Below are 56130 nucleotides of genomic sequence, written 5' to 3'. Positions count from 1 at the left end.
CTGGCGCACGAGTTGGCTCACCACCGCGGCGGCGATCTGCTGGTCAATGTGCTGGTGCAGCCGTTGTTCGCACTGCACTGGTTCAATCCGCTGTGCCGCTTCGGCTGGCTCGCGCTGCGGCGCGATCAGGAGGCGGCTTGCGATGCGCGGGTCATGGCCCGCCGCACCGCGCAGGAACGCGCCGCCTATGCCGCGCTCATCGCCCGCTTTGCCGCTGCGCCGGGCGCTATCAGCAATGCCGCTCTCACCGCGCCGATGGCGTGTCCGGTGTTGGGCGAGAAATCGATCATTCACCGCTTGAGGAGTCTTGCCATGTCTGACCTGTCCCCCCGCCGCCGTCTGGCTGGCCGTGCGCTCCTTGGCGCTGGTCTGCTCGCCCTGCCGCTGACCGCTTCGATCAGCTATGCGGCCAGCGAAAGCCGCCTCGAAGCGCCAGAGCCCCCTGCGCCTCCGGCTCCGCCCGCGCCGCCCTCTGCGCCTGACGCGCCCGAACCGCCGGAAGCGCCCGAGGCACCTTCGATCCTGCTGATCAATGCCGATGCCCCCGAGGGCGAGGGCGGATCGCACGTCACCGAACGCGTCTGGCGCGATGCCGACGGCAAGGAGCGCCGCATCAAGATCGTCACCCGCGGCGGAACCGACGTTGAGAGCATTGAACGCCAGCTCGAAGCCATCGAGGGCGCCGACGCAGCCGATCGCGAAGCCATGCTGGCCGACATGCGCGCCAGCCTTGCCGAGGCCGACCGTGTCCTTGCCGACCTGCCGAACATCATCAGCAGCGCGATGGCCGAGGCCGAAGTCGCCCGCGCATCGGCGCCGCGGGTGATCGTCAAGCACGAGTGCGATGGCGGCACCGAAGAAGTGACCGAAACCACCACCAAGGATGGCATGCAGATCATCAAGATCTGTCAGCGCCGGATCATGGCATCAGCCCGGCAGGGTCTTGAGGAAGCGCGCGCCGAAATCGCCCGCGACAAGGACATTCCCGAAGACACCCGCAAGCAGCTGCTGCGCACGCTCGACGGGCAGATTGCCCGGTGGAGCGATAAAGAGGGCTGATCGGGACGGCTGATCGCGAGCAGGGCGCGCGGGCGGGGGGCTTTACTTCCCGCTCGCCGCCATCTTGGGCCGCGCCGGATAAGCGCAGCCGCGCCCCAGGCCCCAGCCTTTCAGGAAGGCGCGCCGCACCATCCCTGCCGTATAGGCCGCGCGCATTTCACGGTCATTGCTGGCCGCGCCGGTCACCTCGCGCAGGATGCCGCGAAACGGCAGGATCGATCCGACCACAGCCTGACCGATGCGGCCTTCGCTGATCCGGTCGCGGCTATCGCCCTCGGCAATGTCGTAATCCGCGCCCAGCACGCTATCGAGAGCGGCTATCTCCGCAACGATCGCGGGGCACTTGCCGAGACCCTTGGTCGCATAGGGATCAGTCGCTGCTGCGGCCAGCACGGGCGGAACATCGCGCGCGTCGATGTTGAGATCGCGCAGCGGGGTCTTGGCGACTTCGGTGGCGTCAGGTTCGGGCATGGCCTGGGCATGGGCGGCTGTCCCGGCAGTGCACGCGATAGCGAAAATGGCGGCAAGCAGGGTCGGGCGCTTCATGTCTGTCAGGCTCTTTCAAAGAAAACGTCGCAGGCGGCATCATTTGGGCTGTCGAGCCCCAACCGCAGCGCCGCCATTCGCTGGCGGCTGGTGCCGTGGGTGAAGCCTTCGGGATTGATCGCCTGTCCGGCATTGCGCTGGAGCGTATCGTCACCAATCGCGCTTGCGGCCTTGAGGCCCTCCTCAAGATCACCCGGTTCGATAAGGTCGCGGTTCTTGCCTGCCCATAACCCAGCATAGCAATCTGCTTGAAGCTCCATCGCCACTTGTAGCTGGTTGGCGGCGGCGGGGTTGCGCTGCTGCGCGGCGCGCACCTGATTGGCGAGGCCGGTGATGTTCTGGATGTGATGGCCATATTCATGCGCGATCACGTAAAGCCGCGCGAAATCGCCGCCGGTGCCTGACATCTGCGCGAGCTGATCGTAGAAACCGGTGTCGATATAGATGCCCTTGTCGGCAGGGCAGTAGAACGGCCCCACAGCCGAACTCGCGCTGCCGCAGCCTTCGGTCCGCACCACGCCGCTGCGAAAGAGATTGAGGAACGGCTGTTCGAACGGGCGTCCGGCGCGTGCGAAGCTTGCCTGCCATGTCGCATCCAGACTGGTGAGGGCATTGCAGGCCTCGGTCGCGTATTCGCTGCTGGTGCAGACCTCCTGCTCGCTGAGCTCCCGCCCGCCGCCGGCGCCGCCGCCTTGGGGCGCACCTACCTGCTGCTGCACGCCTTCGACCACGCCGATGGTCTGCATCGGGTCGAGCCCGAACACCAACGCGCCGATCAGCGCGATCACCAGCGTGCCGCAGCCGACTCCGCCTGCGCGGCCCATGCCTCCGCCGCCGCCGCCATCATTGCTCGAACGGACATTGATCCGCGACGTATCGAACGGCCCCAACCGCATGCAAAATTCTCCCTCGCCCCTGTTGCACTAGCAATTTGCTGGACAGCCGCGATGCGCACGGCAAAAGCGAACGCCAATAGGCGATACGTGCAGGAGATGCGGCGAATGCTCAAGGACCGGCGTGCTCTCGTCACCGGCTCGACGTCAGGCATCGGTCTGGCAATCGCCCGCGCACTGGCGGCCGAAGGGGCCGAGGTGATTCTCAACGGGCTGGGCGATCCCGATGCCATCGCCTCGCTGTGCGAGGAACTGGGCGCGAGCTACAATGGCGCGAACCTGATGGACGCGGGTGCCATTGCAGCGATGATGGACGCGGTCGGCCCCGTCGACATTCTGGTCAATAATGCCGGAATGCAGCACGTTGCCCCGGTCGAGGAATTCCCGCCGGAAAAGTGGGACGCGATCCTTGCGCTCAACCTCACGGCGGCCTTCCACACCACGCGGCTTGCTGTGCCGGGGATGAAGGCGAAGGGCTGGGGGCGGATCATCAACACTGCCAGCGCGCATTCGCTGGTCGCCTCGCCCTTCAAGAGCGCTTACGTCGCGGCCAAGCACGGGCTGGCGGGCTTCACCAAGACCATTGCACTCGAAGTGGCGACCCACGGGATCACCGTGAACTGCATCTCGCCCGGCTATGTCTGGACCCCGCTGGTGGAGAACCAGATCCCCGACACCATGGCCGCGCGCGGCATGACGCGCGAGCAGGTGATGAACGACGTGCTGCTCGCCAAGCAGCCGACCAAGAGCTTTGTCCTGCCCGAGGATGTCGCAGCGATGGCGCTGTTCCTGTGTGGCGACGCGGCGCGCGGGATCACCGGAGCGAACTATTCTATCGACGGGGGATGGACCGCCGAATGATCCCGCGCCGGCTATCCCTGCTGACGCTGCTGCTGGCGAGCCTGCTGCTGACCGCGTGCACCCGCGCGCCGGTCGCAAGCGTGCCGGTGGTCGACCGTTCCGAAGTCGCGGCGCGGCTTTCGGCGGATATCGCCGCGCTGTCTGCCGACGAGATGATGGGTCGCAAGCCCGGCACCCAGGGCGCGCGCGCCAGCATCGACTACATCGAAAAGCGCATGGGCGAAGTCGGGCTCGTCTCGGGCACCAACGATCCGGGTTCCTATTGGCGGCTGCCGGTCGATCTGCTGGCGACCGAGCCGGAGACCGAGCAGCTCACATTGGGGCAGGGGCGCAAGCGGGTGATGGTGCCCGCCAGCGATGCGGCAGTTTTCACGCAGCGGCGCCGTGCGCTGGCCTTCGGCGGACCGGGAACGGGCGTGCCGGTGGTTTTCGTCGGCTATGGTGACGGTTCCGTGCTGGGCGATGCGCTGGCCGGGGCGGTGGCGGTGATGCTCGCCGATCCGGGCCGCGATGCCGCCCGCCGCGATGCCCTGTTCCGGCAGCGCGCCACGGCTGTGCTGACGGTTCTTCCCGATGCCGATGCACTGGCCGAACTGCGCCGCGCCGAAGACCGCCCCAAGTTGCAGCTTGCAGCCGACCAGCAGGATAATCTGGGCGCCTACATCACCGACAAGGCCTTTGGCGAAGTCATCGGGGTGCGGCGCTGGAAGGGGCTCAAGGCCGAGGCCGAGGAAGCTTCCTTTGCGCCGCTCGAACTCAACCTTTCGGTGAGCCTTGAGGCAACGGCCGACCGGCGCGAATTTCCCAGCCAGAATGTTATCGGCATGATCCCCGGCAGCACGCCCGGATCAGGTGCAGTGCTGCTGCTGGCGCACTGGGATCATCTGGGTGAATGCGGCGCGCATGATGATGCCGACCGGGTCTGCAACGGCGCGGCCGACAATGCGAGCGGCATTGCGATGATGCTGGAACTCGGGCGGAGGTTGAAGGCAGGCGCGCCGCTGGGCCGGGACATCTATTTCCTCGCCACCACTGCGGAAGAGCCGGGGCTGCTCGGTATCCGGTCCTTCGTCAGGAACCCGCCGCTGCCGCTGGCGAGCATCGCGGCCGCCTTCAACCTCGACATGATGGCGGTTGCGCCGGAAGGCAGCCCGGTCGGCTTCATCGGCCGCGGGCGCGATGCGGCGCTCGATGCGGCAGTGCTGGATGCCGTGTCCCGCAGCGGCCGGCAGATCGGCGATCAGGCGCTGGCGGACAGTTTCCTCCAGCGACAGGATGGCTGGGCGTTGGTGCAGGCGGGGGTGCCGACAGTGCTGTTGTCCAGCACCTACGGATCGCACGGCGTGCTCGATCCGTTCCTCGCCACCCGCTACCATCAGCCGTCCGACGAGGCCGATCAGGTCGAGCTTGGCGGAGCGATCGATGATCTGCTGCTGCACGAGGGCCTGATCCGCCAGATTGCCGATCCCGCGCGCTATCCGCCGCGCGCCGAGGGCGGCCCCTAGCGCGAAGCGCAAACCGCGGTTACATGGGCCGCCACGAATCTCCCGTAGCGGAGAACCCTCTCTCAGCTGTCAGAAAGTGGCGCACATGGATATCCCGCTCGGCCTTACCTTCGATGACGTGTTGCTCCGCCCCGCGGAAAGCAGCGTGCTGCCGAGCATGGCCGACACATCGACCAAGCTGACGCGCGACATCAGCCTGAACATTCCGGTGCTGTCCTCGGCGATGGACACCGTGACCGAGGCTGACATGGCGATTGCCATGGCGCAGCTGGGCGGCATCGGCGTGCTGCACCGCAATCTTGATATCGACGCGCAATGCGCCGCAGTGCGCGCCGTGAAGCGTTACGAAAGCGGGATGGTGGTCAATCCGATCACCATCCACCCCGATGCGACTCTGGGCGAAGCGCAGACTTTGATGCAGCTTCACCGGATCAGCGGCATCCCCGTGGTGGATGCGGCGGGCCGGCTGTGCGGCATCCTCACCAACCGCGATGTGCGCTTTGCCGAAAACCCGATGCAGCCAGTGCGCGAGCTGATGACGACCGAGAACCTTGCCACCGTGCCGCTCGGCACCGGGCAGGAAGAAGCGCGCCGTCTGCTTCACGCCCGCCGGATCGAGAAGCTGCTGGTGGTTGACGATGCCTTCCATTGCATCGGTCTCATCACGGTCAAGGATATCGAGAAGGCGGTCAATTACCCCCACGCGACCAAGGACAGCACCGGACGCCTGCGCGTTGCGGCAGCGACGACGGTGGGCGATGCAGGCTTCGCGCGCACCGAAGCGCTGGTCGATGCCGAGGTTGACGTGATCGTGATCGACACCGCGCACGGCCACAATATCGAAGTCGCCCGCGCGGTCGAACGCGTGAAGAAGCTCTCCAATGCGGTGCAGGTGGTGGCAGGCAATGTCGCCACCGCCGAGGCGACCCGCGCGCTGGTCGATGCCGGAGCCGATGCGGTCAAGGTCGGGATCGGGCCGGGCTCGATCTGCACCACCCGCGTGGTCGCAGGCGTTGGCGTGCCGCAGCTCACCGCGATCATGGAAAGCGCAGCCGAAGCGGCCAAGTCCGGCGTGCCGGTGATCGCCGACGGCGGCCTGCGCACCAGCGGCGATGCAGCCAAGGCGCTTGCCGCCGGTGCATCATCGGTGATGATCGGATCGATGCTGGCAGGCACCACTGAAAGCCCGGGCGAAGTGTTCCTCTATCAGGGCCGCAGCTACAAGGCGTACCGCGGCATGGGCTCGGTCGGCGCGATGGCGCGCGGCTCGGCCGACCGGTATTTCCAGCAAGACGTCAGCGCGATGAAGCTGGTGCCCGAGGGGATCGAGGGGCAGGTGCCGTTCAAGGGCCCGGCTTCCGATGTCGTCCATCAGCTTGTCGGCGGGATCAAGGCGGCGATGGGCTATACCGGCTCGCGCACGATCACCGATTTGCAGGAACGCGCGAAGTTCGTTCGCATCACCAATGCCGGCCTTTCCGAAAGCCACGTGCATGATGTGGCCATCACCCGAGAGGCACCCAATTATCCCACACGTTAAGGCCGTGGCATGACCCCTTCAGCACGGGTCCAGGCCGCCATCGATCTGCTCGACACGATCATTGCTTCGGCGCGCGGCAAGGGCGCGCCTGCCGACCGGATCATCGCCGACTATTTCCGCGCCCGCCGCTATGCCGGATCGAAGGACCGGCGCGCGGTGCGCGATCTCGTCTATCACGCAATCCGCCTGTGCGGCCCTGTGCCCGCCAGCGGCCGCGCCGCGATGCTGGCGGTGGCAGGGCAGGACGAGTCGATTGCCGCGCTGTTCGATGGATCGCCCCACGGCCCTGCGCCGCGCGGCGAGAACGAGGAGGCTGCCAGCACCGGCCTTGCCCCCAAATGGCTCGCATCGGCCTTGCGCAACTCGGGCCTTGGGGGGCGCGAGATTGCCGCGCTGCTGGCGCGCGCGCCGCTCGATGTGCGGGTCAATGCGCTCAAGGCCGACCGTGCGGGGCTGGAGCTGCCCGAAGCGGGCGAGCCGCTGGCCTCTGCGCAGGGCCTGCGCTTCGAATCCGGCACGCAGGTCGAGCAGTGGGAGGCCTATGCAGAAGGGTTGATCGAGGTGCAGGACCTCGGCAGCCAGCTGATCGTCGAGGCGCTGCCGGTTTCGGCTGGGGATACGATTATCGACCTGTGCGCAGGCGGCGGCGGCAAGACGCTGGCACTCGCCGCGCGGCTGGGTAACGCGGCGAGCATCATTGCTGCGGACACCGACAAGCGCCGTCTCGGCAACCTTGCGCCGCGTGCCGCGCGCGCCGGGGCGGCGGTGGATCATACCGTGCTGCTCGATCCGGGCCGCGAAATGCGCACGCTCCACCCCTGGGTCGTCAAGGCGGACCACGTGCTGGTCGATGCGCCCTGTTCGGGCAGCGGTACCTGGCGGCGGAGCCCGGAGGGGCGCTGGCGGCTCGACCCTGCCGAACTCGCGCGCCTCAATGCGTTGCAGGACCATGTGCTCGATATTGCCGCGCATCTCGTCCGCTCCGGCGGGACGATCGCGTTCGTCACCTGCTCGGTGCTGGATGCCGAGGGACCGGACCGGATCGGAGCATTTCTTGAACGGCATCCGGGCTGGTCGAGCGAGGCTCTGGCGCTCCCGCTGGGTCGGCCACGCGGGGCGGGAACCCGCCTCGATCCGCTCCACGACGGCACGGATGGTTTTTTCATCGCGTGCCTGCGTTCACCATGATAGCATCCAGTGCTATGACCCAGCCATCCGGTTCCCGGTCTCAAGCACTGAAGGAGCTTCTGATGCGTTTTGCGCCTGCTGCTGCCGCCCTTTCGCTGTGTCTGGCCATGACGGCCAGTATATCGAGCGCAGGTGACACCGGCGCGCCCGATCCGCGCGCGGCAGCGCTGATCGCTCAGGGGCAGGCATCGCTGGCAGCGGGCGAATCGCAGGCCGCGATTGACGCGTTCGAAGCCGCGCTGGCAGTCGATCCGGGTTACACGCCGATCTTCATCGACCTTGCCGAGGCTTCGCGCCAGCAGGGCCTGCAAGGCAAGGCGATCCGCTATTACCGCGAGGCGCTGGAGCGTGATCCGGGCAACTTCGCCGCGATTTCTGGCGAGGGTGCCGCGCTGGTGGAGAAGGGCGCTCTGGAGAAAGCCAAGCGCAACCTGGCAAAGCTGCAATCGCTGTGCGGTGACAATTGCCCTGAAACGGTCGCGTTGCAGACCTCCATCGCGCGCGGAGTTCCGGCGCGGTTGGCGGTCGAAAGCAAGGGCGATTCGACCGCGTCGAACTGAGGTTTTAAGCCCATCGCCTCTCGCGATAGAGCTTGCTGTCGATTTAGCTCAAGAAACAACTAGAATCAGGGGCGTTGATGATTGACTGGCCTGAAAGTCCAACGCGCGATGATCTGATCGCATTGGGTGCATACCGGCGCTTTACGGCGGTCGAGGCTGCGACTATCGCAGATGATGTGGTCGCCGCCTTCCCCGACCTTGCCGAACGCATCACGATTTTTGGCTGCGACTGGCTGGGCCGCGTGTTTGCCGCTGACAGTGGGCGGGGGGGCGAGGTGCTGATGCTGGAACCCGGCACGGCCGAAGCGCTGCAAATCCCGTGTGATGCCGGGGCCTTCGACGATCACGAGCTACTTCAATTGGCCGAGCCTGCACTGGCGCTTAGCTTTTATCGCGATTGGCGCGAGGCGGGCGGGGCTGCGCCTGGGCCGGGGCAGTGCATCGGCTACCGCAAGCCCCTGTTCCTCGGCGGAGTGGATGACCTCGAAAACCTCGAGCTGAGCGACATGGAGGTCTACTGGTCGATCCTCTCCCAAGTTATCTCCCAATTGAGATCGCGTAGCGCCTAAATGAACCGTTTGAACTCTGCCAGCACTGCCTCGTAAACCGCCCGTTTGAAGGGTATGATCACCTCGGGCAGCGTCGCGGGCTCTACCCAGCGCCATTCGTTGAATTCGGCCGGGTCGTGGGCTTCGAGATTGATGTCCGCATCCTCGCCCAGAAAGCGGCCGAGGAACCAGTGCTGTTCCTGCCCGCGATATTTGCCCTTCCACACCTTGCCGACCAGTTCGGGCGGCAGGTCGTAGAGCAGGGGCTTGGAGGCAGGCGCAATCACCTCGACCAGATGCGCGCCAATGCCGGTTTCTTCTTCCAGTTCGCGCAGGGCGGCGGTGCGCGTGTCTTCGCCCTTGTCGATCCCGCCCTGCGGCATCTGCCAGAAGCCGTGCGCGGTCGGATCGATGCGCTGGCCGACGAAGACGAGGCCCTCGGCGTTGACCAGCATGAAACCGGCGCAGCGGCGATAGGGGAGGTGATCGAAGCTCACGCGGGGTTCTCCAGCATGAAGCGCATCGCTGCCATGATGCGTTCAAGGTCGCGTTGCGTGCTCGGCACCGCGCCGCGCAGGTTGGTGAAGGAGTGCGTTACGCCGCGCATCTCGATGAACACGCAATCGCGCCCGGCATCGACCAGTGCCCTGGCATAGGCGCGGCCCGAATCGCGGATCGGATCGAGGCTGGCGGTGACGACGATGGTGGGCGGGGCGGCGGAGTGGTCGCCCAGGATCGGGAAGCCGCGCGGGTCGCTGCGGTCTGCGCCGTAGGCTGCGTCGAAGAAGCCCATCGTGTCGGCGGTCAGCAGGAAGCCTTCGGAGAATGCCGCCATGCTCGCCGAACCGTTGGCATCAGCGACCAGCGGGAAGATCGGCACTTGCAGCACCACCGGCACGGCAGCGGGGTTCGCACCCAGCAATTGCCCGACGACCACGGTGGCATTGCCGCCCGCGCTGTCACCGATGGTGATGATGCCGTTTGCGGTCCGGCCCAGTTCAGCCGGGCTGCCAGCCACCCACCGCGTCGCCGCCTCGCAATCGAGGATCGCGGCGGGGAAGGGGGCCTCGGGCGCGAGGGCATAGTGGACGGCGACCAGCGGCAGGTCGATCAGCGCGGCGATTTCGGTGCACATCGCATGGTGCGTGTCGAGATCGCCGATCACGAAGCCGCCGCCATGGTAGAACATCACCACCGGCGAGGCCGCGTCGCGGGTCTCGCGCGCGTCGTAGAGCCTCAGCGGAATGTCGCCTGCCGGACCGGGGCAGGCAAGGTCGCGGATTACCGGCAGCGCGCGGGCCGGGCGGTCGGCGATGCCGTGCATCTTGATGTAGGAATCGCGCGCCTCTTCAAGCGTCATGTCGACCAGCTTCGGCCCGTTCACCTGCGCCATCATGTCGAGGAACGCCTTCATGTCGGGGCGGATAAAGGGCGCGTCGGTCATCGTGGTTCTCTCCCGTGTCTTTGCCGCGTGCGATAGGCGAGGGTGGCCCAAACTTCCAAGCGCATTTCCACTCGCTTGATCGCGGGAGGCGCGCTAGCCAGTGAACATATGGACAATCTGACACATAGCCTTGTCGGCGCGGTGCTGGGGCAGGCGGGGCTGAAGCGCACCACCGGCCTCGCCATGCCGGCGCTGATCATCGGCGCGAACCTGCCCGATGTGGATGCGGCATGCTTCTTCTGGCTGCACGGCACCGAGCATCTCGCCTTCCGCAGAGGCATCACCCACGGACCGCCAGCGCTGGTATTGTTGCCTTTGGTGCTGGCGGGGCTGCTGTGGGCCTTCGACCGGTGGCAGACGCGGCGCGGAACGCGGCCCGAGGGACGGCTGCCGGTGCGGTTTGGCTGGCTCTATGCGATGGCGTTTGTCGGGTGTCTGAGCCACCCGTTCTTCGACTGGCTCAACGTCTACGGCATCCGCTTGTTGGAGCCATTTTCCTCGCAATGGTTCTACGGCGATACGCTGTTCATCATCGACCCTTGGCTTTGGGCGCTGCTGATTGCGAGCGTGTGGTGGTCGCGTCGGCGGGAGAAGGCGGGGGCGGAGTGGGCGCGTGCGGGGCAGGTCGGGGTGGCGGCGGTGCTGGCTTACATCGGGGTGAACGGATGGATCAGCGCACAGCAGGAAGGCGAGGGGCGCCTGATCGCGCAAATGGAATTTGGCAAGGTAAGGGTAAGTGGCGATAATCTCGAGACGCAGACGACGGCGAAGGTAATTGCTAGCCCGATGCCTTTGCAGTTTTGGGAGCGCGAGGTGCTCGTCGGATCGGAAGGAATTTGGCTCAAGGAGGAGTGCTACAGCTACGACGATTGCTATGCGCGTGCAGTGTCAGAAAACATCTGCGCGCTTCCCAATTTGGCCGCCGCGCGCCGCACCAACTCCCAGCTCGACGCCTTCCTGTTCTGGTCGCGCGCGCCCTTTGCGACCCGCGCGGCTGATGGCTCGGTAGTGCTGCGCGATGCGCGCTTCACCGATCCGCGCGTGGAGGACAGGTTCAGCCTCGCGCTGCCCGATGTGAAGTGTGAGGAACTGCCTTAATTCGTCATCCTGAACTTGTTTCAGGATCCATTCCTCATCCCACACCGCGTTTGCAATTGCGCGATGGATGCTGAAACAAGTTCAGCATGACGGCGTTGTTGGGGAAACGCGAACTCAGAGAAACCAATGACCCAAATCGTATGGCTCCGCCGAGACCTGCGCCTTGCCGACAATCCTGCGCTCTATCACGCGGCCAAGGCGGGCCCGGTCGTTGCGCTCTACGTCCTCGACGACGAGAGCCCGAAGCACCACGCCTATGGCGGCGCATCGCGCTGGTGGCTGCATCATTCGCTGAAGAGCCTCGGCAAGAGCCTCGAAGCCAAGGGCAGCAAGCTGATCCTGCGGCGCGGGGATGCGGTGGAGGTGTTGACCAGCCTTGCGGCAGAGGTCGGCGCGGCAACCATCCACGCTAACAACCACTACGAACCGTGGTGGCTCAATGCCGAACGCAAGCTGGCAAAGTCGCTCGACCTGCAACTTCACCACGGCAACTACCTGATGCCGCCGGGCAGCATCACCAGCGGCACCGGCGGGCAGTACAAGATCTACACCCCGTTCAGCCGCGCTGTCCGCGCCGCATTCCCGCCGCGCGATGAATTGCCTGCGCCCGAACGGCTCGATGCGCCTGCAAGCTGGCCCGCATCCGATGCCCTCGCGTCATGGAACCTGCTCCCCACCAAGCCCGATTGGTCGGCCGGGATGCGCGACTTCTGGCGAGTCGGCGAAGACGCCGCCCACGCGCGCCTCGCCGCGTGGGAAGCGGACGTTGACGGTTATGACGACAAGCGCAACCTGCCGAGTGTCGACAAGGTCTCGCGCCTCTCGCCTCACCTCCATTTCGGCGAGATTTCGCCGGTGCAAATCTGGCACGCGCTAAAGCATCACCAATCCAAGGGCTGGGAAACCTACGAAGGCGAGCTGATCTGGCGCGACTACTCGCAGAACGCGATCCTGCAATTCCCCGCCTACGCTTCAAAAAACTACCGCGAGGATTTCGACCGCTTCCCGTGGCGCGATCCCGCGAATGACCCTGCCGCCGCGCGCGACCTGAAGGCATGGCAGGAGGGCCGCACCGGCTACCCGATCGTCGATGCCGGGATGCGCCAGCTGTGGCAGACCGGCTGGATGCACAACCGCGTGCGCATGATCACCGCCAGCTTCCTCATCAAGCATCTGCTGATCGACTGGCGCGAGGGCGAAAAGTGGTTCTGGGATACGCTGTGCGATGCCGACTATGCGTCGAACGCCACCAACTGGCAGTGGACCGCGGGGACGGGGGTGGACAGCAACATGTTCAGCCGGATCATGGCGCCGCTCAGCCAGTCCGAGAAGTTCGATGCGGCGCGCTATATTCGCACCTATGTGCCCGAACTGGCGCGAATGGAGGAGCCTTACATCCACGATCCCGAGGAATTCGGGCGCAGGCCCACAGGCTACCCGCGCAAGATTATTCCCCACCGCGAAGCGCGCGAGCGGGCGCTGGCGGCGCTGAAAATGATCAAGCAGGGATAGGGGCTTGCCCGCCAGCCCCGCGCGCGCCTAAACCTCCCGCAACGAAAAGACGAGAGGGTGATATCATGGGCTTGAAGAACGGCATGCTGGCGGGTGCGGCACTGGCCCTGACCTTGGTCATGCCGCTGGGCGGGATTGCGCCGCTCCACGCGCAGACCGCGAAAGATGCTCCCGCGCTGGCGGTTCCGCCGCAATATCCCGAAACGCCTGCCGCCCGGCTCACTCAGCCCCCGGCGCGCGACATGGCCGATCTGCAGGTGCTGTTCTGGACAGATGAGCAGCGCAGTCAGCGGTTCCGCGAAATGGAGCAATGGTTTGCTGGCCACGAAGTGCCCGCCGCCAAGTCGGCGCGCGCGCTGCCCAAGGGCGCACCGCTTAGCCCTGCCTTGCAGACCGAGATCGCCGCGCTGATGCAGTCGAGCAAGACCGCCGGTGTGATGGTGCTCGTCGATGGCAAGGTCGTGCACGAGGAATATGGCCTCGGCCTGGGGCCGAAGGATCGCTGGACCAGCTTTTCGGTTGCCAAGAGCTTCACCTCCACGCTGCTCGGCGCGGCGGTGAAGGACGGGTTCATCGCCAGCCTTGATGATCCGGTGACCAAGTATATCCCGGGCCTCAAGGGTTCGGCCTACGAAGGCGTGACCGTCCGCCAGCTCGCCACCATGACCAGCGGGGTCAAATGGGACGAAAACTACACCGACCCGAACAGCGACGTCGCGCAGATGAACCGCTTCGTGGTCGAATACGGCGCGGAAGCGATCGTCGCGCAGATGAAGGCGCTCCCGCGAGAGGCGGAGCCGGGGGTCAAGTGGGTCTACAAGACCGGCGAGACCAACCTCATCGGTGTGCTGGTCGAGAACGCGGTGGGCCAGCCGCTGGCCGAATATGCCAAGGACAAGATCGTCGATCCGGCGGGCTTTGAAGGCGACCTGTTCTGGATGGTTGATCCGCGCGGTGGGAACATCGGCGGGTGCTGCCTGTCGATCACGCTTGGCGACTATGCCCGCATGGGACTCTTTGCGCTCGAGGGTGGCAAGGGCGTGGTGCCGGAAGGCTGGTTTGCCGAGGCGACCGACAGCGCCGTCGATTTCGGATCAAGCGGCTTCGGCTATGGCTACCAGTGGTGGACCTATCCGCAGGGCACCTATGGCGCGCAAGGCATCTTCGGGCAGGCCATCACCCTGTTCCCCGACAAAGGTGTGGTCGTCGCCTATGTCGGCAACTGGGCCACGGCGAGCGGCGGCCCGGAGCGGGGGCAGTTTCTCGATCTGAGCCGGAAGATCGCGGCAGAGGCGAAGTAAACGCCCCTGCAGCGGTTCAGATCACCTGACGGTAAACCCCGACATTGCTGTAGCGTTGCAGGATGTTGTCGTGGACGATCGGGCTCAGCAGCTCGCTGAATGCACAGCCGACGATGCAATTGTCCCACCACACGACTTCGGCCTGCAGCGATTCGAGACCCGGAAGCGTCAGCCAGCACATCTGGCCTTCGTGCATCCGGTTGATCGAAGCGGCCGAAAAGCCGGAGATCGAAAGATCCTGGACCACACTCTGGAACGCACGGCCACCCGACGCACGCAGGGTAGCGGGGATGGTCAAGCGGGTACGGGGGCTGCACCGGTCTTCCTGCGCAGCAGCGCGGTAGGAATCAGAATTCAGCGGCATCGCTGTCAACCTTGTATCGAAGCCTGCGGTCTCTCGGGGCGAATTGGTCCGCGCAGGGTTTTGCGCCCGGCTTCCTTAAGCGACAGTTAAAAAAATTGGTAAACGACCTTTAGGCAGAGCGCGCCGCGCCCACGTTCAGTCGATCCGTTCGCGGTGCAGAGCGGTGAAACCCTCTACCAGCAGCGCGACAAGCCGGTCGGCGACGACCTCCGGAGCCTTGACGGTCTGCGGGTCCTCGCCGGGATAGGCGCGGGCGCGCATTTCGGTGCGGGTCGCACCCGGATCGACAATGGCGACACGCAAGGGGCTGAGCCGCTCGACCTCGGCGGCATAGGTTTCCAGCAGGTTCTCGAACGCCGCCTTGGTTGAGCTGTAAGCGCCCCAATAGGGCCGGGGCGTGGCGGCGACGCTGCTGGTGAGGCCGATGATCCGTCCGGCTGCCGCACGGCGCAGCAGCGGATCGAAACCGGCAATCAGCGCCTGATTGGCGACGAAGTTGATGAGCAGCGCCTGATTGAACTGCTTGGGCTCCATCTGCGATGCCGGGGTCAGTTCGGGCAGATAGCCGGCGGCCAGCACCATGATGTCAATCGTCGGCCATCGGCCGGCAATCGCGCTGGCGAGGCGGCTGACGGCATCAGGTTCGGTCAGGTCAACCGGCGCGATGGTGGACGTGCCGCCAGCTGCGTGGATTTCATCCTCCACCGCCTCGAGCGCCTTGACCTTGCGGGCCACCAGAATGACGTGCGCACCCGCTGCGGCGAGCGCCTTGGCGGTGGCGGCGCCGATGCCGCGGCTGGCGCCGGTGACAAGCGCGGTCTGGCCGGAAAGCGGCTTTGCAAGTTCGGTCATGACGGGTCAGGCAGCTTTCGGATCGGCAAAGGGAAGTTCGGCGGTCTTCTGTTCGGCCAGCGCCAGATCGGTCAGGCTGGTCGGATAGTCGCCGGTGAAGCAGGCGTCGCAGAATTGCGGGCAGGCCTTGTCGCGCCCCTTCTTGCCAACCGCGCGGTAGAGACCGTCGATCGAGATGAAGGCGAGGCTGTCGGCCTTGATGAACTGCCGCATCGGCTCCAGCTCCATGCGCGCGGCAAGCAGTTTGGAGCGTTCGGGCGTGTCGACACCGTAGAAGCAGGAATGCGCGGTTGGCGGACTGGCAACGCGGAAGTGGACTTCGGCCGCGCCTGCTTCACGCATCATCTCGACGATCTTGAGACTGGTGGTGCCGCGCACGATGGAATCGTCGATCAGCACGATGCGCTTGCCTTCGACGAGGGCGCGGTTGGCATTGTGCTTGCGCTTCACGCTCGAATGGCGCGCGCCGTCCGAAGGCTGGATGAAGGTGCGCCCGACATAGTGCGAGCGGATGATGCCAAGCTCGAAAGGCAGACCCGAAGTTTGCGCAAAGCCGATGGCCGCCGGCACGCCGCTGTCCGGCACAGGCACGACCAGATCGGCTTCGCACGGTGCTTCTAGGGCCAGCTCCATGCCGATTGCCTTGCGCGCTTCGTAAACCGAACGTCCGGCAAAGACCGAATCCGGTCGGCTGAAATAAACATGTTCGAAGATGCAGGGGCGCGGGGCCGGGCTGCCGAAGGGGCGCACCGAACGAATCTCGCCCGCGAAATCGACCAGCACCAGCTCGCCCGGCTCCACTTCGCGGATCACCTCGGCGCCGACCACGTCGAAGGCCACGGTTTCGGAAGCGAACAGAATCGAATCGCCCATCCGACCCATAACCAGCGGCCGGATGCCGAGCGGATCGCGGCAGGCGATCATGCCCTCGGGCGTCATCACGATCAGTGCATAGGCGCCCTCGACCAGACGCAGGGCGTCCACCAGACGGTCGGCAATGGTGGGGTAGCGGCTGGTGGCGACGAGGTGGATGATCACCTCGGTATCGGAGGTCGACTGGAAGATCGATCCCTTGCCGACAAGGTCGGAACGCAGCATCATCGCGTTGGAAATATTGCCGTTATGCGCAACCGCAAAGCCGCCGCTCGCAAGGTCGGCATAGAGCGGCTGGACGTTTCTGAGGCCCGCGCCGCCGGTGGTCGAATAGCGGACGTGGCCTGCCGCCATGTGACCTGGCAGCGAGGAAATCGCTTCCGAACTGGTGAAATTCTCGGCCACATGCCCGAGGCCGCGACGGGCGTAGAATTCCTGACCGTCAAAGCTGACGATTCCGGCCGCTTCCTGTCCGCGGTGCTGGAGGGCATGGAGACCGAGCGCCGTGGTCGCAGCAGCATCGGCCGCCCGGATCACGCCGAAGATTCCGCATTCCTCCCGTAGCTTGTCGCCATCGGCGTCAAGGAAGGGGTGAGTCACGTTGCGTAGTGTCATCGGCATCACCAAACCTGATCGCCCGGACCGTCGGAATCTCGCGTCCTGAGCGCACCGCTCCAATGGCGATGTGACGGATCAATTACAAGGGATAGCGTCGCGGCGGTGCCCGCCTTTTTGCTGACCGGAGTGCGACACGCGCCCGGCGCATCGCGCGGGATTGCGGGCAGTGCGCGCTCGCTCTACAGGCAGCTTTCAGCACATTACGGGCAACCCACACCTCTCATGCTCTCCCCCTTCGAATGGATGATCGCCAAACGCTACCTCTGGCCCGGCAAGGGGGAGGCGTTCATTGCCCTCGTCGCCGGGATTTCGGTTGGAGTGGTGATGCTCTCGGTCGCGATGCTGGTCATCGTGATGAGCGTGATGAACGGCTTTCGCGGCGAGTTGCTCGACAAGATCGTGAACCTCAACGGTCACGCCGTGGTGCAGGCCTATGGCGGCAAGCTGGAAAACTGGCAGAGCCTGCTCGCCAATATCGAGCGTACGCCGGGCGTGGTCGAAGCCTCGCCAATGATCGAAAAGCCGCTGCTGGTCAGCTTCAACGGCAATGTCGAGGCGATCTTCCTGCGCGGGCAGAGCGACAAGGATGTCGCCGCGCTGGGCGAAAAGGTGCTGCTCGGCAACATCAGCGCGCTTCAGGACGGATCGGGGCGCGTGGCCATCGGCAGCCGCCTGGCGCAGAACCTCGGCATCCGCGTCGGCGATACCATCACCATCATCAACCCCGCAGGGCGCACCACGCCGTTCGGCACCACCATCCGCCAATTGCCCTACGAAGTCGGCGCGATCTTTGAGGTCGGCATCTACACCTTCGACGAGAAGTTCGTGATGCTCCCGCTCAAGGACGCGCAGAGCCTGCTGCTGATGGGCGATTCGGTGGCGCAGATCGAAATCACGGTCGATGATCCCGACAAGGTGGGCGAGATCCTCTCGCCGCTGGCCGACAAGCTGACCGGCAAGGCGGTGATCGCCGATTGGAAGACGATGAACTCCGCGCTGTTCGAAGCCTTGCAGGTCGAGCGGGTGGCGATGTTCTTCGCGCTCAGCTTCATGGTGCTGGTGGCGGCCTTCAACATCCTGTCGAGTCTCGTCATGCTGGTGCGCGCCAAGACGCGTGACATCGCGATCATGCGCACCATGGGCGCGACCCGCAGAAGCCTGCTCAAGATCTTCGTGACCACCGGCACCACTGTCGGCGCGATCGGGACGATTGCGGGGCTGCTGCTGGGCGCTATCGTGCTGTTCTTCCGCGAGCCGATCGTCGATTTCATCGCCTTTGCGACCGGTCAGGAAATCTGGGATCCCGAGGTGCGCTTCCTGTCCACCCTGCCTTCGCGCACCGATCCGTGGGAAGTCTTCGGCATCGTCATGCTGGCCCTGACAATGAGCTTCCTGGCGACGCTCTATCCCGCGCTCAAGGCGGCGAACACCGATCCGGTACAGGTGCTGCGTTATGAATAGCCCGCTGATCACTGGCGCGCCCATCGTCGCCCTGAGCGATCTGAAGCGTTCGTTCGAACAGGGCGGGCAGCGCATCGACGTGCTGCGCGGCGTGAACCTCGAGATCAAGCCGGGCGAAATCGTCGCGCTGCTTGGCCCTTCGGGTTCGGGAAAGTCGACAATGCTGCAAGCCGTGGGTCTGCTGGAAGGCGGGTTTGAAGGGTCGATCAGCATTGCCGGGCAGAAGGCCGAACATCTCGCCGGGGACGAGCGAACCGCGCTGCGGCGTGAACATCTCGGCTTCGTCTACCAGTTCCACCACCTGCTCCCCGATTTCGACGCGCGCGAGAATGTGGTGATGCCGCAGATGATCCGCGGCGTGGCGCGCAACGCGGCGGAGGAGCGGGCGGACAGTCTGCTCACAAGCCTCGGGCTGGGCGCGCGTCTGACCCACCGGCCGAGCCAGCTTTCGGGCGGCGAGCAGCAGCGCGTGGCCGTCGCCCGTGCGCTGGCCAACCGGCCCACGCTGGTGCTCGCGGACGAACCGACCGGCAATCTTGACGAACACACAGCCGATGCAGTGCTCGCCCAGTTCCTCGCACTGGTGCGCGGGGAGGGCAGCGCGGCGCTGGTTGCCACCCATAACGAACGCCTTGCCGCGCGGATGGACCGGATCGTCCGCCTGAGGGAAGGCGTCCTGATCTAGGTTGAGCTTCCTTCCGCCGGGCGCCGCACAAGGCAGGCAGGAGGAACCACCCATGACCGATCATCCGAGCACTTTCAAAGGCGATACCGTGCCGTCCGGCGCGCAGGCCTGGGACGATCGCGCCGCGATTGTACCGGCGACGCAGGATGCGCAGCTTTCCGATGGGGGCGTCCCCCTGCTGCGCGGCACTTTTGCCGAAATGATCCGCCACATGGCACAGCTGCCCGATGACGACCGGCAAGGTTATGTCATCCAAAAGGCCGGCGATCGGTCATATGACGCAGATGAAGCGATGGCACTTGCCACTCACCCCGATTTCCCTGCACAAGGTTCCAGCTGACACGACATTCAGCCCGGGGGACCCAGATGCCGACGATTGCCGATTTCACAGTCACCACCAATCGCGGCCAGGAGGTCGACCTCAAGGACAAGCTCGGCACCGTGTTGCTGGTGGTCAACACCGCGAGCAAGTGCGGCTTCACGCCCCAGTATGACGGGCTGGAGAAGCTCTACCAGACCTACAAGGATCGCGGCTTTGAAGTGCTGGGCTTTCCCTGCAACCAGTTCGGCGGGCAGGAGCCGGGCAATGCCGACGAGATCGCCGAGTTCTGCAAGGTCAATTTCGGCGTCACCTTCCCGCTGATGGCGAAGGTGGAAGTCAATGGCGCCCACGCCTCGCCGCTTTATGACTGGCTCAAAACCTCGGCCAAGGGGTTGATGGGCTCCACCTCGATCAAGTGGAACTTCACCAAGTTCCTGATCGGCCGCGATGGCACGGTGGTGAAGCGCTACGGCCCCACCGACGCGCCGGACAAGATCGCCAAGGACATCGAAAAGCTGTTGTGAGCTTATGCGCCGCCCTGTGCACAGGTTAAACCGGCTGCCGCTTTGAGAATCGCCGCGAGTTCCTAAATTGCACAGGATGTCCTTCGCCCCCTTCGTTCCCTTGCGTGTCCTGTCGTCCTATTCGATGCTCGAAGGGGCAATCGACCCGAAGGACATTGCCAAGCTGGCGAAGGAGCGCGGCTATCCCGCCATCGCCATTTGTGACCGCAACGGGCTTTACGGGATCATGGCCTTTGCCGCTGCCTGCAAGGGCGAGGGCGTGCAGCCGATCATCGGCGCGATGCTGGGCGTGGCGCGCGATGACGAGCGCGGCGGGGTGGATTACCTCGCCCTGTTTGCGCAGGATGACGCGGGTTACGACAACCTGTGCCACCTCGTCTCAAGCGCGCACCTTGATCGCCCGCTTGAGCGCGACCCGCATGTCACGCTCGCCGATCTGGAAGGCCGCACCGAAGGGCTGATCGCCCTGACCGGCGCGGGCGAGGGCGGGTTGACGCGGTTGATGGCCGAAGGGCAGCTTGATGCAGGGGCGAAGCTTGCCGAGCGGCTTGAAGCGCTGTTCCCGGGGCGGCTCTACATCGAACTCGCCCGTCACGGCGATCCGGTGTGCGAGCGGGCCGAGGAAGCGCTGATCGACCTTGCCTATGCCCGCGGCCTGCCGCTGGTGGCGACCAACCCCGCCAACTTCGCCGAACCGCATATGCACAAGGCGCATGACGCCATGCTGTGCATCGCCAACTCGACCCAGATCGAGGCGGATGATCGCCCCCGCTCCAACCCGCAAGCCTTCGTGAAGTCGGCGAGCATGATGGAGGAGGCCTTCGCCGACCTCCCCGAAGCGACCGCCAACACGCTGGTGATCGCCCAGCGCTGCGCCTTTGCTCCGCCCTACCGCAAGCCGATCCTGCCCAGCCTTGCGGGCGACCTTTCCGGCGAAGCACGGATGCTGGCAGAGGACTCGCGCGCCGGGCTGGAGGCGCGGTTGGAGGCCTATCCCGATCTCACCGAGGAGGAGCGCAAGGTCTATTTCGACCGGCTCGAATTCGAGATCAATGTCATCGTCAACATGGGTTTTCCCGGCTACTTCCTGATCGTTGCCGACTTCATCAAGTGGGCCAAGGAACAGGGCATTCCGGTGGGGCCGGGGCGCGGGTCGGGCGCAGGCTCGGCGGTGGCGTGGGCACTGACCATCACCGATCTCGATCCGATCCGGCTCGGGCTGCTGTTCGAACGCTTCCTCAACCCCGAACGCGTGTCGATGCCCGACTTCGATATCGACTTCTGCGAAACGCGGCGCGGCGAGGTGATCCGCTACGTCCAGCAGAAATATGGCAGCGATCACGTCGCGCAGATCATCACCTTCGGCAAGCTCAAGGCGCGCGCGGTGTTGCGCGATTGCGGGCGTATTCTGCAGATGAGCTACGGTCAGGTGGACCGCCTCTGCAAGATGGTGCCCAACCACCCCACCGATCCCTGGCCGCTGCCGCGCGCTCTGAACGGCGCGGCGGATTTCAAGCGCGAATACGACACGCAGCCCGAAGTGAAGCGCCTCGTCGATCTCGCGATGCAGCTTGAAGGCCTGCCGCGCAATTCATCGACCCACGCGGCGGGTGTGGTGATCGGCGACAGGCCGCTGGCGCAATTGGTGCCGCTGTATCGCGATCCCCGATCCGATATGCCGGTGACGCAGTTCGACATGAAATATGTCGAATCCAGCGGGTTGGTGAAGTTCGACTTCCTCGGGCTGAAAACGCTGTCGGTGTTGCGCAAGGCGGTCGATCTGCTGGAGGCACGCGGTATCGCGATCGACCTTGGCGCGCTGCCGCTGGACGATGCGCAGGTTTACCACCTCATGCAGGCGGGCAACACGGTGGGCGTGTTCCAGCTGGAATCCGAAGGGATGCGCCGCACGCTGAAGGCGGTGAAGCCGACCAATTTCGGCGACATCATCGCGCTCGTTTCGCTCTACCGCCCCGGCCCGATGGACAACATCCCGCTGTTCGGCCAGCGCAAGGCGGGTCAGGTCGCCATCGAGTATCCGCACGAGAAGCTGGAAGGCATCCTTGCGGAAACCTATGGCATCTTCGTCTATCAGGAACAGGTGATGCAGGCCGCACAGGTGCTGGCCGGTTACTCGCTCGGCGACGCGGACTTGCTGCGCCGCGCGATGGGCAAGAAGGTGCAGGCCGAAATGGACGCCCAGCGCGGGCGCTTTGTCGAGGGCTGCAAGGCCAACTCCGGCATCGAACCCAAGCGCGCCAATGAATTGTTCGACTTGATCGACAAGTTCGCAGGCTACGGCTTCAACAAATCGCACGCCGCCGCCTACGCGCTGCTCGCCTATCAGACCGGCTGGCTGAAGGCCCATTACCCCGAGGAATTCTACGCCGCGTCCATGTGCTTCGACATGCACCAGTCGGAAAAGCTCAACGTCTTTGTCGACGACGCGCGGCGTTATCCCAATGGTCACGGCGGCGTGGCGGTCCTGCCGCCCTGCATCAACGCCAGCGAAGCCGAGTTCACCGTCGAGCAGACGGACGAGGGTTACGCGGTGCGCTATGCGCTCGCGGGGATCCGCAATGTCGGCGAAAAGGCGATGGACGCGATCGTTGCCGAGCGGGGCGCGAATGGGGCTTTTGCCAGCCTCAAGGACCTGTTCGAGCGGCTGCCGCAGGGCACGATGAACCGTCGCCAGCTGGAAGGCCTGATCTGCGCGGGGGCGTTTGACGGGCTCGAGCCTGACCGTGCCTTGCTGTTCGCCAACGCCGACATGCTGATGGCGGTCGCCGATGCGGCGATCCGCGAACGGTCAAGCGGGCAGGTGGGCCTGTTCGGCGGCGATGCCGGGCCTGCCGAAGAGCTCCGTCTCCAACCGACCGATCCGTGGAGCCGAACCGAGCGGATGGCCAAGGAACGCGAGAACTTCGGCTTCTATTTCTCCGCCCACCCGGTGCAGCAATACCGCGATGTCGCCTCGGCCAATGGCGCGCGGACCTATCAAAGCCTGATGGAAGCGGGCGCGCCTGTTGGTGGGAAAGGATCGGCGGTGATGGCGGTGCTGGTCGAAGGGATCACCAAAGCCCGTACCCGTAAGGGCGGCACTTTCGTGCGTGCGGACTTCTCGGACGCCTCGGGCCAGTTTTCCGCAGCCTGCTTCGAAGAGGCGCTTGTCCCCGATTTCGAGCGCTGGGCGCAGACCGGGGAATGCCTGCTGCTGACGGTCGAGCTTGATTCTCCCAACCCGGATGAACCCCCACGGCTGACGGTGCGCGGCGCGCGGCCGCTGGCGGCCGTCAGCGGGACAACCGCGATGGAGTTAAGCGCCGAGATCGCCACAATCGAAGCCCTGCGTGAACTCCAGATCGAACTGCAAGCCGCGCAGGGCGACCGGCCGGTCGGTGCGGGGGAAGTCGTGGTTCAGATCAGCCTGGCCGATGGGGGGCAGGTGCAGCTGCGGCTCGGGCGGAATTTCGTGCTGACGGGTGAACTGGCCGAACGGCTCGCCGCAGTCGACGGGATTGCGAAGGTATCGCTCGTCCCGCTCAAGAAGCGCGGCAACCTGCGGCTGGTAGCCTAGGCCCCAAAGCAAAGGGGCCGGATTGCTCCGGCCCCTCGCTTGGTCGTTACTTGGCGTGAAGCCTTACATGCCCGAACCCGGGCCGTAGGTCACTTCCACGCGGCGGTTCTGCGCCTCGCGGACGCCGTCAGCGGTCGGCACGCGCGGCTGGCTTTCGCCGAACGCTTCGCCCGAGATCTGACCGGCAGGAACGCCGCGCGATGTCATGTAGCTGCGCACGGCGCCATTGCGGCGCTCGGCCAGCGCCATGTTGTACTGCGCGCCGCCCGAGCTGTCCGTGTGGCCAGCCAGCATCACGCGCGCCGTGCCGCAATTGGCATAGGCGGTGACCGCGTTGTTGAGGATGCTCGAGGCTTCGGGGCTGATGTCAGACCGGTCGAAATCGAAGAACACGATGTACGGGCCGGTGTTGCAGGCGGGACGCGGCGGCGGCGGCGGTGCAACCGGACGCGGCGGCGGGGGTGCCATCACCGGCGGGGGCGGAGGAGGAGCCATGACCGGTGCCGGCTCGGGCTGTGCGCGACCGCCAAAGTTGTAGGTCAGGCTCGCCAGCACCGAATGCGCCGAATAATCGGCGGTCAGGCCGCGGCCATTGGCTGCCTGGAAGTCGAAATTGTCGGCCACGAAATAGCGGTACTTGACCCCGAGATCGACATTGTCGGTGACGGCCAGCCTTACGCCGCCAATCAGCTGCCAGGCAAAATCGGTCGCCTTGTCATCGATCACCGTGCCGACGGTCGGCACATTGACCGGAAGCTCCATCCGGGCAACGCCAACGCCGCCGCCGCCAAAGATCTGGAACCCGTCATCGCTGCCGAATTCGACCATGGCGTTGACCATGCCGCTCCAGATTTCGAGATCGCTCTCGTTTTGCACCAGAGTGCCCGGGGGAACGGTGATGCCGCCCGGCAGGATTGCGGAGTTCAGCACTTGCAAGCTTTCGTAGCCTGCGCGCTTGTAGCCGCCTTCTGCTTCAAGCCGGAACGGGCCGAAGTCGTAGCCGATGACCAGATCGCCATCGATGCCGAGATTGGTGTTTGCGATGGCGGCAGTCTGGACCGGCCCGACTTCTTCGCCGCTATCGATGTTGATCCGCACCTGGTCGTCCAAGATGACGCCGCCGTTGATGCCGATATAGGGTTGTCCCTCGCGTGCGTGGGCAGGCACAGCGATAATCATCGCCGCGCCAGCCATCAGAAATGCTGTATTCTTCATTGGTCTTATCCCTCGAAAGTGGACGCCCCGTGCTGAGCTAAAGCCGCTCTGTGCCAGTGTGGTGACACTGCATTCTGCAAGCGGCAGGGGGGGTAGCCTCGGCAAAGGGAAATTGTTTCATCGCATTACGATGAAACGTGGCGACCATTGGGCGAACCGATTGCCAAGGCGCGCGGCCGAAGGCATGAACATGGCTTCACGCCGTGTGAGAGACGGCGCATCGTGATCGCAAAGGGAGAGATAAAGACAATGGCCGGAACCAGGCTCGGGGCAATGCAGGACTGGACGATGCGGGTCACCGCTGTGATCGATCATGCCGCGCGCGAGGCACCGACGCGCGAGATCGTCAGCCGGTGGGCCGATGGCGCCGAAACGCGCACCGACTGGGCGGGCATCCGCCGCGACGCGCTGAAGATGGCGCAGGCGCTTCAGCGGCTCGGCCTGAAGCCGGGTGACAAGGTTGCGAGCCTTGCCATGAACCATTCGCGCCACCTCGTCAGCTGGTATGGCGTTGCAGGCATGGGCGGGGTGCTCCACACGGTGAACCCGCGCCTGTTCGACGACCAGCTCGAATATATCGTCAACCACGCCGAGGATCGCGTGATGTGTTACGATGCGGCGTTCCAGCCGATTGTCGACCGCATGAAGAGCCGCTGGCCAACGGTCGAACATTACATCTGCTATGATAGCGGTGCGAATGCTCCCGCCTTCGAGGACTGGATCGGCGCCGAGGATGGCGATTTCGAATGGGTGACGGGGCCGGAAACCGACCCCTGCATGATCTGCTACACCAGCGGCACGACCGGCAATCCCAAGGGCGTGCAATACGAGCATCGCTCGACCGTGCTCCACGCCATGGCGGGCCTGCAAACGGCGGCGTTCAACTTTTCGAGCGCCTCGGTGATGCTGCCGGTTGTCCCGATGTTCCACGCGGCCAGCTGGGGCTTGCCCTATGCTGGTGCGATGGCGGGGATCAAGTTCGTGTTCTCGGCGGTGAATGATCCGGCGGTGCTCCACGATCTGATGCTGCGCGAGCGCGTGACCGATTCTGCGGGTGTGCCGACCGTCTGGCTGGCGCATTTCCAGTATTGCGACGCCAACGGGATCGACCTGCCGCCGCTCAAGGCTGCAACCATCGGCGGATCGGCCGCACCCAGGTTCATGATCGAGCGTCTGCTGCGGAACGGCACCCGCGTCCAGCACGCCTGGGGCATGACCGAGACTTCGCCGATCGGCACGCTCGGTGGCCCGACCTGGGACTGGGATACGCTCACCCTGGAAGAGAAGATCGAGAAGACCGCGATGCAGGGCCGCCCGATCTTCGGCGTCCAGCTGCGCACGGTGGACCTGTCTGACATGACCACCGAACTGCCGCGCGATGGCAAGACCAGCGGCGCGCTCCAGATCCGCGGCCCGTGGGTGATCCGGCGCTATTTCAAGGCGGAGCAGGATGCGACCAACAACGACGGCTGGTTCGATACCGGCGATGTCGGCATCCTCCACCCTGACGGCACGCTCCAGCTGACCGACCGGACCAAGGACGTGATCAAATCGGGCGGCGAGTGGATCAGTTCGGTCGAGCTGGAAAATGCCGCTTGCGGCCATCCCGCTGTGGCCGAGGCGGCTTGCATCGGAATCTTCCACCCCAAGTGGGACGAGCGCCCGGTGCTGTTCGTGGTCAAGAAGGCTGGAGCCGAGGTGACTGCCGACGACATTGTCGAACACCTCAAGCCGCAGATCGCCAAGTGGTGGCTGCCCGATGCGGTCGAATTCGTCGACGACATCCCGCACACCGCCACCGGCAAGATCAGCAAGAAAGACCTGCGTGACCGCTTTGCGGACTACACGCTTGGCTGACCTCGTGATCCGGCCTGCGCGAGAGGATGACGCGCAGGCCGTTTGCGACATCTATGCATGGCACGTCGCCAACGGCACGGGGACCTTTGACACGGTCGCACCGATAGCGCGGGAGTGGGCCGAAAAGATCGCGCACTTTGCCGTGCAGGGGTGGCCGTTCCTGATTGCCGAGCGGGACAGCACGATCCTCGGCTATGCCTATGCCGCGCGGTTCCGCGAGCGTGCCGCCTATGCGGCGACGTGCGAGGACAGCATTTACATCGCGCCTGATGCGCGCGGGGGCCGGATCGGGTCGGCCCTGCTCCCCGCGTTGATCGATGCGGCGCGGGCATGCGGGTTCGAGCAGATGATTGCGGTGGCGGGCGGCGGCGAGCCTGCCTCGGTCGCGCTTCACGGCAAGTGCGGCTTCGAACACGCGGGCCGCTTGCGCAATGTCGGCCGCAAATTCGGCCGCGTGCTCGACACCGTCTACATGCAGCGAAACCTCATGGAGGAGGATGACGCCTTATGACCTGCGAGACTTACATCGACCCGTCGCCCGCCAACTTTCAGGCCTTCAAGGACCTGCCGCGCGATACGCCGATCAACATGCTCAACCTGCTGCTGTACCGCGATGTGGCGGAATATCCCGAAGGCCACGAACATGCAGGCAAGGGTTGGAGCGGGCAGCGCGCCTACGAGGAATACGGCAAAACCAGCGGCCCGATCTTCCAGCGAGTCGGCGGCAGCATTCTGTGGCGCGGGAGCTTCCAGACGGTCGTGACAGGGCCGGAGGGTGAACGCTGGCACGATGGGTTCGTGGCGCAGTATCCGAATGCCGGGGCGTTCTTCGAAATGATCAAGGATCCGGAATACCGGAAAGCGGTCGTCAACCGCACCGCCGCGCTGGTCGACAGCCGCCTGATCCGGTTTGCTCCGGGTGAGGCCGGGGAGGGCTTCGGGTAATCCCGAGGCCCCCCGACAGCGTCACTCGCCGTAGAGATAGCTGAAAAACTCGGTGACCGATGCGAACCACAGGCCGATCTGCCTGCTGTAATTGGCGCGGGTGATGCCGCCATCCGAAATGATAAACATCCGCACCGAGATCGTGCCGTCCGGATCAATATAGGCGCGGCCGAAATTCTCTTTGTAATTATAGGTGTTGATCGCATCCCCTATCTGCTCGGGCGTCTGGAGGTCATCAGGCGTGAAGGTTGCGAGCAACGAGGAGCCGATGCACTTCGTCTTGAGCTTGTCGTCCTCGCAGGCGAGCAGCAGCGCATCTGCGTTGACGCCTCCGTTGAAGGTGAAATCGATGCGCTGGCTGACCGTGTCGGTGGCGGTGATGGTTGCGCCTGCTTCGCGCAGCGCGCTTTCCAGATCGGCGCGGGTAAAGTGCTGCATTGTCTGCGCGGTTTGGGCATGAGCGGCACTGCCGAGGCACGTGATCGCAGCAGCGGCGGCAAGAATCTTCGAACGCATATTTCCCCCTTTGGACTCGGCCCTCAACATTCGCATAATCACAGCAACCGCAATTGCCCACCCACCTCCGGCGCGCAGAACCGCGAGCAATCCAGCTCGAACCTCGCCTTCCCGATCCCGGCCCGCTTGCATGCCACCTTGAACCGCGCGCGGATCAGGTCGGGCCAGACGCCTTGCGGGTTGAAGCGGCTGTGGAAGTTGGGATCATTGTCACGGCCCCCGCGCATCTCGCGCACAATCCCCATCACTTTGGCGGCGCGGTCGGGGTAGTGGACTGCCAGCCACTCGCGGAACAGCGGCGCGACTTCGTGAGGGAGGCGCAGGGGAATCCAGTTGACGCTCTTAACGCCCAGTTCGGCAATGCGGGCGATGATGTCTTCGATAAACTCATCGGTGATCGCCGGGATGATGGGGGAGATCGAGGAATGCACAGGCACGCCAAGCCCCACCAGTTTCTCCAGCGCTACCAAGCGTTTGGCAGGCGCAGCGCAGCGCGGTTCCAGCTTGCCTGACAGCGCCGGATCAAGCGTGGTCACCGAAATCGACACCGCCACCAGCTTCTCCCGCGCCAGTGCCTCCAGCAGGTCAGCGTCATCGAGCAACCGGTCGGACTTGGTCGTGATGGTGACGGGGTGCCGCGTTTCGAGGCACACTTCGAGGATTGCACGGGTGATCCGGTAGTCACGCTCGATCGGCTGGTAGGGATCGGTGTTGGTTCCCATTGCAATGGGTTTCGGCTGATAACCTTTCTTCGCCAATGTCTTGCGCAGCAGTTCGGCGGCGTCGGGCTTGGCGAAAAGCTTGGTCTCGAAGTCCAATCCGGGTGAGAGGTCGTGATAGGCGTGGGTGGGGCGCGCGAAGCAATAGACGCAGCCATGCTCGCAGCCGCGATAGGCGTTGATCGAGCGGTCGAAGGGCACATCGGGCGACTGGTTGAAGGTGAGGATCGACTTGGGCCGCTCCTCGATCACCGTCGTGCGCAGTTTGACCGGGGGTCCGTCGAGCGTTTCCACATAGTCCCGCCAGTCGCCATCGACTTCGCGCTCCGCCAACCCGAAGCGGGTGGGGACTGATGCCGATTGTGCGCCGCGACCTTTGACCGGAGAATGTTTCACGTGGAACATTTACGGAACAAAAGGCGGCTTGCCAAGGCAAAACGGCCTCGCAATACGGGGTCAAAGCTGGGCTAGGGGGGTCTGGAGGGGGTCTAGAGAGGGGCTGGCGCGGACAAACCGTGCACTATGCCGCCCCAGGTCCCGGCTTTCACCGGGATGACGAAGGGAAGATCAGACTTCCTTCAATCGCGGCATCAGCTCGACGAAGTTGCAGGGCCGGTTGCGGCTGTCCAGCTGCTCGGCCAGAATCCCGTCCCAGCCGTCCTTCACCGCGCCGTTCGATCCGGGCAGGCAGAAGATATACGTCCCCCGCGCCACCACCGCGCAGGCGCGGGACTGGACGGTGCTGGTGCCGATGGACTTGAAGCTGAGCCAGCGGAACAGCTCGCCAAAGCCGGGAATGTCGCGGGCACCTGCGATCATGGCCAGCGCTTCGGGGGTGACGTCGCGGCCGGTCAGGCCTGTGCCGCCGGTGCTGACCACCGCGTCTATGGCGGGATCGTCGATCCACGCCTCGAACTGAGCGGCGAGCAAAGCCGCGTCATCCTTCACGATCACGCGGGCGGCCAGAGTATGCCCCGCAGCGGTCACCCGCTCAGCCAGAATATCGCCCGAGGTGTCCGTCTCCGGCGTGCGGGTGTCGGATACGGTCAGGACGGCAATGTTGATCGGCTTGAAGGTCCGCGTCTCGTCAATCGCCACTCTGTCCGCTCCCTATGGCTCCAGCCTTGCGGAGCGCATAGCAGCCTGCGGAAACTCCGGCCAGCGGCCTTGGGCAAGCGCGCGGCGGCTGGGCGATTGCACCCCGGCGGCGCGCTCATACATCCAGTAATTGCGCATCACGATCGCGACATAGCCGCGCGTTTCCCAATAGGGGATCGATTCCATCCAGAGCAGCGGATCGTTCTGGTCGTTGATCTCGCTGTTCCAGCGCCCGACCGGTGTGAGGCCCGCGTTGTAGGCCGCCATGATCTTGGGCAGCGCGCCGCCGGTCGCCGGGCTGTCACGCAGCATTTCCAGATGGCGCTGGCCATAGGCGAGGTTGACCTGCGGATCATTCAAGTCCTCGTAGCTCGCGCCGAGGCTGAGGCGGCCCGAATGATCGCGCGCGGTGCCGGGCATGATCTGCATCAGCCCGCGGGCATTGGCAGGGCTGACCGCGGCAGCGCGGAAGTTCGATTCCTGCAGCGCATGGGCAAAGGCCAGCGCCGGATCGACCTGCCAACCGCCAACCGGCTGCCAATGGGCGACGGGGAAGCGCAGCGAAGGATCGCTGGTGGTGCCATAGGGCGCGTTGTGCGCCATGAACAATTGGGTCGAGGGCAGGCCAAGTTCCCGCGCAAGACGCGACAGGGCGCTGAACTGGTAAGCGGGCCCGATCTTGGCCTCGTAACGCAGCACTTCGTCCGCCAGTGCGGGGCGGCCGATCTCCATCAGCGCCGTCGCCACGCGGACGTTGCTGCGCTGCGAAAGCTGGGCCCAGTCGTCGCGGGTCATGGGGACCGGCGCGGCATGGGCGGGCAGTTCGATGCCGAGCTGGTCGGCGGCGAGCATCCCGTACAGCGTTTCGTGCATCTGGGCCGCTGCGCTGAGATGGTGCTGCGCCTGCCCCGGCTCGCGGCAGCGCACCGCGGCGCGCGATGCCCAGTAATGCCCGGCGGCGGCAAGCTCGACATTGGAAGCGCGGTCGGCAACCCTTCCGAAGGCCTCGCTGGCGAGCTGACAATAGCCCATCCGCCATGATGCGAGCCCTTCGACCCAAGCGCCCTCGGCCACCCATTCGCCCGAGCCTTCGGCCACGGTGCGCGCCAGTTCCAGCGCGGCCACATCATTGTTCTCGATATAGTGGCTCCAGGATACACGCTGGCGCCATTCGGCACGGGCGTCGCTGGACAGCATCGGATCAATCTCGGCGAGCAGGCGCTGGGCCTCAGTGGGGTTATCGGCCTTGATCGCTTCGAGAATGGCGCTCGCGGTGGCAGATGGCATGGTGCCATCATTCACGCTGCGCGGGAGAATGCGCTTGGGCGCGTAGGGCTGGCGCGCAAAGCCCTGTTCGCCGGGCAGGGCAGGGAGCGCGGTCATGCCGCGCTTGGCGCCCATGCGGGCGAGCTGATCGGCCTGCGGCAGTTCGACGCCAGCGGCGAACCATGCAGCGATCTGCTCGGCGGAGACCTTGGGGCTTTTGGCGTGGGTGTAATATTCGGCGAGCGCCGCCTGGGTCAGCACGCCATCAGGGCGCTGGGCGAGCAGGCTTTCGACAGTGCTCCATTGCTCGGTATCGATCGCGGCGAACAGCTGGCGGTAGAGGGCGCGTTCTTCGGCCGTGAGAACCGTGCCGACCACGCGTTCGCTGGCGCTTGCCCCGTTCCAGCGGGCCACCAGATCGCCCGCTTGCGCCGCGGCAGGCGCGTGGAGCCCGGCCACCGCCAGCACCACCGCCGCCAGCGCCGTGCCTGCGCGCATCAGTTTATGGCCGACCATTCCATCCATCTCCGCCAGAACCGGGCCTTGAGCCGGGGCATTTCCATGAGGGCATCGAGCGTCTCGCTCGCGATTGCCGGAGTATTGCGACCGGCATGGTTAATTTCACGTAATGGCTGGTCAGGCGACGCGCCGAGCATCGCGGCAAGGCCGTTGCCCATGGCAAGCACGCAGGCCGGAGCGACCAGACCGACATGATGCACCGTCACCGCATCCATCCCGCCCGCCGCCAGCGCGCCGAGATCCGCCATCGGGGTGTGCGAGGGAAGTGCTGAGGCAATGTAGACCGCGTCGCCATCAAGACCCATCGCGGCGAGGATATTGTCGAGGAGACGCCCCTGCGGGCCGGACAGCAGCCGATCACTGTCCTGCGGCTCAGGGTGGGGGACCAGCACCATCAGCGCCGCACCTTCCGGCCCGCGCGGCATAATCCGGGCAAAGCTGCGCGCCGTGTCGAGATCAGGAGCTTCCATCCACCATTGCTGGAAGGCGGCAAGATTGGCGGGCGGCGAATCGCCGAGTAGAGCGCGGCGCGGGACTGTCGGCGCTTCCGCAGCGACGGGCGAAACGGGTGCGCTGAGGAGTTTGCTTTGGCCGCCTGCTGCTGGCGTTGCAGAGGGTTTGCGCGGCGCTGCGGCACTGCCTCCGTTTGCCGCCGGAGCTTTATCCAGAGGCTTGTCGGCCAACCACGCCGTAGCGTCATCGGTGAAGTCGCAATCGACCCCCGCCGCCTGCCACCAGGCAAGCGCCGCCTCGAATTCTCGCGCTAAGGTCAGGTCCGGGCGGCTCATGGCTGGGTCATGCTATCTAACGCGGGTCTTGACTGTCCCCGCCCCCGTTAGCAAGTGAACGGATGAAGCATATCGTCAGGCTGTGCGGCGCGCGCGGCAAATACCAACAAGGATCAGGAAAAGCGCGATGAGCGAACGTGAATCAATGCCCTGCGACGTCGTGATCGTCGGCGGTGGCCCGGCAGGTCTCTCCGCGGCGATCCGTCTGAAGCAGATCAATGCCGAGCTGGAAGTGATCGTGCTCGAGAAGGGCTCGGAAATCGGCGCGCACATCCTGTCGGGCGCGGTGGTCGATCCCAAGGCCTTGGACGAGCTGCTGCCCGAATGGCGCGATATGGGCTGCCCGATGGCCCAGACGCCGGTGACCGATAACTGGCACTGGGTGCTTTCCAAGGGGGGCAAGACCTCGATCCCCCACGCTGTCATGCCTCCGCTGATGAGCAACCACGGCTGCTACACCGGATCGCTCGGCAATCTGACGCGCTGGCTTGCCGAACAGGCCGAGGGGCTGGGCGTGATGGTATTCCCCGGCTTCCCCGCTGCGGACGTGATGATCGACGAGGATGGCCGCGTCGCCGGTGTCATCACCCAGGACATGGGCGTCGCCGCCGATGGCAGCCACAAGGGCGATTACACCCCCGGCATGGAGATCCACGCCAAGTACACCGTCTTTGCCGAAGGCGCGCGCGGCAACCTGACCAAGCGGATGAAGGCGAAGTATGACCTTGAGGCGAATTGCCAGCCGCAGGTCTATGGCCTTGGCATCAAGGAATTGTGGGATATCGATCCCAAGAAGCACAAGCCGGGCCGCGTTATCCACACGCAGGGCTGGCCGCTGACCGAGAGCGACAGCTGGGGCGGGGGCTTCCTCTACCATCAGGCAAACGGTCAGGTGGCGTTGGGCTTCGTGACCGCGCTCGATTACAAGAACCCCTGGGTCTCGCCCTATCAGGAGTTCCAACGCTGGAAGAACCATCCGGCGATCCGCGAATATCTCGAAGGCGGCAAGCGTGTCAGCTACGGCGCGCGCGTGATCAACGAGGGCGGCTGGCAATCGGTGCCCAAGCTCGCCTTCCCCGGCGGCGCGCTGATCGGCTGCGCGGCGGGCTTTGTGAACGTCCCCCGCATCAAGGGCAGCCACACCGCGATGAAGAGCGGGATGCTGGCGGCTGAAAGCATCGCGGCGGCCATCGCGGCGGGTCAGGAAAAGACCGAGCTGATGGATTACGACGCAGCCGTTCGCTCCAGCTGGATCGCGACCGAACTGAAGCTCGTCCAGAACGCCGAGCCTGCGGTCGCCAAGTTCGGCGGCGATATCGGCACGGTGCTGGCGGGCATCGACATGTGGATGCGCACGCTGAAGATCGGCCTGCCGATTTCGATGAAGCACCATGCCGATTACACCAATACCGGCCGCGCCGATCTTTACCCGAAGATCGATTACCCCAAGCCCGATGGCGTGATCACCTTCGACCGCCTCACCAACGTCGCCTACAGCTACACCAACCACGCCGAGGACCAGCCCTGCCACCTTCAGGTGAAGGATTGGGAATTGCAGAAGGACAGCGAGCTGGCCGTGTTCGGCGGTCCTTCCGCGCGGTATTGCCCGGCGGGCGTCTACGAATGGCTGACCGACGAAAAGACCGGCGAGCCCAAGTTCCAGATCAACTCCCAGAACTGCGTCCACTGCAAGACCTGCGACATCAAGGACCCCAACCAGAACATCAACTGGGTGACGCCGGAAGGCGGCGGCGGGCCGAACTATCCGAATATGTGAGGTAAGATTACTATAGCAAACTTCTCAACCACTTAGCAGGTGATTAGTGGAAGATCATGCAATCTACAGATCTCCGGATGGTCCGATTACGGGTCTCATTCTATTTGTAATAGGCTGTAGCACGCTTGCGCTCCCGCTGTGGGTATCTGAAAGTGACTTTTTGGGAACACGTATCCGACGAGGAGGCGCGCTCATCAAGCTAATCGAGCAGACGATAGGATGGACTGCTTTCACTATACTAATGATGATGTTTGCTGTTTGGTGCATTACGGTTGGCATCGCCGCCTTTTGGAAAATGATCAACAGCGAACCAGATGTTCGTGCAGACGGCGATCAAATCGAGTTCCATCCTGCGCTTAGGCGTGAGCCAGCAAGGTGCAATGAAATCGATTATTGGACTTTGCACTTTGCGAGCGGTCACCCCGTATTGACGATCTATTTTTTCGAGAAGTTCTGGTCCTTGCAAAGCAAATGGCCAAGAAAATCGATGACGCTTGAGGGTGGTCGCGAGGATTTGGAAGACCTCGTGCAGTTCTTCTCCAATCATCCATATATGTCCTCCCGTTTCCGAGGGTAACCAGCCCTAGAGCTGAGACAATTAATGACCCTCACCGAAACCGCCTACGCCAAGATCAACCTCGCGCTGCATGTCCGCAGGCGGCGGGAGGACGGGTATCATGAGCTTGAGACCCTGTTCGCCTTCGTCGATGCGGGCGATGAATTGACGGTCGCAGAGGCCGACGCCGATAGCCTGACAATCACGGGCGAATTTGGCGACGGGCTTTCCAACGGGCCGGACAATCTCGTGCTCCAAGCGCTGAACTTCATGCGCGGCATGGTTCGGCCCGGAATGGCTCCGATCCCACCGCTTGCCATTCGTCTCGAAAAGAACCTTCCCGTGGCCGCCGGGATTGGCGGCGGATCAGCCGATGCCGCAGCAATGATCCGACTGCTTGATCGGCACTATGTTCGCAACGGTGACATGAAAGAACTGGTGATCGCCAGCAACCATCTGGGCGCGGATATCGGGGCCTGTATCGTCAGTATGACCCGGATCGGCACCGGGTTGGGCTGGGAACTTGCGATGCCAGCAGATGATGATGTGCGCGGCACCCCCGTGTTGCTGGTGAATCCGCGCATGCCGCTGTCGACCGGGCCGGTGTTCAAAGCTTGGGATAGGCAGGATCGCGGGGCGCTCCCCGAAGGTCCGGCGAGCCGGATCGCGAGCGAAGGGCGGAACGACCTCGAAGCCCCCGCCATCACGCTCTGTCCGGTGATTGCCGAGGTGCTCGCTGCCCTGCAAGACACCAATCCCTGGCTCGCCCGCATGTCTGGCTCGGGCGCGACCTGTTTTGCGCTCTACGACACCCCCGCAGCCCGCGATGCGGCGGCGGCGGCGATGCCTGCCGGGTGGTGGACCATGGCAGGGCGGCTGCGGTGAGCTATCCTCATTCCCGTTCGTGTCGAGCGAAGTCGAGACACCCCGCACAGGCCTCTCGACTACGCTCGACGCGAACGGAGTTGATGGCATGAGCGAAGCCTTCCGCCAACTTGGCACGCCTTCGCCCGGCGGGATCGTCTGCACTGCCGACCATGCCTCGAACCACGTGCCTGCAGACATCGCCCTCGGCATCCCCGCGCACCTGCTGGGCGAGCATATCGCGGTCGACATTGGCACCGAGGCCATCGCTGAACACCTCGCCCGCGACCACGCCATCCCCGCCCACATTGCCGCTGTCAGCCGCCTCGTCTGCGATCTCAACCGTGAGGAAACCGCCCCCGGCCTCGTCCCCGAAGCCAGCGACGGCCACCCGATCCCCGGCAATGTCGGCGCGGACCGCGAGGCGCGGCTGAGCCGGTTCCACCGCCCCTATCACAGCGCACTGGACCAATGGCTGGCGGCTGCCGAGCCCAAGCTGATCCTCTCGCTCCACAGCTTCACCCCGCGCCTTGCCAGTCGCGACGAGCCGCGGCCATGGCAGGTCGGCGTGCTCTACAACACCGATGATCGCGCCGCGCGCATCGCTATCCCGCTGCTCGAAGCCGAGGGTCTGAACGTCGGCGACAACCTCCCCTATTCGGGCCGCGATCTGAACTACACCATGAACCGCCATGCCGAGGCGGCGGGGCGGCCCTACCTCGGAATCGAGCTGCGGCAGGACCTCATGCAGACCCCCGCCGATCAAGCCCGATATGCCGCGATATTGGCAGATATTGCGCAAAGGGTTGCGTCGGCGCTCACCTGAAGGCAGGGGACATTTCACAAATAGCCTTCATCGGGAAATCTTATGTCGCAGAAGTTTGACAAGTCGAAGCTCCCCAGCCGCCACGTTTCGGTCGGGCCGGAGCGCGCGCCGCACCGCTCCTATTACTACGCGATGGGCATGACCGAGGAAGAGATCGCCGCGCCGTTCGTGGGCGTGGTGAGTGCGGGCAACGATTCGGCGCCGTGCAACACCACCCTGAACGCGCAGGCCGATATCTGCCGCGAAGGCGTGATCGCAGGCGGCGGCACCCCGCGCCGGTTCAACACCATCACCGTGACCGATGGCATCGCGATGGGCCACCAGGGCATGAAATCCTCGCTCATCAGCCGCGAGATCATTGCGGATTCGATCGAGGTGTCGGTGCGCGGCCATTGTTATGACGCGCTTGTCGGCTTTGCGGGCTGCGACAAGAGCCTGCCGGGGATGATGATGGCGATGCTGCGGCTGAATGTGCCGAGCATCTTCGTTTACGGCGGATCGATCCTCCCCGGCACCCACCGTGGCAATGATGTGACCGTGGTCGATGTGTTCGAGGCGGTCGGGCAATATGCCGCCGGAAATTGCCCCCTGACCGAGCTGATCGCGCTCGAAAAGGTCGCCTGCCCGGGCCATGGCGCCTGCGGCGGCCAGTTCACGGCCAACACCATGGCCTGTGTCGGTGAAGCCATCGGATTGTCGTTGCCGAACAGCAACATGACGCCCGCACCGTTCAGGTCGCGCGATGATATCGCGGTCGCCGCTGGCAAGCAGGTGATGGAGTTGATTGCGCTCAACCTGCGCCCGCGTGACATCTGCACGCGCGAGGCTTTCATGAACGCCGCGCGCGTCGTCGCTGCCACCGGCGGTTCGACCAACGCGGCGCTCCACCTGCCCGCGATGGCGAGCGAATGCGGCATAGACTTCGATCTGTTCGACGTTGCCGAAGTTTTCAAATCAACGCCTTACATCGCAGACCTCAAGCCGGGTGGTAAGTACGTCGCCAAGGATATGCACGAGGCGGGCGGGGTCTACATGGCAATGAAGACGTTGCTCGACGGCGGGTTTATCGATCCCAATCCGATCACCGTCACCGGCAAGACCATCGGCGAGAACCTTGAACAGATCACCTGGAACCCCGATCAGAAGGTGTTCTACGATGTGAAGACCCCGATCACGCCCACCGGCGGTGTTGTGGGCCTCAAGGGCTCGCTCGCCCCCGATGGCGCAATCGTGAAGGTCGCAGGGATGGCGCGGCTCGAGTTCTCTGGCCCAGCGCGCGTGTTCGATTGCGAGGAAGACGCCTTTGCCGCGGTCGAACAGCGCGACATTGCCGAGGGCTGCGTCATCGTGATCCGCTACGAAGGGCCCAAGGGCGGCCCCGGCATGCGCGAGATGCTTTCCACCACCGCTGCGCTCTATGGCCTCGGCATGGGCGAGAAGGTGGCGTTGATCACCGATGGCCGGTTCTCCGGCGCGACGCGCGGCTTCTGCATCGGCCATGTCTGCCCGGAAGCGGCGGACTGCGGTCCGATTGCCCTCGTCGAAGATGGCGACATCATCAGCATCAACGCAGAGACGGGCTCTATCGAACTCGAAGTGGCCGAGGATGTGCTCGCCGAGCGTCGCAAGGCGTGGCAGCCGCGCACCAACAACTACCAGTCGGGCGCCCTGTGGCGATACCAGCAGGTCGTCGGCTTGGCACGCTATGGCGCGATCACCCATCCCGGCGCCAAGGCGGAAACCCATGTCTTTGCGGATATCTAGCACGCTGGCAGCCTTCGTTCTGCTCCCGGCATGCGGCGCCCCGGAAAGCCCGCCGCCCCCGGGGACGAAGGTCGATTGCGCGCCTGCGGGCGTGGATGAGTTCAGCGCGCAATGCACGGCCGAAGTTTCGGCAGAGGGTGGCACCCGTTTCGTGGTGCTTTGGAACCCTGACGGCTCGTTCCATCGCCTAAGGGCCACCGGAGACGAACGCTGGCTCGAGGCTGCCGACGGGGCGGAGCAGGCGCGGGTCGAATATGCCGAAAGCACGCTGACCATCGGCATCGGCGGTGATAGATACATGCTGCAAGCCGACCTGATGGCGCCGAAACCTGGTGGCTGACGCGCAGATCTTCACCGCTGCCCAGATGCGCGCCGCCGAGCAGGCGCTGTTCGACGCGGGGACCTCTGTATCCGACCTGATGGAGACCGCCGCGGGCGGTGCGGCCGAGTGGATCCGCCGGGTCGCCGCAGGTCGTGCGGTCACTGTGCTGTGCGGCCCCGGTAACAACGGCGGAGACGGATATGTCATTGCCCGGCGCCTGCGCGAGGCGGGGAATGCGGTGACTGTCGTTGCGCCGCTTGATCCTGCCACCGATGCCGCAAAGGAGGCGCAGCGGCGCTGGGGCGGGGCGGTCAGCACTTCGGGCGGGGTGGAAGGCGATGTGTTCGTCGATTGCCTGTTCGGTTCGGGTCTTGCGCGTCCGCTGGTGGCTGAACACGCGCTGCTGCTGCGCGATCTGGCCGCCCGTCACCGCTTCAAGGTCGCCGTCGATCTCCCCTCGGGCGTCGCTAGCGACAGCGGAGCGGTGCTCAACGAGCGGCTGCCCGCCTTTGACCTGACCCTGGCGCTGGGCGCATGGAAGTATGCGCATTGGAACCTGCCGGGCCGCAAGCTGATGGGGCAGCTGCGGTGTGTGCCGATCGGCATCGCACCTGTCGCAGGCGCAGCGCAGCTTGTGGCGCGCCCGCGCTGCACTCTGCCCGCGACGGACAGCCACAAGTACCGGCGGGGGCTGCTCGGCATAGTCACTGGCGCTATGCCGGGTGCGAGCCTGCTGGCTGCCGCCTCCGCGCAGCACGCCGGGGCGGGCTATGTGAAGCTCTTCGCCCGCGAGGCAGACCCGCGCACGCCGCCCGATGTTGTGACCGACACCGCGCCGCTGGCCGAAGCGCTCGCCGATCCGCGCCTTGCCGCTGTCCTGATCGGGCCGGGCCTGGGGCGGGACGATGCGGCACAGGCTTCGCTCAAGGCTGCGCTTCGGCAGGCCCCGGCGCTGGTCCTCGATGCCGATGCGCTGATGCTTCTCGCGCCTTCCATGCTTGCCCGTGACCTGCCGATCCTCGCCACCCCGCATGATGGCGAGCTTGAGACCCTGTGCCGCAGCTTCGGGATCATCGCGGAAGGGCGGCGCGAGCGGGCTCTGGCGCTTGCCAGAGTGAGCGGGATGGTTGTGCTCGCCAAGGGGCCGGACAGTGTGGTGGCTGGGCCTGACGGCCGCCTCGCGCTTGCTCCGCCTGCCACGAGCTGGCTTTCGGTCGCCGGGACGGGCGATGTGCTTGCGGGGATCGCGGCGAGCCGCATGGCGACGGGCGCCGATCCCTTCACCGCCGCTTGCGAGGCGCTGTGGCTCCACGGAGAGGCCGCGCGGCGGGCCGGAGCCGCCTTCACGCCATCGCAGCTTGCCGAAAGGGTGCCGGAGGCGCTAGCGGCCTGCCTGTGACCCTTCCTGAACCCATTATCCGCCTCGCCGCCAAGGGCGACGGCGTGACCGCCTCTGGCCGCCACATCGCAGGGGCAGTGCCGCGCGACATGGTGGACGAGAGCGGCGCGATCACGCCCGGCCCGCACCACATTGCGCCCGCCTGCCGCCATTTCAACACATGTGGCGGCTGTCTGTTGCAGCATGTCGACGATGCCGCGCTGACCGATTTTGTGCGCGACCGGGTGGTCCATGCCGCGCGGGGGCAGGGGCTGGAGCCGGGCGAACTGCTTCCCGTCCACCTTTCCCCGCCCCATGCCCGCCGCCGCGCGGGGCTGCACGGGCTTCGCACGGCCAAGGGCGCGGTGCTCGGCTATCGCGAGGGCGGGTCGCACCGTGTCGTCGATCTGGCGGAATGCCCGGTGCTTCACCCGCGACTGGCCGCACTGATCCCGCCCTTGCGCCGGTTTGTGGCGGCGCATGGGCCCAAGGCCATGGTGGGCATTGATCTGACTTTGGCCGATCAGGGGGTCGAGGCGAGCATCTCGCAATTCCCTCTCGAAGGCTTGGGCCCGACTGAAGCGGCGCTGGATTTTGCACGCGATCAAGCGCTTGCGCGGCTTTCTTTCGATCAGGGCTACGGTCCGGAGACGGTATGGGAGCCCGAGCCGGTGACGGTGACGCTGGCAGGCGTGCCGGTCGGCCTGCCGCCGGGCGCATTCCTGCAAGCCACCGCGGATGCGGAGAACCGCATGGTCGCCGATGCCGCCGAATGGTTCGTGGGCGCGCGGATCGTGGTCGATCTCTTTGCGGGGCTTGGCACCTTCGCGTTTGGGCTTCGCGACGGGCGCAAGGTGCTGGCTGTCGAGGCTGAGCGCGCCGCGCACCTCGCCTGCAAGGCCGCCGGGCCGAGGGCGGGGGGAACAGTGCTGGCGCTGCACCGCGACCTGTTCCGGTCTCCGCTCCAGCCTGACGAATTGAACCGTTTCGACGCCGTGCTGCTCGACCCGCCGCGTGCCGGAGCGCGGGCGCAAGTTGCTGAAATCGCGGCAAGCACTGTGTCGCGGGTGGTCTATGTCAGTTGCAACCCATCAAGCTGGGCGCGCGATGCAGCGGTGCTGGCCGGAGCGGGTTTCAAGCTCTCGAAACTGCGTCCGGTAGGCCAGTTCCGCTGGTCGACCCATGTCGAACTGGTGAGCCTGTTCGAGCGTTAAGCCTTTAAGCTGGCGAGGATTTGCGCTTCCAGCCAGTCGCGGTGTGCGCGTTCGACATAGGCGTGGCCTGCCCCTTCACAGCGGCCGATGCGCGGATCGCTGCGGTCCCATGCTGCCTCGAACACCTGTGCCGTGCGGTCGGCTGTTGCGAGCAGGATACGCACCGGGCCCGCGAATCCTGACAGGCCCGCCGCCATCTCCCGGGCGAGACTGGAAGGCGGAGGCGCGGGGCGCAGGGCTTGCGCCATGCCGCGCGCAAGCTTGCTGAAGTCCACTCCGCCGCCCATCAATCGCATGATTTCACGCGGGTTCTTGAGCTTTTCTAGATAGCGCGCACGGATTGCGGCCGGGGGCGGGGCGCCATCTTCCGCACCGCCGCTCTCGTCCTGCTCGATTGTCCAGGGGTTCGATAGCACCAGCCCATCGCATCCAGCCCCTCGAGCCAGCATCAGCGCCGAGGCAGCATCGCAATTGCCGAAAGCCACCACCCGCGTAACCTGCGGCGCCATTGCCCGGAAAGCATCAAGTGCGGATGATATATCCTTGTCCGAATGGCGAAAACCGCGATTCTCGCCCTCGCTGTCACCTATGCCGCGGCGGTCAAAGCGGAACACCGGATAGCCTGCCGCCGCGATCCGGGCGGCCATGCCTGCATGTCCGCCGAACGCGCCCGAGCGGATCTCGTTGCCGCCGCTGACAATCAGCAGGCCGGTGCTGCCGGACGCCGTATCGAGCGTCCCTGCCAGCGTCAGGCTGCCGCAACCGAAGGTGAGAGAATGCCGGGTCATCGCGCTGTTTTCCCGACACTTTCGGTGATCAGCGCCGCGAGCCGGTCGGCTTGCCCGGCATCCTCGGCAGGTTCGGCGCGCAGCCAGAGGCCGGGGCCGCCGATAGCACTCTGGGCAATGTCGGACTGTCCGGGGGCCAGGCTTGGCTCGGCCCTTTCGAGTTCGCGGAACATGGCGGGGCCGATGTCCCACCCGCCAAGCACCAGTCCATGCGATCGGCCAACGGCATTAAGCGCTTCAGAACTATCGGCAATTCCTGCCTCGCGCGCGGCGATGGTGCGGGCGCGGATCATGCCGCGCAGCATTTTGGGGCCGGACTGTGCGGCATAGTGCCAACCCGGCAGCCCGGACGGTGCGACCAGCGCTCCGGCGCGGATGGCCAGCACATGGGTCGCCCCGAGCACCAAGCCGGCCTCTGCCATTGCCGAACGCCAGCCTGCAAGTGTCTGATTTTGCAAAGGCGCAAGGCTCTCGTTGCACCCCGGCAGATCGGGGAGCAGACTGTCGATCCCCGCCCGATCCAGCCGCCGCATCACCTCTACCGTGAAGCGCCGCAGCTTGTTCGCCTCGTCGAACCACGCGGGGCAGACCAGCACCCTGACATCGCGGCCCCGATCAAGGGCGAGCAGCAATTCTTCTCCGGCCGGGGCGCCCTCAAGAGGGGGTGTGTTCCACGTGGAAATCACGCGAGGCGGGCCTGGAGGGGGTCTAAGGGGGGTCTAGCGGGGGTCTAGCTTCGCACGCGCGAAGGCCAGCAGGCCGCCATAGGTCTCGAGCATCTCGCCATCGACGTCGTCATCCTCGATCACGATGCCGAGCCGGTCTTCCATCTCGGTCAGCAATCCTGCGACTGCCATCGAATCCAGTTCCGGCAGGTGGCCGAACAGCCCCGATTCCGGACCGAACGCTTCGGCCTGCGCCGGATCGAGACCCAGCACATCGGCGATCAAGCCTTTGAGTTCGCGATCAAGCGCGGCCTCGCCGGCGGCGCTGTCGATGTTCGGCAATGTGATCATCGGCCCAACCCTTGTATGGGCGCAAAATCCCTGTTCTGCGCCGTGGCGGCGGGGCTTAGCCATGCGCGGGCGCGGGTGCAAGCATTCCGCGGGGCAGGGGCGGGCGTCAGGCGCGCTGGCGGCGCAGCATCCGCTTGGCGAGCGGGCCCCAGCTGCGGGTCTGTGCCGGGTCGAGACAGTCGATGCGGAAGCGCGGGCGCACCTCCTCCATCCAGTCGGCCTTGTAGCTCTGGTCGCCCGTGCCGAAGTCGACGAGCGTGACCTTGTCGATGTCGATGACGTGGCGGAACAGAGCGGCAGTCAGCGTGGTTCCGGCAGACAGCGGCTTGTGGCTCTCAAGATGTGCGAGCTTGTGGATATAGGCAATTGAATTTTCGACGGTCCAGCACTGCGCCGCAACTGCAATGCCATCGGCCCGCGCCACCCCCAATCGCAAACGTCCCGCCGCGCCTTCGCCTTGCGCAAAGGCGCGCAGCATCGCGGGTTGATCCTCGGCCGGCTTCCAGCTGGCGGCATAGATCGCCTCGTAATCGGCCCAGACAGCCGCGTCGAAGCGGGTCAGTACCTCGACCTCGACCTTCTTTGCCTTGCGTTTCAGCGTGGTGCGCAGCGGTCCGGGGCGGCTTTCCCAATATTCGTCAAAGCTGCGACCGCGGACGGGCAGGATGTGATTGATATCGCAGGGCTCCGCCGCCACCTTCCATCCCGCCGCACGGAAGGCGCGCGCCAATCGCTCTGCAGAGCCATCCTCGCCCGGTACGGGTTCCAGCGTGACGCGATACCCGCGCGTCTTCAGCTGCCGTGCGATCGCTTCCAGCAGCCGGTCGCCCGCTGCGCCGGGCGGAGCAAGCTCACGCCAGGTGAAGCTGTACCAATTGCGCAAGGGCGCGATTCGCCCGGAATCCTCGGTCAGGGCAAGCGCGGCGGTGTCCCCGGCATGGTCGGCGATGGCGATCAGCGGCGTCAGCCCGGTCTCTGCCAGCAAGGCATACCACTCGGCGCGGTCGAACGGCGCAGGCGTCTCGCAGGCCTTCAGGGCTTGCAAGACGTTAACGCTATCGTGATACCGCGCTTCGATCACTGAGAAGAATGCTCCCGTCCATGCCGCTACCGCCCGATCCCGCCCTGCGCCCGCTCGATCACCTTGCCGAAATGGCGGGGGCGGCGGGGCGCGGGGAGGCACCGGCGCTGGTGCTGCGAGCAGGCACGCTTAACCACAATCAGTTAAGACAGCGTGTCGCGCTGCTGGCGGGATGGCTGGCACTGCAAGTGCCGGAGAAGGGCGCGCGGGTGGCAAGCTGGGCGGCGAAGGGGGAGCTGACCTGTCTGTTGCCGCTGGCGGCGGCGCGCGCGGGTTTGGTGCACGTGCCCATCAATCCGCTGCTGAAGCGGTCGCAGGCAGCGCATATTCTTTCAGATAGCGGCGCGAAGCTGCTGATCGGCACAGGCTCGCGCCTCGCCTCGCTGGAGCCGGGCGATCTGCCTGCGGGATGCGCGGCGCTGGGCGAGGGCGAGGCACTGGCGGCGGCAGAAGCGGTGGGGCGAGAGCTGGGGCCATCCGAGGACGATCCGGCGGAACTGGCCGCGATCCTCTACACCTCCGGATCGACCGGGCGGCCCAAGGGCGTGATGCTGAGCCATGCCAACATGTGGTTGGGCGCGGTGAGTGTGGCACATTACCTCGGGCTGGCGGGCGATGACGTGACGCTGGCGGTGTTGCCGCTGTCTTTCGATTACGGGCAGAACCAGCTGCTTTCGACCTGGTATGCGGGCGGGGCGTTGGTACCGCTCGATTTCCTTTTCCCCAAGGATGTGGCGAAAGCCTGCGCGAAGCATGGGGTGACAACGCTCGCCGCGGTGCCGCCCCTGTGGGTGCAACTCACCGAGACCGACTGGCCCGAGGAAGCCCGCGCGCCCCTGCGGCGGCTGACCAATAGCGGCGGCGCGCTGACGGTGGATCTGGTGCGGTCCCTGCGCGGGATGTTCCCGGCGGCGCGGCTGTTCCCGATGTATGGCCTGACCGAGGCGTTCCGCTCGACCTATCTTGATCCGTCTTTGGTAGATTCGCATCCAACATCAATGGGTAAGGCCATACCCTTCGCAGAGATTCTGGTTATCAACGACGCGGGTGAGGTGGCCGGCGACGGCGAAGAGGGTGAGCTTGTCCATTGCGGCCCGCTGGTCGCGCAAGGCTATTGGCAAGACCCGGAGCGCACGGCGGAACGCTTCAAGCCCGCGCCCGCTGCTTCGGCCTATGGCGGGATGGCGGTATGGTCGGGTGACCGGGTGCGGCGCGATGCCGCCGGGCTGCTATATTTCGCGGGGCGTAGGGACGCGATGATCAAGAGCGCGGGTAACCGCATCAGCCCGCAGGAGATCGAGGAAGCGGCGCTCGCCACCGGGCTTGTTGCCGAGGCCGTCGCGCTCGGCGTGGCGGATGCAAGGCTCGGTCAGGCGGTGCATCTCGTGGTGCGCGGCGGTGCGGAGGGGCGCGAGGAACTCCCAAAGCGTCTCCAGCGGGACCTCCCCAATTTCATGCAACCCCAGCATATCCATTGGCGCGAGGCGATGCCATTGAACCCCAACGGCAAGATCGACCGCACCGCCTTGCAGGCCGAACTCAATCAGGAATTTGTCCCATGAAGCCCGTCGGCCCGATCCCTCCCGGCTACGAGACCATCGCGGGTGAGCTTGCCATCGGCGGCAAGCGCGCGAGCGAGCTGGTGGCCGAGGCAGGGCGCACGCCGCTGTTCGTCTATTCGCGGGCGCACCTCGATGCGCGGGTGGCGGACCTGCGCGCCGCGCTGCCGAAGCGGGTGGGCCTGAACTACGCGGTCAAGGCCAACCCGCACCTTGCGGTGATCGGGCATATGGCGCCACTGGTGGACGGGTTCGACATCGCCTCCGCGGGCGAATTGGCCTTTTGCCTGGCGGTAGGGATCGATCCGGCGCGGATCAGCTTTGCCGGGCCGGGCAAGCGCGACGACGAGCTGGAAGCCGCGATTGCCGCAGGCGTAACGCTCAATTGCGAGAGCGAGGGCGAGGGCGCGCGTGCGCTCGCGATTGGCCAGCGCCTCGGCAAGGCGCCCCGCATTGCGATCCGCGTGAACCCGAGTTTCGAAATGAAGGGCTCGGGCATGAAGATGGGCGGCGGGGCCAAGCAGTTCGGCGTTGATGCCGAGCGAGTGCCCGACCTGGCCCGCCATGTGATAGCAGAAGGTGCGGAGTGGCGCGGTCTCCACATTTTTACCGGCAGTCAGACCCTGAGCGCCGATGCGATCATCGAGGCGCAGACCAACGTGCTGGAACTGGCGGCGAATCTCGCCGACATCATCGACCATGGCCTGCCCAAGTTGAACATGGGCGGGGGGCTGGGTATCCCCTATTTCCCGGGCGATGTTCCGGTCGATCTCGGCAAGGTGGGCGCGGCGCTGGCAGAGCGGCTCGAACGGCTCCCGCCGGTGCTTGCTGAGACCGAGCTGTGCATGGAGATGGGCCGCTATCTGGTCGGCGAGGCGGGCGTTTACCTGACGCGCATCATCGACCGCAAGGTCAGCCACGGGGTGACCTACCTCGTGACCGACGGGGGCCTGCATCACCAATTGGCCGCCTCCGGCAACTTCGGCACCGTGGTGCGCCGCAACTATCCTTCTGCAATCGCAACGCGTTACGGCGCGGAGGCGACAGAGGAAGTGAACATCGTCGGCTGTCTGTGCACCCCGCTTGACCGGCTTGCCGACAACGCCGCCATGCCCCGTGCCGATGTTGGCGATCTGGTCGCGGTGTTCTGCGCCGGAGCTTACGGAGCGACCGCTTCTCCCAGCGCCTTCCTTGGCCATGGCCCGGCGGCTGAAATGCTGGTCTGAGGCACTCCCGGCGGGGGGCCGTTAACCCCTGCCAATGCGCTGTCCCGATCCGGGATAGGGGCCGATTTGCGGCTGTATAACTAACAATATGTTCACCATTTCCGGCGACAAGAACCCCGATATCCGGGTGCTTCGTGTCGCAGGTCGCTCCTGCGCGAATACGGGGCGCCCCAAAATGGCCAAGGATCCAAATCAATGTCGTACCCCCTGCCTCTGAAGCGCCTCGCGGTTCTCGGACTTTCCGTGGCCTTGCTGGGGGGCTGCGCGGCCGCAGGCACGGAGCTTCCTTCGGCAAGCTACGGAGACGGCAGCGTCGTCCCGTCCGAGGAATACACCATCGGCCCGCTTGACGAGATCACCATCCACGTCTGGCGCAATCCCGAACTCTCCGCTGACAAGGTCCGCGTGCGCCCCGATGGCCGGCTGACGATCCCGCTGGTGCAGGACATTCCGGCGGTCGGCAAAACCGCGACCCAGCTTCAGGAATACATCGCGGGCGAACTCGCGAAGTATATCGAGCAGCCGATCGTCTCGGTGATCGTCAACACGCCCGAGGGTAACTTCACCCAGCAGGTGCGCATCATCGGTGCGACCCCGCAGCCGTCCTCGCTGCCCTACCGCGCCAACATGACCGCGCTTGATGCAATGATCGCGGTGGGCGGGCTCAACGAATTTGCCGCGGGCAACCGCGCCAAGCTGATCCGGCTGAACCATGAAAACGGCACGCAGGTCGAATACCGGCTGCGTCTGGCGGACCTGATCCGCAAGGGCGATTCCAGCGCCAATGTGATGCTGAAGCCCGGCGACACGATCATCATTCCCGAGAGCCGGTTCTAAGGGGCTGCGCGGGGAATGAGCGAGATCTTCGACGAACTGCGCGCAGCGCTCTGGTCGGTGTGGCACCGCCGCTGGATCGCGATTGCGACCGCATGGGGCGTGTGCGTGCTGGGGTGGCTGGTGGTCAGCATGATCCCCAACACCTACGAATCCAAGGCCCGCGTCTATGTCGACGTGCAGGACGTGCTCTCCAAGCAGCTCGGCATTGCCGGTGACGGCAAGGAAGAGATCATGCGCGTGCGCCAGACCCTGTCGAGCGCCAAGAACCTCGAAAAGGTCATCACCTCCACCCGTCTGGGCGAAGGCATCACCGAGCGCGGTGCGCTTGATGCCGCGATTGGCGAGCTGGAAAAGACGGTGAAGGTCACCAGCGAGCAGGACAACCTGTTCGAGATCACTGCCGGAATTGGCCGCAGCGACCTTGGTGATGCCGAGAACGCCGTACTGGCCCGCGATGTTGTGCAGAAGCTGCTCGACATCCTGCGCGAGGAGCACGTGATCGGCAACCGCGCCGGGATCAGCACCGCGATCGGCGATCTCGACCGCCAGCTGGACGAGCGCAAGCTTGAGCTTGAGCAGGCCGAACAGCGCCGCCTTGTGTTCGAAGCGCAGTATCCCGATCTTGTCGGCGGCTCCGAAAGCCTGTCGAGCAAGGTCCAGCAATCGCGCACCGAATTGCGCGATGTGGATGCCGATCTGGCTGCGGCGCAAAGCGCGCTGGCGGCGATCTCGGGTCAGGTGGCGAGCACGCCGCGCACCATCGCTGGCGGCCCGCAAGCGACCGGCCCGCGCGCCGCGCTGCTTCAGGCCCAGAACCAGCTGGCCGAACTGCGAGCTCGCGGGTTGACCGACAGCCACCCCGATGTGGTGTCGACCACCCGTCAGGTCGCGCTGCTGACCAAGCAGGCCGCCGGTGCGGGCGAGGATGCGGGCGGCGCGCCCAATCCGGCCTATTCCTCGCTTATCGCGATCAAGAGCGAGCGTCAGGCTTCGGTGGAAGCCCTGCAGGCCCGCCGCGCCGCGCTCCAGAGCAATTTTGCCGCGCTGATGGCCAGTCAGGCGAGCGAGCCGACCGTGGCCGCCGAAGCCAACCGCATCAGCCGCGATTATGACGTGCTGCGCCAGAATTACGAAAAGCTGCTTCAGGACCGCGAGGCGCTGCGCACGCGCGGCAAGGTCGAGGACAAGGCCAGCCAGTTCCGTTTCGACATCATCCAGCAACCGGGCGTTCCGCAGAAGCCCGCCGCGCCCAACCGCCCGCTGCTGCTGCTGGGCGTGCTGATCGTCGGCCTCGGCGCCGGGGTGGCGACCGCCTATGCGCTCAGCCAGCTCAAATCGAGCTTTGCCACGCCGCAGAAGCTTGAGCGTGCCTTTGACCTGCCCGTGATCGGTTCGATTTCGCTCACCGTCTCCGACGCGGCCCGCATGGCTGAAAAACGCCGCCTCAAGCAGTTCGCAGGGGCCTGTGCGGGCCTCGGCGCCATGTTTGTGATCCTGCTCGCGATCGAGGTCGTCTCGATCGGGACGATTGCGTGAGGGTGGGGGCAAGAACATGACCGACCAAGGCAAGATAAACCGCGAGGGGGCACGGCCCGCATCGCTGTTCGAGCGGGCGGATGCCGCCTTCGGCCTCGATCCGCGCGCCGCAGCGCCCAGCCTGCCCGAAATGCCGCCTGTGCCGCAGGCGCTGCGCCGTCCTGCGCCGCAACCGCAATCGCCCCCGCAGCCGGAGCCGCAGGCACCCGCCGCGGCCCAACCGGTCGCTTTGGCCAAGGCCGAACCCGCCGCGCCGCAACCCGCGCCCACCCCGCCAGCGCCGCGTGCCGTCGCCTTCACGGGTCCGCGCGTCAGCATTGACCGCGAGCATCTGCGCGATGGCGGTCTGATCGTGCCCGAAGATCCGGTCACCGGGCTTCTCGAAGAGTTCCGCATCGTCAAGCGCGAGCTGCTGGCCGATGCCCGTGCGGGCGATACGCCGCTTGCCCGCCGCATCCTTGTCTGTTCGCCGCATCCGGGCGAGGGCAAGACTTACTGCGCGACCAACCTCGCCATCGCGCTCGCGGCCGAACGCGGGCTTGAGGTGCTGCTGGTCGATGCCGACGTGGTGAAGCCTTCGGTGGCACTGCGCCTCGGGATCGAGGCCGAACAGGGCCTGATGGACGCGCTCGCCGATCCGTCGATCGAGCCTGAAAGCCTCGTCATCCGCACCGATATCGAAGGGCTGTTCGTGCTGCCTGCAGGCACGGCCACCGCGCTCGACGCCGAATATCTCGCCAGCGCCCGCACCGGCGAGGTGCTCGACCGGCTGACGCAGGGTGCGCCCGACCGGATCCTGATTTTCGATACGCCGCCCGCGCTTGCCGCATCGCCCGCTGCCGAGCTTGCCCAATATGTCGGGCAGGCGCTGCTGGTGGTGCGTGCCGACGAAACCAGCCGCGCCGCGCTCGAGGATGCGCAGCAGCTGCTTTCGGCCTGCAGCGACATCAAGCTGCTGTTGAATGCCGCGCGCTACAGCCCTTCGGGCCGGCGCTTCGGCTCCTACGGCACGAAGGGGAACTAGACATGCGTGCCCGGATATTCGCAGCCGCACTGCTGACTGCCGGCATGATCGCCGCGTCGTCGGCTCCGGCTATGGCACAGGACATCGGTCAGGGGCAGGGCGGCAATACGCCCGGCCAGCGCGGCAATCGCGTGGTGCAGCCCTATATCGAAGTCGGGCAGGTCGTCTCGGCCGAACTCAGCCCCGGCAGTGATGTGGTGACCTTCACCCAGGTCGCCGTCGGCGTCGATATCAACGTGCAGGGCCGCAACAGCGGCGCGGCGGTCTCGGTGCGCTACGAACGCAACATCGGCTACGGCGATGACAGCATCGACAGCAACACGATCAGCGGTGTTGCGCGCGGCACTTTGGCGCTGGTGCCGAACACCCTCAGCCTTGAAGCCGGCGCGCTGGCCTCGCGCACGCGGATCGATGCAGGCGGCGGCACCACCGCCAATCCGCTGCAACGCGACGATGCGGAAAGCCGCTTCTACAGCGCCTATGCCGGGCCGAGCCTCAACACCCGCATCGGCGATGTCGGCGTGGAGGGCGTGGCGCGGGTCGGATACAACCGCTTTGAAGCGGACGATGCGCTGGTCACGCAAGCGGGCAACAGCGTCGATGTGTTCGATGACAGCGTGACCTATCTGGGTCAGCTGCGCGCCGGTGTGCGTCCGGGCGAAGTGCTGCCCGTGGGTCTCGCCGTGACGGCCGGGGGCTTCCAGGAAAATATCAGCAATCTCGATCAGCGCGTGCGCGACCTCTACGTGCGCGGCGATGTGACCGTGCCGCTCACCATCGACCTCGCGCTGGTTGCCGGGGCGGGTTACGAGGATGTCGAGATTTCGAGCCGCGATGCGCTGCGCGATGCCAATGGCGTGCCGGTGATCGGGGCCGATGGCCGTTTCGTCACCGATAGCAGCGCGCCGCGCCGGATCGCCTTCGCGGTCGACGGATTGTTGTGGGATGTCGGGGTGCTGTGGCGCCCCAGCTCGCGCACCAGCCTTCAGGCAGCGGTCGGGCGTCGGTATGATTCCACCACCTATTACGGCACCTTCACCTATGTCCCCAGCCAGCGCAGCGCCTTTGCGGTGTCGGCCTATGACGGGGTGAGCGGCTTTGGCGGGTTGCTCAACAATTCGCTCGCCGGGCTCGACAGCGATTTCGAGGCGATCCGCAACCCGGTGACCGGCGACTTCGGCGGGCTGGTGAGCGGGGCCGAGGGCCAATCGGTGATCGGCGGGATCGGATCGACACGCTCGGCAGCCTTCCGCGGGCGCGGGGTGCGCGCTTCCTATGAGCGCACCGTGGGGCGCACCACAGCGGCGCTGGGCGCAGGTTATGACCGGCGCACCTTCATTGCGGCGGCGGGCACGGTGCTGTCCCCCGTCAACGGCCTTACCGATGAAAGCTACTACGTGATCGGCGGCCTCTCCCGCGAGATCGGGCAGAACGCCAACATCACCACCAACGCCTACGTCAACTGGTTCGACGGGGCGGGCAATAACGACGTGACCGCGGTCGGCGCGTCGGCGGCTTACAACCAGTCGATCACCCAGCGCCTTGTGGGCCGCGCGGCGATTGCGGTCGATTACTTCGACAGCCAGTTCACCGCGCAGGACTTCGCTTTTGCGACCGCGCTGGTTGGTCTGCGCTACAACTTCTGACGGGGATACGCGGCTCATGTACGAACAATTTTACGGTTTCAGCGGACGGCCCTTCCAGCTTACGCCCGATCCGCAGTTCTATTTCGAGAGTACCAGCCACAAGAAGGCGATGAGTTATCTCGGCTATGGCCTTGCGCAGGGTGAGGGCTTCATCGTCATCACCGGCGAGGTCGGCGCGGGCAAATCGACGCTGGTTGCGCACCTGATGGAGCGGATCGATCCGGCAGCGCTGACGGCGGCGCAGGTGGTCACCACCGCGCTGGACGGGGCCGAAGTGGTGCATGTCGTCGCGCAGGCCTTTGGCCTTCAGGTCGACGGGCATGACAAGGCCGCCGCCCTGGGCGCTATCGAGCGCTTCCTTCAGGATGAAGCCCGCGCCGGTCGCCGCTGCCTGCTGGTCGTGGACGAGTGCCAGAACCTTGATCTGGGCGCGCTGGAAGAGCTGCGGATGCTTTCCAACTTCCAGCTCGGCTCGCACCCGCTGCTGCAAAGCCTGCTGCTCGGCCAGCCTGAATTCCGCCGCACGCTCGCCCATCACCCGGGGCTCGAACAGCTGCGCCAGCGGATCATCGCCTCGCACCATCTCGAAGCGCTGGATGCGCACGAGGTCGAACTTTACGTGCGCCACCGCCTTGGCCATGTGGGCTGGAACGGGCGTCCGGAATTCGAGCCGGGTCTGCTCGATGCGCTCTACCGCCACACCGGCGGCATTCCGCGCCGGGTCAACCAGGTGATGAACCGCCTGCTGCTGCTCGGCGCCATCGAGGCGCGCGACGAGCTTTCGCTGCCGATGCTCGACGATGTGATCGCCGAAATGACCGCCGACCAGAACCGCGGCGCACGCGGGCAGAGCGATCTGCGCACCGCGCCCGCTGCCGTCCCGGCTTCCGCCCCTATTGCCCACGACAGCCTGCCTGCAAACGAAGTGGCCGCCCTGCTGGCCGAGCGCGACGCGCGCACCGCCGAACTGGAAGCCGCGATCAGCGAATTGCAGGCGGCCGGCGTCAGCCAGCACGGTGCCGACGGCGAAGCGCTTTCGCCCGAGGACATGCGCGTGGCCGAGGCCCGCCTCGCCGCGGCGCTTGAACGCATCGAAGCGCGGCTTGAGGAGCAGGAGCAATCCTTCCGCCACGTGCTGACCATGCTGATCGAATGGCTCGAGGAAGATCCGTCGCGCAGGGCCGCGTGACCATGAACGCGCCCTTTCCGATACCCGGCGCGCTCGGCACTGACCCCCGCATCGTCAACGGCCTGTCGGTCGATGTCGAGGACTGGTTTCAGGTCGGCGCGTTCGAGAATGTGATTGCCCGCGGCGAGTGGGACAGCATCAAGACCCGCGTGGAAGACAATGTCTACCGCGTGATCGACCTGTTCGCCGAGGCCGATGTCACAGCGACCTTTTTCACGCTGGGCTGGGTGGCCAAACGCCATCCCAACATGATCCGCCGCATCGTTGATGCAGGCCATGAAATCGCCAGCCACGGTTACGATCATGCGCGGGTGTTCTCCTTCACGCGCGCCGAATTCGCCGAGGATATTCGCAAGGCGCGCGAAGTCATCGAGGATTGCAGCGGCGTGCGCGTGACGGGTTACCGCGCGCCGAGCTTCTCGATCGACCAGCGCACGCCCTGGGCCTTCGCCGAGCTGGCCGAGCAGGGCTATGCCTATTCCTCCAGTGTCGCGCCAGTCGTTCACGACCACTATGGCTGGCCTGAAGCCCCGCGCTTTGCCTTCAAGCCGCTGCCGTGGTCGCCCATGATCGAGCTGCCGGTGACCACCGCGATCCTTGGTGGACGGCGCGTGGCGGCGGGGGGCGGGGGCTTCTTCCGGGTCCTGCCCTACGCGTTTTCGCGCTGGGCCATCCGGCAGGTGAACCGCACCGAAGGCCGCCCGGCGGTGTTCTATTTCCACCCGTGGGAGGTCGACCCCGATCAGCCGCGTGTCGGCCATGCGCCGCTGCGTTCGCGCTTCCGGCACTATACCGGCCTTGCGCGCATGGCGGGCAAGCTGCGCGAACTGGTGCACGAATTCCGCTGGGGCCGGATGGATCTGGTCGCCCACCGCGAGGCTGCGCGGGCTGTAGATCTGGTGCTGCCTGAACCTGCCACGGCGGAATTTGCGGCATGAACGCGCCGGTGAAAGCCGGCACCAGCGTGCGCACCGTCGACTTCCGCGACGCGGGAGAGGTGCGCCGTATCGAGAATTTTGTGCGCGAGGCCGGGGCAAGTCTGTTCCACCGCCCGGCATGGTTGCTGGGTGTCGAGACAGGCGCGGGCCAACGTGCCGCAGGAATAGTCGCCGAACGGCTCGGCACAGTCACAGGCTGGTTGCCGCTGACAGAGGTGCGATCGGCGCTGTTCGGCAAAGCGCTCGTCTCGAGCGGATTTGGAGTCGGCGGCGGTATTGTCGCCGAAAGCGATGACGCGGCGCAGGCAATCGCACTTGCGGCACAAGGCCACGCCGCGCGCGGGGGCTTCTCCGGCATCGAACTGCGTGGCGGTCCGATCCCCCAAGGCTGGGACAGCTGGTCCGACAAGCATTGCGGTTTCGAACGCCCGCTGGCCGCTGACGACGAGGCGGAACTGCTCGCCATCCCGCGCAAGGCGCGCGCCGAAGTGCGCAAGGGTCTCGGCTTCGGCCATCGTGTCACTGTCGGACGTGGGTCGGGTGACCTCGCCGCGCACTACGCCTGCTACAGCGAAAGCGTGCGCAATCTCGGCACGCCGGTTTTCGCCAAGCGGCTGTTCACAGCGATGATCGAGGCTTTCCCTGACAGCTGCGACATCCTCACCGTGTGGCAGGGCGCAACCCCGCTGGCGAGCGTACTCAGCTTCTACCACGATGGCGCGGCCCTGCCCTTCTGGGGCGGCGGCGTGTTCGCGGCCCGCGCGGCGCGCGCCAACGAGGTGATGTATTACGAGTTGATGCTCCACGCCCGCAGGCAGGGCATGACCCGCTTCGATTTCGGGCGCTCCAAAACTGGCAGCGGGCCATTCGCCTTCAAGAAGAACTGGGGTTTCGATCCGGTGCCGCTGACCTACGGCGCGTGGACAGATGGCGGCGCAGCAAAGCGCAACATCGATCCCACCGATGCCAGCTACAGCCGGAAGATCGAACTCTGGAAGAAGCTGCCGCTCCCGGTCGCCAACACGCTGGGGCCGTGGATCGCACGCGGACTGGCGTGATGGGCGGCATCCTGTTCCTAGCCCACCGCGTGCCATTCCCGCCCGATCGGGGCGACCGCATCCGCTCGCATCATCTGCTCAAGGCGCTGGCACGCCTCGCACCCGTCCATGTCGGTTGCTTCGGTGAGGGCGACAAGGACGCCGAACGCGCGCTTGCGGACATGGCGGCATCATACTGCATCGCGCCCCGGACCAAGCCCCTGCCGCTCGCCGGTGTCGAGGCGGTGCTGGGTGGCAAGCCTGTCAGCCTGACCGCGTTCCACTCGCGCAAGCTGGAGCGCTGGGTAGGCGATACCATCGCCCGGAATCACATCAGCGCCATCGTCGTCTTCTCCGGGCAGATGGGGCAATACATCCCGGACGACTTTGCGGGCCGCGTGGTGATCGACCTGTGCGATGTCGATAGCGCCAAGTTCGCCAGCTATGCCGATGCTGGCGAGCGCGTGTGGCTCAACGCCCGCGAGGCGCGCTTGCTGGCGGCGGAGGAGGAACGCCTCGGCCAGCGGGCGGACGCCGCGATCCTGATCTCCGAGGCCGAAGCTGCGCTTTATCGCAGCCGCCTTGCAGCGCCCGCCACAGTCAATGTGCAGGTGATCGGTAACGGGATTGATGCTGGCTTCTTCGATCCCGCCGCCGCCGTGCCGCATCCCGTCATCGCCGGACTGCCGGGGCCGCATTTCGTCTTCACCGGACAGATGGATTACCGGCCCAACGAGCAGGCCGCGCTGTGGGTGATCGAGGCGCTGATGCCGCAGCTTCGCAGCCGTTTTCCGGAGGCGATGTTCCATGTCGTCGGCCGCAACCCGACCCGCGCCCTGATGGCGCACCACGGCACCCCCGGCGTGCAGGTGTGGGGAGAGGTGGCGGACGTGCGCCCCTTCATCGCCGCCGCCGATGCCGTGCTCGCCCCTCTGCTGATCGCGCGCGGGGTGCAGAACAAGGTGCTCGAAGCGATGGCGATGGCCAGGCCGGTAGTGTTGACGCCCGAAGCGGCGACGGGGATTGCGGCGCAGGACGGGGCGCATTGGGTGGTCTGCCCGCCCGATCCGGCGGCGATGACCGCGCGGATCGCGGGCCTGCTGGCTGACCATCAGGCTCCTGCACAAATCGGCGCGGCGGCGCTGCGCTTTGTGGTCGATCATCATGGCTGGGAGGCGATGATGGCGCCGCTGGCTGCGCTTGTCGGCATGGCTGGGGGCAGCGCACGCCATGCCGCCTGACGTTGCCGCCCTCTCCGCCCCGCAAGCGAGCGCCGGAATCCCTTCAGCATGGCGCGG

General features: G+C 65.5%; 54 protein-coding genes (2 of these 54 only partly in view). 36 read left to right on the top strand and 18 right to left on the bottom strand.

What is annotated here, in order from left to right:
• Window positions 1-1059: the 3' portion of a M56 family metallopeptidase gene (locus tag KVF90_RS12640; RefSeq protein WP_264391933.1), read on the top strand. Its footprint begins 624 nt before the window's first position; 1059 of the gene's 1683 nt are visible here — the last part of the coding sequence; its start codon lies beyond the left edge, outside the window; it ends in the stop codon at window positions 1057-1059.
• 42 nt (window positions 1060-1101) lie between these two features.
• Here KVF90_RS12640 and KVF90_RS12635 read toward each other — a convergent pair whose 3' ends face one another.
• Window positions 1102-1605, bottom strand: a complete 504-nt coding sequence (locus tag KVF90_RS12635) for a hypothetical protein (RefSeq protein WP_264391932.1) — start codon at window positions 1603-1605, stop codon at window positions 1102-1104.
• A 5-nt stretch (window positions 1606-1610) separates the two neighbouring features.
• Window positions 1611-2501 (bottom strand): neutral zinc metallopeptidase, encoded by an 891-nt coding sequence (locus tag KVF90_RS12630; RefSeq protein ID WP_264391931.1) that lies wholly within the window; start codon window positions 2499-2501, stop codon window positions 1611-1613.
• A 96-nt stretch (window positions 2502-2597) separates the two neighbouring features.
• Here KVF90_RS12630 and KVF90_RS12625 point away from each other — a divergent pair, with 96 nt between their 5' ends.
• From KVF90_RS12625 to KVF90_RS12600, 6 genes are all read left to right on the top strand, one after another.
• Window positions 2598-3359: a 3-hydroxybutyrate dehydrogenase gene (locus tag KVF90_RS12625; RefSeq protein WP_264391930.1), complete on the top strand. Its 762-nt coding sequence runs from the start codon at window positions 2598-2600 to the stop codon at window positions 3357-3359.
• Window positions 3356-4864 (top strand): M28 family peptidase, encoded by a 1509-nt coding sequence (locus tag KVF90_RS12620; RefSeq protein ID WP_264391929.1) that lies wholly within the window; start codon window positions 3356-3358, stop codon window positions 4862-4864. The genes KVF90_RS12625 and KVF90_RS12620 overlap by 4 nt, the downstream gene beginning before the upstream one ends.
• Window positions 4865-4949: 85 nt before the next feature.
• Entirely contained in the window at window positions 4950-6404 is a 1455-nt protein-coding gene (guaB, locus tag KVF90_RS12615) for an IMP dehydrogenase (RefSeq protein WP_264391928.1), read from the top strand.
• 9 nt (window positions 6405-6413) lie between these two features.
• Window positions 6414-7592, top strand: a complete 1179-nt coding sequence (locus tag KVF90_RS12610; protein ID WP_264391927.1) for an RsmB/NOP family class I SAM-dependent RNA methyltransferase — start codon at window positions 6414-6416, stop codon at window positions 7590-7592.
• 62 nt (window positions 7593-7654) lie between these two features.
• The gene (locus tag KVF90_RS12605; protein WP_264391926.1) at window positions 7655-8152 is read left to right on the top strand and encodes a tetratricopeptide repeat protein; all 498 of its coding nucleotides are present in this window, start codon (window positions 7655-7657) and stop codon (window positions 8150-8152) included.
• A gap of 77 nt (window positions 8153-8229) precedes the next feature.
• Window positions 8230-8721 carry a DUF1851 domain-containing protein gene (locus KVF90_RS12600; RefSeq protein WP_264391925.1) on the top strand — a complete coding sequence of 164 codons (492 nt, stop codon included), beginning with the start codon at window positions 8230-8232 and terminating at the stop codon, window positions 8719-8721.
• Here the strand turns inward: KVF90_RS12600 and KVF90_RS12595 are convergent.
• Both KVF90_RS12595 and KVF90_RS12590 read right to left on the bottom strand, forming a co-directional pair.
• Window positions 8718-9197: an RNA pyrophosphohydrolase gene (locus tag KVF90_RS12595; RefSeq protein ID WP_264391924.1), complete on the bottom strand. Its 480-nt coding sequence runs from the start codon at window positions 9195-9197 to the stop codon at window positions 8718-8720. The genes KVF90_RS12600 and KVF90_RS12595 overlap by 4 nt on opposite strands.
• Complete coding sequence (locus tag KVF90_RS12590) at window positions 9194-10144, bottom strand: alpha/beta hydrolase (RefSeq protein WP_264391923.1); 951 nt, start codon at window positions 10142-10144, stop codon at window positions 9194-9196. Before KVF90_RS12590 ends, KVF90_RS12595 begins: the two co-directional genes overlap by 4 nt.
• Before the next feature lie 108 nt (window positions 10145-10252).
• Between KVF90_RS12590 and KVF90_RS12585 the strand changes: the two genes are divergently transcribed.
• The 3 genes from KVF90_RS12585 to KVF90_RS12575 all read left to right on the top strand — a co-directional run bounded on the left by KVF90_RS12585 (window position 10253) and on the right by KVF90_RS12575 (window position 14055).
• A complete protein-coding gene (locus KVF90_RS12585; RefSeq protein WP_264391922.1) occupies window positions 10253-11242 on the top strand; it encodes a metal-dependent hydrolase in 990 nt (329 codons plus the stop codon).
• 126 nt (window positions 11243-11368) lie between these two features.
• The gene (locus KVF90_RS12580) at window positions 11369-12754 is read left to right on the top strand and encodes a cryptochrome/photolyase family protein (protein ID WP_264391921.1); all 1386 of its coding nucleotides are present in this window, start codon (window positions 11369-11371) and stop codon (window positions 12752-12754) included.
• Window positions 12755-12819: 65 nt separating this feature from the next.
• Window positions 12820-14055, top strand: coding sequence for a serine hydrolase domain-containing protein (locus KVF90_RS12575; RefSeq protein ID WP_264391920.1), 1236 nt, complete (start codon window positions 12820-12822; stop codon window positions 14053-14055).
• A gap of 16 nt (window positions 14056-14071) precedes the next feature.
• On the opposite strand, the gene KVF90_RS12570 is transcribed toward KVF90_RS12575, so the two are convergent.
• The 3 genes from KVF90_RS12570 to purF all read right to left on the bottom strand — a co-directional run bounded on the left by KVF90_RS12570 (window position 14072) and on the right by purF (window position 16765).
• A complete protein-coding gene (locus tag KVF90_RS12570; protein ID WP_264391919.1) occupies window positions 14072-14419 on the bottom strand; it encodes a PilZ domain-containing protein in 348 nt (115 codons plus the stop codon).
• Between the two features lie 135 nt (window positions 14420-14554).
• Window positions 14555-15271 (bottom strand): SDR family NAD(P)-dependent oxidoreductase, encoded by a 717-nt coding sequence (locus KVF90_RS12565; protein ID WP_264391918.1) that lies wholly within the window; start codon window positions 15269-15271, stop codon window positions 14555-14557.
• Window positions 15272-15277: 6 nt separating this feature from the next.
• The gene (purF, locus tag KVF90_RS12560) at window positions 15278-16765 is read right to left on the bottom strand and encodes an amidophosphoribosyltransferase (protein WP_264391917.1); all 1488 of its coding nucleotides are present in this window, start codon (window positions 16763-16765) and stop codon (window positions 15278-15280) included.
• 219 nt (window positions 16766-16984) lie between these two features.
• Here purF and KVF90_RS12555 point away from each other — a divergent pair, with 219 nt between their 5' ends.
• The 5 genes from KVF90_RS12555 to dnaE all read left to right on the top strand — a co-directional run bounded on the left by KVF90_RS12555 (window position 16985) and on the right by dnaE (window position 23331).
• Window positions 16985-18223 (top strand): lipoprotein-releasing ABC transporter permease subunit, encoded by a 1239-nt coding sequence (locus KVF90_RS12555; protein ID WP_264391916.1) that lies wholly within the window; start codon window positions 16985-16987, stop codon window positions 18221-18223.
• Window positions 18216-18908 (top strand): ABC transporter ATP-binding protein, encoded by a 693-nt coding sequence (locus KVF90_RS12550; protein ID WP_264391915.1) that lies wholly within the window; start codon window positions 18216-18218, stop codon window positions 18906-18908. The genes KVF90_RS12555 and KVF90_RS12550 overlap by 8 nt, the downstream gene beginning before the upstream one ends.
• Before the next feature lie 52 nt (window positions 18909-18960).
• The gene (locus KVF90_RS12545; protein ID WP_264391914.1) at window positions 18961-19248 is read left to right on the top strand and encodes a hypothetical protein; all 288 of its coding nucleotides are present in this window, start codon (window positions 18961-18963) and stop codon (window positions 19246-19248) included.
• A gap of 26 nt (window positions 19249-19274) precedes the next feature.
• Window positions 19275-19754: a glutathione peroxidase gene (locus tag KVF90_RS12540; RefSeq protein ID WP_264391913.1), complete on the top strand. Its 480-nt coding sequence runs from the start codon at window positions 19275-19277 to the stop codon at window positions 19752-19754.
• Between the two features lie 76 nt (window positions 19755-19830).
• Window positions 19831-23331: a DNA polymerase III subunit alpha gene (gene dnaE / locus KVF90_RS12535; RefSeq protein WP_264391912.1), complete on the top strand. Its 3501-nt coding sequence runs from the start codon at window positions 19831-19833 to the stop codon at window positions 23329-23331.
• A 63-nt stretch (window positions 23332-23394) separates the two neighbouring features.
• Here the strand turns inward: dnaE and KVF90_RS12530 are convergent, their stop codons facing one another.
• Window positions 23395-24546 (bottom strand): OmpA family protein, encoded by a 1152-nt coding sequence (locus KVF90_RS12530; RefSeq protein ID WP_264391911.1) that lies wholly within the window; start codon window positions 24544-24546, stop codon window positions 23395-23397.
• Between the two features lie 249 nt (window positions 24547-24795).
• On the opposite strand from KVF90_RS12530, the gene KVF90_RS12525 reads away from it, so the two are divergent.
• Genes KVF90_RS12525 through KVF90_RS12515 form a run of 3 tightly spaced genes read left to right on the top strand, consistent with a single transcriptional unit; the run spans window position 24796 to window position 27348 of the window.
• Window positions 24796-26403, top strand: coding sequence for a long-chain fatty acid--CoA ligase (locus KVF90_RS12525; RefSeq protein ID WP_264391910.1), 1608 nt, complete (start codon window positions 24796-24798; stop codon window positions 26401-26403).
• Window positions 26396-26914, top strand: a complete 519-nt coding sequence (locus KVF90_RS12520; RefSeq protein ID WP_264391909.1) for a GNAT family N-acetyltransferase — start codon at window positions 26396-26398, stop codon at window positions 26912-26914. Before KVF90_RS12525 ends, KVF90_RS12520 begins: the two co-directional genes overlap by 8 nt.
• Window positions 26911-27348 carry a DUF1330 domain-containing protein gene (locus KVF90_RS12515; protein ID WP_264391908.1) on the top strand — a complete coding sequence of 146 codons (438 nt, stop codon included), beginning with the start codon at window positions 26911-26913 and terminating at the stop codon, window positions 27346-27348. The genes KVF90_RS12520 and KVF90_RS12515 overlap by 4 nt, the downstream gene beginning before the upstream one ends.
• A 21-nt stretch (window positions 27349-27369) precedes the next feature.
• Here KVF90_RS12515 and KVF90_RS12510 read toward each other — a convergent pair whose 3' ends face one another.
• From KVF90_RS12510 to KVF90_RS12490, 5 genes are all read right to left on the bottom strand, one after another.
• Entirely contained in the window at window positions 27370-27864 is a 495-nt protein-coding gene (locus tag KVF90_RS12510) for a YbjN domain-containing protein (protein WP_264391907.1), read from the bottom strand.
• 38 nt (window positions 27865-27902) lie between these two features.
• Window positions 27903-28988 carry a PA0069 family radical SAM protein gene (locus KVF90_RS12505; protein WP_264391906.1) on the bottom strand — a complete coding sequence of 362 codons (1086 nt, stop codon included), beginning with the start codon at window positions 28986-28988 and terminating at the stop codon, window positions 27903-27905.
• A gap of 162 nt (window positions 28989-29150) precedes the next feature.
• Window positions 29151-29681 (bottom strand): molybdenum cofactor biosynthesis protein B, encoded by a 531-nt coding sequence (gene moaB / locus KVF90_RS12500; RefSeq protein ID WP_264391905.1) that lies wholly within the window; start codon window positions 29679-29681, stop codon window positions 29151-29153.
• A 12-nt stretch (window positions 29682-29693) separates the two neighbouring features.
• On the bottom strand, window positions 29694-31463 hold the full coding sequence (locus tag KVF90_RS12495; RefSeq protein ID WP_264391904.1) for a lytic transglycosylase domain-containing protein: 1770 nt from the start codon (window positions 31461-31463) through the stop codon (window positions 29694-29696).
• Entirely contained in the window at window positions 31445-32254 is an 810-nt protein-coding gene (locus tag KVF90_RS12490; RefSeq protein ID WP_264391903.1) for a hypothetical protein, read from the bottom strand. Before KVF90_RS12490 ends, KVF90_RS12495 begins: the two co-directional genes overlap by 19 nt.
• Before the next feature lie 127 nt (window positions 32255-32381).
• On the opposite strand from KVF90_RS12490, the gene KVF90_RS12485 reads away from it, so the two are divergent.
• Complete coding sequence (locus KVF90_RS12485; protein WP_264391902.1) at window positions 32382-34031, top strand: electron transfer flavoprotein-ubiquinone oxidoreductase; 1650 nt, start codon at window positions 32382-32384, stop codon at window positions 34029-34031.
• Window positions 34032-34269: 238 nt separating this feature from the next.
• On the opposite strand, the gene KVF90_RS12480 is transcribed toward KVF90_RS12485, so the two are convergent.
• Complete coding sequence (locus KVF90_RS12480) at window positions 34270-34578, bottom strand: hypothetical protein (RefSeq protein ID WP_264391901.1); 309 nt, start codon at window positions 34576-34578, stop codon at window positions 34270-34272.
• Between the two features lie 54 nt (window positions 34579-34632).
• Here KVF90_RS12480 and KVF90_RS12475 point away from each other — a divergent pair, with 54 nt between their 5' ends.
• The 6 genes from KVF90_RS12475 to KVF90_RS12450 all read left to right on the top strand — a co-directional run bounded on the left by KVF90_RS12475 (window position 34633) and on the right by KVF90_RS12450 (window position 40955).
• Entirely contained in the window at window positions 34633-35472 is an 840-nt protein-coding gene (locus KVF90_RS12475) for a 4-(cytidine 5'-diphospho)-2-C-methyl-D-erythritol kinase (RefSeq protein ID WP_264391900.1), read from the top strand.
• An 88-nt stretch (window positions 35473-35560) separates the two neighbouring features.
• On the top strand, window positions 35561-36277 hold the full coding sequence (locus KVF90_RS12470; protein ID WP_264391899.1) for an N-formylglutamate amidohydrolase: 717 nt from the start codon (window positions 35561-35563) through the stop codon (window positions 36275-36277).
• 42 nt (window positions 36278-36319) lie between these two features.
• The gene (gene ilvD, locus KVF90_RS12465) at window positions 36320-38041 is read left to right on the top strand and encodes a dihydroxy-acid dehydratase (RefSeq protein ID WP_264391898.1); all 1722 of its coding nucleotides are present in this window, start codon (window positions 36320-36322) and stop codon (window positions 38039-38041) included.
• Entirely contained in the window at window positions 38022-38381 is a 360-nt protein-coding gene (locus KVF90_RS12460; RefSeq protein WP_264391897.1) for a hypothetical protein, read from the top strand. Before ilvD ends, KVF90_RS12460 begins: the two co-directional genes overlap by 20 nt.
• Complete coding sequence (locus tag KVF90_RS12455) at window positions 38371-39762, top strand: NAD(P)H-hydrate epimerase (protein WP_413677032.1); 1392 nt, start codon at window positions 38371-38373, stop codon at window positions 39760-39762. The genes KVF90_RS12460 and KVF90_RS12455 overlap by 11 nt, the downstream gene beginning before the upstream one ends.
• Window positions 39759-40955 (top strand): class I SAM-dependent RNA methyltransferase, encoded by a 1197-nt coding sequence (locus KVF90_RS12450; RefSeq protein WP_264391895.1) that lies wholly within the window; start codon window positions 39759-39761, stop codon window positions 40953-40955. Before KVF90_RS12455 ends, KVF90_RS12450 begins: the two co-directional genes overlap by 4 nt.
• Here KVF90_RS12450 and KVF90_RS12445 read toward each other — a convergent pair.
• From KVF90_RS12445 to KVF90_RS12430, 4 genes are all read right to left on the bottom strand, one after another.
• The gene (locus KVF90_RS12445) at window positions 40952-41743 is read right to left on the bottom strand and encodes a hydrolase 1, exosortase A system-associated (protein WP_264391894.1); all 792 of its coding nucleotides are present in this window, start codon (window positions 41741-41743) and stop codon (window positions 40952-40954) included. The genes KVF90_RS12450 and KVF90_RS12445 overlap by 4 nt on opposite strands.
• Entirely contained in the window at window positions 41740-42375 is a 636-nt protein-coding gene (locus KVF90_RS12440) for a hypothetical protein (RefSeq protein WP_264391893.1), read from the bottom strand. Before KVF90_RS12440 ends, KVF90_RS12445 begins: the two co-directional genes overlap by 4 nt.
• Window positions 42376-42462: 87 nt before the next feature.
• A complete protein-coding gene (locus KVF90_RS12435) occupies window positions 42463-42759 on the bottom strand; it encodes an acyl carrier protein (RefSeq protein WP_264391892.1) in 297 nt (98 codons plus the stop codon).
• Window positions 42760-42865: 106 nt separating this feature from the next.
• Window positions 42866-43840 carry a GNAT family N-acetyltransferase gene (locus tag KVF90_RS12430; RefSeq protein WP_264391891.1) on the bottom strand — a complete coding sequence of 325 codons (975 nt, stop codon included), beginning with the start codon at window positions 43838-43840 and terminating at the stop codon, window positions 42866-42868.
• A 20-nt stretch (window positions 43841-43860) separates the two neighbouring features.
• On the opposite strand from KVF90_RS12430, the gene KVF90_RS12425 reads away from it, so the two are divergent.
• From KVF90_RS12425 to xrtA, 11 genes are all read left to right on the top strand, one after another.
• On the top strand, window positions 43861-45402 hold the full coding sequence (locus KVF90_RS12425) for an acyl-CoA ligase (AMP-forming), exosortase A system-associated (protein WP_264391890.1): 1542 nt from the start codon (window positions 43861-43863) through the stop codon (window positions 45400-45402).
• On the top strand, window positions 45399-46625 hold the full coding sequence (locus KVF90_RS12420) for a pyridoxal-dependent decarboxylase, exosortase A system-associated (RefSeq protein WP_264391889.1): 1227 nt from the start codon (window positions 45399-45401) through the stop codon (window positions 46623-46625). Before KVF90_RS12425 ends, KVF90_RS12420 begins: the two co-directional genes overlap by 4 nt.
• Window positions 46626-46820: 195 nt before the next feature.
• Complete coding sequence (locus KVF90_RS12415; RefSeq protein WP_264391888.1) at window positions 46821-47462, top strand: XrtA/PEP-CTERM system exopolysaccharide export protein; 642 nt, start codon at window positions 46821-46823, stop codon at window positions 47460-47462.
• Window positions 47463-47477: 15 nt separating this feature from the next.
• On the top strand, window positions 47478-48998 hold the full coding sequence (locus tag KVF90_RS12410; protein WP_264391887.1) for an XrtA system polysaccharide chain length determinant: 1521 nt from the start codon (window positions 47478-47480) through the stop codon (window positions 48996-48998).
• Window positions 48999-49014: 16 nt separating this feature from the next.
• Complete coding sequence (locus KVF90_RS12405; RefSeq protein ID WP_264391886.1) at window positions 49015-50022, top strand: AAA family ATPase; 1008 nt, start codon at window positions 49015-49017, stop codon at window positions 50020-50022.
• Window positions 50023-50024: 2 nt separating this feature from the next.
• A complete protein-coding gene (locus tag KVF90_RS12400; RefSeq protein WP_264391885.1) occupies window positions 50025-51668 on the top strand; it encodes a preprotein translocase subunit YajC in 1644 nt (547 codons plus the stop codon).
• A gap of 16 nt (window positions 51669-51684) precedes the next feature.
• Window positions 51685-52857 (top strand): XrtA/PEP-CTERM system-associated ATPase, encoded by a 1173-nt coding sequence (locus KVF90_RS12395; RefSeq protein ID WP_264391884.1) that lies wholly within the window; start codon window positions 51685-51687, stop codon window positions 52855-52857.
• A 2-nt stretch (window positions 52858-52859) separates the two neighbouring features.
• Complete coding sequence (locus tag KVF90_RS12390) at window positions 52860-53795, top strand: XrtA system polysaccharide deacetylase (RefSeq protein ID WP_264391883.1); 936 nt, start codon at window positions 52860-52862, stop codon at window positions 53793-53795.
• Complete coding sequence (locus tag KVF90_RS12385) at window positions 53792-54853, top strand: FemAB family XrtA/PEP-CTERM system-associated protein (RefSeq protein ID WP_264391882.1); 1062 nt, start codon at window positions 53792-53794, stop codon at window positions 54851-54853. Before KVF90_RS12390 ends, KVF90_RS12385 begins: the two co-directional genes overlap by 4 nt.
• Window positions 54853-56073, top strand: a complete 1221-nt coding sequence (locus KVF90_RS12380) for a TIGR03087 family PEP-CTERM/XrtA system glycosyltransferase (protein ID WP_264394505.1) — start codon at window positions 54853-54855, stop codon at window positions 56071-56073. Before KVF90_RS12385 ends, KVF90_RS12380 begins: the two co-directional genes overlap by 1 nt.
• On the top strand, window positions 56063-56130 hold the 5' end (the start) of the coding sequence (gene xrtA / locus KVF90_RS12375) for an exosortase A (RefSeq protein ID WP_264391881.1). It continues 937 nt past the right edge of the window; 68 of the gene's 1005 nt are visible here — the first part of the coding sequence; the start codon lies at window positions 56063-56065; its stop codon lies off the right edge, out of view. The genes KVF90_RS12380 and xrtA overlap by 11 nt, the downstream gene beginning before the upstream one ends.

This window comes from Porphyrobacter sp. ULC335 (genome assembly GCF_025917005.1).
Classification (GTDB): domain Bacteria; phylum Pseudomonadota; class Alphaproteobacteria; order Sphingomonadales; family Sphingomonadaceae; genus Erythrobacter.
Note: the sequence above shows the minus strand (reverse complement) of the source record. Positions and strands in the feature narration are given on the sequence as shown.

What these genes read in the sequence shown, in the direction of transcription:
- KVF90_RS12540 (WP_264391913.1), top strand. Translation starts at nt 19,275, where the DNA reads ATGCCGACGATTGCCGATTTCACAGTCACCACCAATCGCGGCCAGGAG.
- KVF90_RS12585 (WP_264391922.1), top strand. Translation starts at nt 10,253, where the DNA reads ATGGACAATCTGACACATAGCCTTGTCGGCGCGGTGCTGGGGCAGGCG.
- KVF90_RS12385 (WP_264391882.1), top strand. Translation starts at nt 53,792, where the DNA reads ATGAACGCGCCGGTGAAAGCCGGCACCAGCGTGCGCACCGTCGACTTC.
- KVF90_RS12565 (WP_264391918.1), bottom strand. Translation starts at nt 15,271, where the DNA reads ATGACCGAACTTGCAAAGCCGCTTTCCGGCCAGACCGCGCTTGTCACC.
- KVF90_RS12395 (WP_264391884.1), top strand. Translation starts at nt 51,685, where the DNA reads ATGTACGAACAATTTTACGGTTTCAGCGGACGGCCCTTCCAGCTTACG.
- KVF90_RS12480 (WP_264391901.1), bottom strand. Translation starts at nt 34,578, where the DNA reads ATGATTGGAGAAGAACTGCACGAGGTCTTCCAAATCCTCGCGACCACC.
- KVF90_RS12590 (WP_264391923.1), bottom strand. Translation starts at nt 10,144, where the DNA reads ATGACCGACGCGCCCTTTATCCGCCCCGACATGAAGGCGTTCCTCGAC.
- KVF90_RS12600 (WP_264391925.1), top strand. Translation starts at nt 8,230, where the DNA reads ATGATTGACTGGCCTGAAAGTCCAACGCGCGATGATCTGATCGCATTG.
- KVF90_RS12485 (WP_264391902.1), top strand. Translation starts at nt 32,382, where the DNA reads ATGAGCGAACGTGAATCAATGCCCTGCGACGTCGTGATCGTCGGCGGT.
- KVF90_RS12420 (WP_264391889.1), top strand. Translation starts at nt 45,399, where the DNA reads ATGAAGCCCGTCGGCCCGATCCCTCCCGGCTACGAGACCATCGCGGGT.
- KVF90_RS12525 (WP_264391910.1), top strand. Translation starts at nt 24,796, where the DNA reads ATGGCCGGAACCAGGCTCGGGGCAATGCAGGACTGGACGATGCGGGTC.
- KVF90_RS12625 (WP_264391930.1), top strand. Translation starts at nt 2,598, where the DNA reads ATGCGGCGAATGCTCAAGGACCGGCGTGCTCTCGTCACCGGCTCGACG.
- KVF90_RS12550 (WP_264391915.1), top strand. Translation starts at nt 18,216, where the DNA reads ATGAATAGCCCGCTGATCACTGGCGCGCCCATCGTCGCCCTGAGCGAT.
- KVF90_RS12445 (WP_264391894.1), bottom strand. Translation starts at nt 41,743, where the DNA reads ATGACCCGGCATTCTCTCACCTTCGGTTGCGGCAGCCTGACGCTGGCA.
- KVF90_RS12620 (WP_264391929.1), top strand. Translation starts at nt 3,356, where the DNA reads ATGATCCCGCGCCGGCTATCCCTGCTGACGCTGCTGCTGGCGAGCCTG.
- KVF90_RS12575 (WP_264391920.1), top strand. Translation starts at nt 12,820, where the DNA reads ATGGGCTTGAAGAACGGCATGCTGGCGGGTGCGGCACTGGCCCTGACC.
- KVF90_RS12415 (WP_264391888.1), top strand. Translation starts at nt 46,821, where the DNA reads ATGTCGTACCCCCTGCCTCTGAAGCGCCTCGCGGTTCTCGGACTTTCC.
- KVF90_RS12545 (WP_264391914.1), top strand. Translation starts at nt 18,961, where the DNA reads ATGACCGATCATCCGAGCACTTTCAAAGGCGATACCGTGCCGTCCGGC.
- KVF90_RS12530 (WP_264391911.1), bottom strand. Translation starts at nt 24,546, where the DNA reads ATGAAGAATACAGCATTTCTGATGGCTGGCGCGGCGATGATTATCGCT.
- KVF90_RS12405 (WP_264391886.1), top strand. Translation starts at nt 49,015, where the DNA reads ATGACCGACCAAGGCAAGATAAACCGCGAGGGGGCACGGCCCGCATCG.
- KVF90_RS12410 (WP_264391887.1), top strand. Translation starts at nt 47,478, where the DNA reads ATGAGCGAGATCTTCGACGAACTGCGCGCAGCGCTCTGGTCGGTGTGG.
- KVF90_RS12610 (WP_264391927.1), top strand. Translation starts at nt 6,414, where the DNA reads ATGACCCCTTCAGCACGGGTCCAGGCCGCCATCGATCTGCTCGACACG.
- KVF90_RS12460 (WP_264391897.1), top strand. Translation starts at nt 38,022, where the DNA reads ATGTCTTTGCGGATATCTAGCACGCTGGCAGCCTTCGTTCTGCTCCCG.
- KVF90_RS12470 (WP_264391899.1), top strand. Translation starts at nt 35,561, where the DNA reads ATGAGCGAAGCCTTCCGCCAACTTGGCACGCCTTCGCCCGGCGGGATC.
- KVF90_RS12390 (WP_264391883.1), top strand. Translation starts at nt 52,860, where the DNA reads ATGAACGCGCCCTTTCCGATACCCGGCGCGCTCGGCACTGACCCCCGC.
- KVF90_RS12510 (WP_264391907.1), bottom strand. Translation starts at nt 27,864, where the DNA reads ATGCGTTCGAAGATTCTTGCCGCCGCTGCTGCGATCACGTGCCTCGGC.
- dnaE (WP_264391912.1), top strand. Translation starts at nt 19,831, where the DNA reads ATGTCCTTCGCCCCCTTCGTTCCCTTGCGTGTCCTGTCGTCCTATTCG.
- purF (WP_264391917.1), bottom strand. Translation starts at nt 16,765, where the DNA reads ATGCCGATGACACTACGCAACGTGACTCACCCCTTCCTTGACGCCGAT.
- KVF90_RS12425 (WP_264391890.1), top strand. Translation starts at nt 43,861, where the DNA reads ATGCCGCTACCGCCCGATCCCGCCCTGCGCCCGCTCGATCACCTTGCC.
- KVF90_RS12400 (WP_264391885.1), top strand. Translation starts at nt 50,025, where the DNA reads ATGCGTGCCCGGATATTCGCAGCCGCACTGCTGACTGCCGGCATGATC.
- KVF90_RS12515 (WP_264391908.1), top strand. Translation starts at nt 26,911, where the DNA reads ATGACCTGCGAGACTTACATCGACCCGTCGCCCGCCAACTTTCAGGCC.
- guaB (WP_264391928.1), top strand. Translation starts at nt 4,950, where the DNA reads ATGGATATCCCGCTCGGCCTTACCTTCGATGACGTGTTGCTCCGCCCC.
- KVF90_RS12580 (WP_264391921.1), top strand. Translation starts at nt 11,369, where the DNA reads ATGACCCAAATCGTATGGCTCCGCCGAGACCTGCGCCTTGCCGACAAT.
- KVF90_RS12435 (WP_264391892.1), bottom strand. Translation starts at nt 42,759, where the DNA reads ATGATCACATTGCCGAACATCGACAGCGCCGCCGGCGAGGCCGCGCTT.
- KVF90_RS12475 (WP_264391900.1), top strand. Translation starts at nt 34,633, where the DNA reads ATGACCCTCACCGAAACCGCCTACGCCAAGATCAACCTCGCGCTGCAT.
- KVF90_RS12630 (WP_264391931.1), bottom strand. Translation starts at nt 2,501, where the DNA reads ATGCGGTTGGGGCCGTTCGATACGTCGCGGATCAATGTCCGTTCGAGC.
- KVF90_RS12570 (WP_264391919.1), bottom strand. Translation starts at nt 14,419, where the DNA reads ATGCCGCTGAATTCTGATTCCTACCGCGCTGCTGCGCAGGAAGACCGG.
- KVF90_RS12380 (WP_264394505.1), top strand. Translation starts at nt 54,853, where the DNA reads ATGGGCGGCATCCTGTTCCTAGCCCACCGCGTGCCATTCCCGCCCGAT.
- KVF90_RS12555 (WP_264391916.1), top strand. Translation starts at nt 16,985, where the DNA reads ATGCTCTCCCCCTTCGAATGGATGATCGCCAAACGCTACCTCTGGCCC.
- KVF90_RS12505 (WP_264391906.1), bottom strand. Translation starts at nt 28,988, where the DNA reads ATGTTCCACGTGAAACATTCTCCGGTCAAAGGTCGCGGCGCACAATCG.
- KVF90_RS12490 (WP_264391903.1), bottom strand. Translation starts at nt 32,254, where the DNA reads ATGAGCCGCCCGGACCTGACCTTAGCGCGAGAATTCGAGGCGGCGCTT.
- KVF90_RS12635 (WP_264391932.1), bottom strand. Translation starts at nt 1,605, where the DNA reads ATGAAGCGCCCGACCCTGCTTGCCGCCATTTTCGCTATCGCGTGCACT.
- ilvD (WP_264391898.1), top strand. Translation starts at nt 36,320, where the DNA reads ATGTCGCAGAAGTTTGACAAGTCGAAGCTCCCCAGCCGCCACGTTTCG.
- KVF90_RS12495 (WP_264391904.1), bottom strand. Translation starts at nt 31,463, where the DNA reads ATGGTCGGCCATAAACTGATGCGCGCAGGCACGGCGCTGGCGGCGGTG.
- KVF90_RS12605 (WP_264391926.1), top strand. Translation starts at nt 7,655, where the DNA reads ATGCGTTTTGCGCCTGCTGCTGCCGCCCTTTCGCTGTGTCTGGCCATG.